Genomic DNA, 55,249 nt, shown 5'->3' on the forward strand with positions numbered 1-55,249 from the left:
GGCTGAAAAGCGCCCGGCCGAGCTCGAGAAGCTAGCACCTCGCACCCAAAGTCAAGCCCCAATCTCTTTGCAGCGTGGTTGCGTTTGTGCTGGTAAGTCACGTCATTACCGGTTGCTGTGGTGCGCCCAGGAGGGACGCCTCGCCTTCGGCATCGCGTTGAGGTCGGGTAGCTCGGCTGCGCCCAGGAGGGACGCCTCGCCTTCGGCATTGCGTTGAGGTCGGGTAGCTCGGCTGCGCCCAGCCGGACTGTCAGACCCCGTCGGTACGTTGGGTCGCGGGGGAGCCTGAATCCAGGGGGACCTCTGCGCGAGCCTGCGCCCGGCAACCTCGCAGCATCCCTTCCCTGCGGCACCTTCCCGGTGAACATCCGGGGTGCGTTCGTCGTATCGAGACAGAACGCCGGACAAACCACGGACAAGAGCTATAGGCATCTCAGCAGGTGGATACCTCTAGGGTGGGCGAACAAGTTCCATCAAGGAGGTATGGACCGTGCCGGGGAACGGGCTGTGGCGCACCAAGTCGATCGAGCAGTCGATCGCGGACACCGACGAGCCGGGTACCAAGCTCCGCAAGGATTTGACGGCGTGGGACCTCACCGTCTTCGGTGTCGCGGTCGTCATCGGTGCCGGCATCTTCACGCTCACGGCGAGCACCGCCGGGAACATCGCGGGGCCTTCGGTCTCGCTGTCGTTCGTGCTGGCGGCGATCGCCTGTGCGCTGGCCGCGTTGTGCTACGCCGAGTTCGCCTCGACGGTGCCGGTCGCGGGTAGTGCTTACACGTTCTCGTACGCGACCTTCGGTGAGTTCGCGGCGTGGATCATCGGGTGGGACCTCGTGCTGGAGTTCGCGGTCGGGTCCGCCGCGGTGGCCAAGGGGTGGTCGGCGTATTTGCAGACCACGCTCGGGTTGTTCGGGCTCGACGTGAAGACCGAGGTCGGGGACGGCATCAAGTTCGACTGGGGCGCTGTGCTGCTGGTCGCGGTGCTCACGGTGCTGCTCGTGGTCGGCACGAAGCTGAGCTCGCGGGTCAGTGCCGTCATCACGGCCGTCAAGGTCGCGGTGGTGTTGCTCGTGATCGTGCTCGGCATCGGGTACATCAAGGCCGAGAACTACTCGCCGTTCATCCCGCCCGCCGCCGAGGCCGGTCCTGCCGCGCACACCGGCATCGAGCAGTCGCTGTTCTCGTTGATCACCGGGTACTCGGGCAGCACCTACGGCGTGCTCGGCATGCTGGCCGCGGCGAGCATCGTGTTCTTCGCGTTCATCGGGTTCGACGTCGTGGCGACCACGGCGGAGGAGACGAAGAACCCGCAGAAGGCCGTGCCGCGCGGCATCCTCGGTTCGCTCGCGATCGTCACGGTGCTGTACGTCGCGGTCACGTTGGTGATCACCGGCATGGTGCCGTACAAGGAGCTCGCGACTCAGCCGGACGGGACGCGCGCGACGCTCGCGAGTGCGTTCGCGGAGAACGGGGTCGACTGGGCCGCGACGGTGATCTCGGTCGGTGCGCTGGCCGGTCTCACGACCGTGGTCATGGTGCTGATGCTCGGGCAGAGCCGGGTGCTGTTCGCGATGTCGCGCGACGGGTTGCTGCCGCGCGGGCTCGCGAAGACCGGCAGCCACGGCACGCCCACGCGGATCACGATCATCATCGGTGGGCTGGTGGCGGTCGCCGCCGGCTTCTTCCCGGCCGGGAAGCTCGAAGAGATGGTGAACGTCGGCACGTTGTTCGCGTTCATCCTGGTGTCGGCGGGCGTGATGGTGCTGCGCAAGACGCGGCCGGATCTCGAGCGCGGGTTCAAGGTGCCGCTCGTGCCGTTGGTGCCGATTCTCGCGATCATCGCCTGCACGTGGCTGATGCTGAACCTGACCGCGCTCACCTGGGTCCGGTTCCTCATCTGGATGGCGCTCGGCGTGGTCGTCTACTTCGCCTACAGCCGGCGCAACTCCGTGCTGGGCAAGCAGGGTGAACGGTCAGGAAAGTCCGAGTCCAGCAACTAATCTGCGCACCATGGGAAACGCGCGGTGGCTCTCCGAGGAGGAGGGCAGCGCCTGGCACCACTTCGTCCAGGCGTACCACCTCCTCGAGAGGCAGATCGAACAGCAGTTGCAGCGCGACGCGGGACTCTCGCACGCGCAGTACAACGTGCTGGTCGTGCTCGCCGAGCAGCCGGGCAACCGCATGCGCATGACGGAGCTGGCGCGCCGGGTCGTCGTGTCGAAGAGCTCGCTGACCTACCAGATCGGCAAGCTCGAGAAGGCGGGACTCGTGCGGCGCGAGCCGCACGAGTCCGACGAACGCGGCATCCTCGCCGTGCTCACCGACGTGGGCAGGGAGCTGCTGGCCACGGCCGCTCCCGGCCACGTCACCACGGTCCGCGAGTACCTGATCGACCTCTTCTCACCCGAGCAGCTCGCGCAGCTGGGGTCGTTCATGCAGACCGTGCACGAGAAGGCGGACGACTAGAGCGTCAGCAGGTCGTTCTCGTCCAGCCACGCGGCCACGTCGTCGGGCCCGTGCCGGGTCACGTCGAACTCGAGGACGGGCAGCACCGACTTCGCCGCGAGCGCGCGGAGCTGCTGCTGCTCCTCGACGAACGGCTCCAGCGACACGTACTGCTTCGGGTTCGCGCTGATCTTCAGCCGTTCTTCGCGAGCCTCCTCGAACGTGTTCTCCGGCCGCGTGCACAGCACGATCGCGAAGTTGAGCGGCTTCAGCCGTTCCTCCAGCCAGCCGAAGTCGAACTCCCGCCCCTGCCGGGCCTGATAGGCGAGTGTGGACAGGTGGAAGCGGTCGACGATCCACGAGTAGTAGCGCTGGAGCTCGAACATCCGCACCCACGTCTCGTAGGTCTCCATCGCGTGCGCGGTCTCCTCCGGCGCGAAGTCGATCAGCCCGCGGCCCCACGGCTCGTTGCTGAACCCGCTCCACTCCGCCGAGACCAACGGTGAGTGGTAGCGGTACCGGCGGTGGCCCACCAGGCGCGGGTGCTCGTTGAGCGCGAACGCCAGGTCCGTCTTGCCGGTCAGCCGCGTGCCTTCGAGGATCACCTTGGGCGTGAGCTTCATGATGGCAAGCTAACCCCGTGATCCTGTGTCTCGACGTCGGTTCCACCTGGACCAAGGCCGCGCTCCTCACCGACGAGGGTGAGCTGGTCAGGACCGGGCAGCACCCGACCACGCCGCCCGAGGTGCTGCACGGCATCGACGCGTTGCGCACCGAGGTCGGCGACGGCGAGATCCTCGCCTGCTCGTCGGCGGGTGGTGGGCTGCGGCTCGCGGTCGTCGGCCAGGAACGCGTCGTCAGCGCCGAGGCCGGGTACCGCGTGGCACTGAGCGCGGGCGCCAAGATCGTGCACGTCAGCGCCGGTCCGGTGGACGTGAAAGCTCTCCGCGCCACCGAGCCGGATCTCGTGCTGCTGGTCGGCGGCACGGACGGCGGTGACCAGAAGGTCCTGCTGCACAACGCCGCGAAGCTCGCCCGCGTGGCCGTGCCGATCGTGCTGGCGGGCAACGTCGAGGCGCAGCCGGAAGCGTTGGCGCTGCTGGCGAAACGCACCGTGGTGGCCTGCCCGAACGTGCTGCCCGACGTCGGTCAGCTCGTTCCGGAACCGGCCCGCAGGGCGATCCGCTCGGCGTTCCTCCAGCACGTGATCGGCGGCAAGGGCCTGTCGCGGGGGCAGCGGTTCCGCCGGCTCGTCCGCGCCGTGACGCCGGATGCCGTGCTGGCCGGGGTGTCCCGGCTCGCGGCGCAGGACCGGGAGGGCGCCGTGCTCGTCGTCGACGTCGGCGGCGCCACCACGGACGTGTACTCGGCGGTGTCCACGATGGACAGTGAAGGTCTGGAGAGGACGGTCGCGCTGCCGCCGGACCGCCGCACCGTCGAGGGCGACCTCGGCATGCGCTGGTCGGCACCGGGCGTGGTCAAGGAGGCCCTCGCGGAACGGCTCACCACCGAGGACCTGACCGCGGAGGCCTGGTACCGCGCGGAGAACGTGGGCTGGCTGCCGGAGGACCCGTCCGTCGACACGAAACTCGCGTCGTTCGCGGCGATTCTGGCGGTGCGCAGGCATCTCCGGCAGGTCGACGGCCAGCTCGGACCGCACGGCGCGGGGCTGCTGGTGTTGTCGGGCGGGGTGTTCCGGCACTCGGAGGACATCACGCCGGTCGTCGAGGCGCTCCGCGACGACCCGGTGCTGCGGCCGGTGCTGCGGACCGCCGAGATCACCGTCGACCGCGACTACGTGCTGGCGCCGGTCGGCCTGCTGGCCGAGTCGGGGCGGCTCGACGCCGCCGACCGACTCGCGAAACGGCTGGGCTAAGCGCTTTCCTCGTCGTCTTCCACGAACTCCAGGAGGTCGCCGGGCTGGCACTCCAGCACCCGGCACATGGCCTCCAGGGTGCTGAACCGCACGGCCTTCGCGCGCCCGTTCTTCAGCACGGCGACGTTGGCGGGGGTCAGCCCGACCTTCTCCGCGAACTCGCCGACGCTCATCTTGCGCTTGGCCAGCTCGACGTCGATGCGCACGATGATCGCCATCAGATCACCGACTCCATCTCGGAGCGCAGCGTCGTGGCGCGCTGCAGCAGCGCCCGCATGACGATCAGCACGAGCCCGATCACCGTAACCCCTGTCGTGAGCACGAAGAACAACACCAGCACACCGGGGTCGTCCGCGATCGTGCCGAGGTAGATGAACACCGCCACCAGGACGACCCAGCCGGCCGCGATCGCCCAGACCATCACGTCGACCCACTTGGTCGCGGCCTCGGTGAAGATCAGATCCTTGCGCACCAACGTGAGCAGCTTCCACGTGGCCACCAGCACCACCTGCACGCACAGCACCCAGAAGATCGCGACGATCATGATCGCGAGGTTCTCGCCCGCGCGGTCCGGGTGCTGCTCGAGCGAGTACCGGTACGACCCCGGGATCGACAACGTCTCCAGCATGACCAGGACCCCGAACAGCGCCACCAGGAAGAACCGGAGCGCTATCACCGCCCATCGTTCAGAAATCATGCATCGAGTATCGGTAGCGATCTATCGAAAGTCAATCGGTAGTGATCGTGTTGCAACAGGTCTCTACAGTGATCGCGTGGGACTGCGCGAGCGCAAGAAGACAGAGACCCGTGCGGCGCTCTCGGCCGCCGCACTCCGCCTCGCCCTGGAGAAGGGCGTGGACGAGGTGCGCGTGGACGAGATTGCCGAGGCGGCGAACGTCTCACCGCGCACCTACAACAACTACTTCCCGAGCCGCGAGCACGCGATCGTCGCCGGCATCACGGCCTCGCGAGCGCTCCAGGTGGCCGAAGCCCTGCGCTCACGGCCGGTGACCGAACCCCTGGTCGAGTCGCTCATCAGCGCGTTCACCGAGCAGTACCGCGAACCCCCGACCGAGGCCCTGACCCTGATCACCTCGACCCCGGCCCTGCGCGAGGCGTACCTGGACTCGGTGACGTCGCTCGAACCGCCGATCGTCGAGGTCATCGCGGCCCGCCTGGGCACGTCGGAGCTGGGTGCCGAGGTCCTGGCCGCCGCGGTCTCCGCCGCCGCCCGCCTCGCCGTGCAACGGTGGGTGGATCTGCGCCCGTCCGGACTCGTGGTGGTCGGTGCGGCGTCCGTCGAGGACCACCTGCGCGAGGCGATCAGCCACCTCGCGCCGGCCCTCAGGTGAGTTCGTCCTTCAACACGCACATCAGCAACGCGTCGTGCCACTCGCCGTCGCGGAAGAACGACTGCCGGAACCGCCCGTCGACCTGGAACCCGACCTTCTGGTAGGACTTGATCGCCCGCTCGTTGGCCTCGACGACCCCGAGCTCGATCGAGTGCAACCGCATGGTGTCGAACCCGTACCGGCACATCGTCCGCAACGCGTCGGTGCCGTACCCGCCACCCCAGTGGTCCTTCTCGCCGATGTAGATGTCGACCTCGGCGCGGGCGCTGACCGGTTCCGCGTCCCGCAGCACCACGACCCCGATGAGCTTGCCGTCCTTCAGCGTCTCGATGCAGAAGGTGACCTTCTCGTACGAGTTCTCCTGCCGGTCGGCGAAGCGCTTGCGGGTCGCGGCGGACGACGAGTGGTAGTAGCTCTGGAGCCACCGCATGACTTCCTCGTCGTTGTGCCAGCGGGTGAACGCGTCAGCGTCCTCCGGCTCGACGGGACGCAGTCGGACGAGCTCACCGGTCAGCATGACCGGAGACTAGGAGCCGCCGAACGCATCCCGCGACCGAGTTTCCGGTTTGCGCGCGAACGGCAGGGCCGGCGACTCCGGCGCGTCCACCTGCAACAGCCCCGCCGCGATCGCCACGGCCCGGTCCCACTCCGGGTCCGACGTGTAGTCCGCGTGCCCCGACACCCCGGAACGCCAGCGCCGTCCGGGGAACGGCCCCCGCTGCGGGTCCGGCAACCAGTGGTCGCCACCCAGCACCAGCGCACCGGTCGGCCCGCGCAACGCAGGTGCCAGCGCACCCTCCGAGCCGTCCTCGCGGTAGCCGACGCCGAGCAACATGCCGTCGAACACCTGCCGCCGCCAGGTCGTCACCGCGCCGCCCAACGGGTCCGTGCCGCGGCACAACGCGCGCCAACGCCCGTCCAACCCGCCCGCCAGCCGGGCCAGCGACGCGTGCGGGACCACGGCCGGGAACGCCCGCGGATAAGCCCACTGCAGCTGCGAACCGGCGGTGACCAGCCCGATCCGTTCGCGGTCGTGCGCGGGCAACTCCTCCAGCAACCGGGCCGCGGCCACCGCGACCAGCAGCGAGCCCTGCGAATGTCCACAGAGGACCACGCGGGTGCCGGGGTCGCGGAGGTGGTCCTGCACGCGCGCGACGAGTTCCGGCACCACCTTCAGGGCGTAGCAGGGTGGCACGATCGGGTGAGCTTCGCGCGGCCAGAACTGGGCGATGTCCGCGATGATTCCCAGCCGCCGCCCCGATTCGGGCTGTCGCGCCGCCAAATACACCGCGCGCAGCAACGACACAGCCAGCAGACCGAGGACGAAGACGCCGAACGCCGAGAACGGCAGCGTCCACGACGCCAGCGGGACGTTGCGCAGGCGCAGCAACGAGGCCAGCACGGCACCCACCACCAGCACGCCCGCGACGATCATGATCATGCGATGGCCGTGGTTGCGTTCCCAGCGCGCCCACCACCACGCACGCGTCGCGGCACGGAGGTCGCGCATGCGTCCGGAGTGCAGCAGCGACGCCTCACGCGCCCACACCTTGCCCTTGCGGAACGCCCGCCACCGCACGGCACCGGTGAACGACGCCACCGCGAACGTGCTCAGCAGCGCCAACGCCCCCGCCACACCCCACAACAGGGTGATGTAGCTGTAGCCCACCGGCAGCGCGAGCTCTGAGCCCAGAGCCTTGCGCACCGGCAACGCCACGCCCGCGCCGAAGCCGCCGCCGAGCAGCCCCGCGATCGCGAGCACCGGAGCCGAGAACCAGCCGCCCGCCCACGGCCGCAGCTCGCGCGGCAACGACTGCCACGTGCGCCGGGCCAGCAAAGCCGCAGGGACCAGCATCAACCCGAACAGCACCAGCACGAACGCCATCAGCAACGCCACGACCTGCACGGTCACGTCCGCGCCCGGCACCCGCAACGGGATCTGCTCCTGCAACCCCAACGTCGTCAACACCAGCAGCACGGCAACGACCAGCAGCAACCGTCGAGGCTTGCGTCCCAACGCCGCCCGCAACCACCGTCCGCCGCGATGCGGTGCACCGCCCGTGGGGTCGTCCAGCAGCAGGACACCCAGCACGGACACACCGATCAGCACGAGCGACACGAACCACGCCACCGTGATCGCCACGCCCATCCCGCCGGACGCCGTGAGTTGCTTCAGCGGTCCGCCCAGCGCGATCAGCGCCGTCACCGCCAACGCCGCCACGACGTGCAACGACCGCAGCGCCGGCGTGTCCGGGTCGGTCGCGACGTGCGCGCCGGGAAGTCCGGACGACGGCTGCTTCTCCTGTTCCTCGGCGTCGGCGATCTCCCGCCGCTCGATCCGCCACTCGACGTGCGAGATCCGCCGCATCACGGCGACCACCACGAGGATTGGGAGAAGTCCCAAGAACGCCCTAAACCACGGGAACGAGCGCACGTCGTCCGGAATGCTGGACAGGCACGCGGTCCCCGGACGGAGGCACTGGGCCGCGAGCAGATCGAGGCTGACCACGGAGATCTGCGCGACCAGCAACGCCGTCAGCAGCAGTGCGAACACCCGCAACAACGACCGCAGGCCGATGCCCAGCAGGTGGGCCGGGAGATTCCGCTCGGGGACGGGAGGGAGCATCCAGTGCGCGACGTTCGCGATGCTGAAGGGGAAGAGCAACGCCCAAGTGGCCTTGGCCACACCTCCGGACGTCATTCCACCCCACAGGTATCCCTCCACCACGCGGGGAATCGGACGTCCGTCGGTCTGCAGGACTGGTCCGGGCGCTGGTCTGCGGAGCCGGTCAGCCGGGCGCACGATGCGCCCGAGTCCGTCTCCCGCAACGTCCACGGCCGCGACGGCGTCGACCAGCGTCTGCGGCGTCGTTCCTTGAACGCCGTGCACGCGCAGTTCGACGACACGTGTGTCCGGGCCGGCAATCAACACCCGAGACCTCCCTCACCCAACGTGGGGGCCATAGTGGTGCATCAGAGGGCGGTATGGTCGGACGACACCCTCTCTGAAGTGCCTTGGAGGACTTCGCAATGACCGCGGACCGCTTGCAGACCCGCAACGGCATCGACTTCGCTGTGGCCGACCTGTCGCTTCACGAGTTCGGTCGCAAGGAGATCCGTCTGGCCGAGCACGAGATGCCCGGCTTGATGGCGTTCCGGCGCGAGTACTCCGGGGTGTACCCGCTCAAGGGTGCTCGGATCTCCGGCTCGCTGCACATGACGATCCAGACCGCTGTGCTGATCGAGACCCTGGTTGACCTGGGCGCCGAGGTGCGCTGGGCCTCCTGCAACATCTTCTCGACGCAGGACCACGCGGCCGCTGCCGTCGTCGTCGGCCCCCACGGCACGGAGGAGGAGCCCAAGGGCGTCGCCTGCTTCGCGTGGAAGGGCGAGACCCTGCCGGAGTACTGGTGGACGGCCGAGCAGATGCTCACCTGGCCGGACGGCAAGGGCCCGAACATGATCCTGGACGACGGTGGCGACGCCACCCTGCTCGTCCACAAGGGCGTCCAGTACGAGGCGGCCGGTGTCGTCCCGGCGGCGTCCGAAGATGACTCGGAAGAGTGGACCATCGTTCTCGACACGCTCCGCGCGTCGCTCGAGAAGGACGGCAAGAAGTGGACGAACATCGCCGAGGGCATCCGCGGCGTCACCGAGGAGACCACGACGGGCGTCATGCGCCTGTACCAGCTGGCCGCCTCCGGTGAGCTGCTCTTCCCGGCGATCAACGTCAACGACGCCGTCACCAAGTCGAAGTTCGACAACCGCTACGGCATCCGCCACTCGCTGGTCGACGGCATCAACCGCGGCACCGACGTCCTGATCGGCGGCAAGGTCGCGGTCGTCTGCGGCTACGGCGACGTCGGCAAGGGCTCGGCCGAGTCGCTGCGCGCCCAGGGCGCCCGCGTCATCGTCACCGAGATCGACCCGATCTGCGCCCTGCAGGCCGCCATGGACGGCTACCAGGTCGCGAAGCTCGAGTCGGTCCTGCCGACCGCCGACATCGTGATCACGACGACGGGCAACAAGGACGTCGTCACCGCGGACCACATGTCGCAGATGAAGCACCAGGCGATCCTGGGCAACGTCGGCCACTTCGACAACGAGCTCGACATGGCCGGCCTGGCGCGTTACCCCGGCATCCGCAAGAACAACATCAAGCCGCAGGTCGACGAGTGGGTCTTCCCGACCGGCCGCACGATCATCGTGCTGTCCGAGGGTCGCCTGATGAACCTGGGCAACGCGACGGGCCACCCGTCGTTCGTCATGTCGAACTCCTTCTCCAACCAGGTGATCGCTCAGATCGAGCTGTTCACCAAGTACAAGGAGTACGACAACGAGGTCTACCGCCTGCCCAAGGTGCTCGACGAGAAGGTCGCGCGCATCCACCTGGAGGCGCTGGGCGGCGAGCTGACCAAGCTCACCAAGGAGCAGGCCGAGTACATCGACGTCGACGTCGAGGGCCCGTTCAAGGCGGACCACTACCGCTACTGATCACCTGAATTTCAGGGGCCTCCCGCGACGCTCGCGGGAGGCCCCTGTTTTCATGGACGGCGTGGGATTCTTCGGCACCTTCGCCTTCGAGCACGGTTCGTGGAAGACGCTGTCCGAGGGCGAACTGCCGCCCCTCGCCGAGCCGTCGCTCTGGATCGACGTCCACGACAGCGACATCACCTCGGTCGTCTACGCCCCGGCGGGCCCCGGTTCCGGCGTCGCCTACCTGGGCCTGACGCCGCGCACGTACTTCGAGAACCCGAACGCCTCCGACCCGACCGACGTGCTGCGCGAGGCCGCCGGCCTGGCCGCCTGGTGGGGTGGGCTGAACCCCGGCGGCGACGTGCCGTCCAAGCAGGCCGAGCTGCTCCAGTACCTGGCCGAGGACGAGGACCCCAACGGCTTCGAGTGGGACGAGGGCGAGGACGTCGACGACATCGACGACGGCGAGGTGTTCGTCGAGGTCAAGACCAAGCGCTTCCTGACCGCACTCGGCCTCCCGCTGCCCGCCGAGCTCAGCTGACCCAGGTCTCCGCGAACGCCCTGAGCGCGTCCAGCTGGGCGTGCAGCTCGGGGCTGTCCGGCGCGGCGCGGGCGATGGTCATCGTGCCGAGCACGGCCGCCGTCATCAGGTTGGCGACCATCTGCGGCTCGGGTGCGCGCTCACCCAGGGCGCGCGCCCGTTCGGCGACCCTCCGGAACCCTTCCCTGATGTGGCCGCGGTACCGCTCGGTGGCCTGCACGATGTGCTCGTCCACGGGCGCCACCATCGCCGTGGTCGCCATGCACCCGTACTTGCCCTGCGACGTGTCCAGCACGTGCGCGAGCCGGTTGATCATCTCCAGCAGGTCCTCGCGGCCCCTGGTGCCGTCGGTGAGCGGCGCCAGCGCACCCACCATCTGCTCCAGGTAGTTGTCCATGGCCAGCCGGTACGTCTGCGCCTTCGTGCCGAACGTGTTGTAGAGGCTCGAAGTCGACAGCCCCGACGCCTTGGCCATCTGCTGCTGCGTCACCCGGTCGTAGCCGGTCTGCCAGAACAACGCCATCAGCCGCGTGAGCACCTCGGCCCGGTCGAAGCCCAACGGCCGACCGGACCGCGCGGGTTCCGTTCGCGAGGTCACCTCCCCAGTCTCCCAGCCGGTTGACACTTCCATTCTGAGTCGCAAGACTCAGAACTACAACCCCCGACCTTCCCGGAGCGACTTCATGTCCCAGCACGTCCGCGTGTTCGGCGGCCCCACCGCCCAGTTCTCCTACGGCGGCCTGAACTTCGTGACCGACCCGACCTTCGACGCCCCCGGCGAGTACCCGGTCCCCGGCGGTCAGCTGGTCAAGACCGGCTCACCCCACGGCACCGTGGCTGACCTGGGCACGATCGACGTAGTGCTGCTCTCCCACCCGCACCCCGACCACCTCGACCACGCCGGCCGAGCCCTGCTGGCCGACGTGCCGCAGGTCTTCACCACCGTGAGCGGCGCCGAGGGCTTGGGCGACCACGTCACCGGCCTGACCGACTTCGAGTCGGTCGAGCTGAAGCGCCCCGACGGCGGTGTGGTCGCGGTGACCGCGGTGCCCGCCATCCACGGCCCCGGCGCCCGCGAGGAGGTGGAGGCGGTGCTGGGTCACGTGATCGGGTTCGTGCTGACGGCTGCTGACCTGCCCACGGTGTACGTGAGCGGCGACAACGCCTCGCTGGACGAGGTCAGGAAGATCGCGGACCGCTTCGCGCCGGTCGACACCGCGATCCTGTTCGCGGGGGCGCCTCGGGTCGGGCTGTTCGACAACGAGTGCATCGTGCTCGACAGCGCCTCGGCGGCGGAGGCGGCGCGGCTGCTCGGGGCGCGGCAGGTCGTGCCCGTCCACTACGACGGGTGGGGCCACTTCACGGAAGGGCGCGCGGAGCTGGAGGCGGCCTTCTCGGGCGCTGGGCTGGCCGACCGCCTCGACTGGGGCGTGCTCAGCTGACGAACGCCTGCCAGGCCTCGACGCTGAACTCCAGCTCGGGGCCTGCGGTGTTCTTCGAGTCACGAACGCGCACGCCCTCAGCGAACGCCACCTCGACGCAGTTGTCATCGATGGCGTCGCCGCCGCTGTAGCTGCTCTTACGCCAGGTGCAGTCTCCGGTCACCGAGGTCCTCCCGCGATCGACTGGCGAGATCCGCCACCATCGACCGCGATTCTTCCCCACTCAGCGAGATTGCGTCCAGGCGCGCGAAGATCGACTTGCAGCGCTTCACCCCAATGTCGTCCTGAACGAACACCTTCGCCAGATCCGAGTGCGTGTAGGCGACGCTGCCGCGTTTCTCGTACTCCCACAGCACATAGTTGGCGAGGTGGATGCCTGCCGGACCGCTCGATGCAGGCACGACTCGGATGACGTGGGTGTGGAAGAGCAGCCGCATGAGCTGTTCTTCCATCACCTCGTCGCTGCCGACCTTGAGTCGCAGGGCGTTCTCGTGGATGTAGAAGACGCATGCCGGTCGGTTGGGGCGACGCAGAATCGCCTGTCGTTCCATTCGGAAGCGCACGGCGGCCTCGATCATCTCCGAGGTCAGAATGCCGCGAGCCGAGTACAGCGCTGTCGCGTAGTCCTCGATCTGCAACAGGCCCGGGATATAGGTGAGGTCGTAGCTGGTGATCTTCTCCGCCATCGACTCGGCCAGGGCCATCGTGCGCAGGTTGTCCGTGACCTGGACGACGTAGGAGTCGAACGCTGAGCGGTACCGCTTCAGGAAGTCTTCGATGAAGGCTTGGCTGCGTCCGCACCGCCCGAGGTACTGGATGATGTCGATCTCGGTGGCTCGGATCTTGCCGTGCTCGATGTTGGAGACCTTTCCCGGATCCCAACCGAGCATCCGGGCGATCTTCCGCCCGCGGAAGGTCGTCCAGCGTTCGCGGATTTGGCGCAGCTCATCGCCGAGGTCACGGCTGTACGGAGTGGACGGATCGCCGTTCATGCCCTCTGACGTTAGGTGATGGAGTACAAACAACATCGTGCCCAAAAGGGTGGAATTCGACCTGCTGATCGAGCCGCACGACGTCGTCCACGAGAACGTCGTCGCGCCGGTCATCGCTCATCGACTGGCTCCAGGTCCACGACGAGTCGGCGTTCAGCGATGTGTACGAGGACGACCTCGAAGCGAAGCCGTTCCAGCCTGGCAAGGCGCAGTTCGTGCTTGGGCTGTACGTACTGGCTCGCGAGCTGGTGTGGCAGAACCTCCGCAGGCCGCACAAGAACGGCCACAGGTACGACGGCATAGGGCCGTTCACGTTCGATCGAAAGCAGTACGAACAAGCGCTCGCGAAACTGGCGGAACTCGGTTGACGTGCGGGTTTTACTGACGAGGTGCTGACGACCATCATCAGGAAGACCCTGCGCGTTCCCACTTCGACGGGCGCCGCCGGTGACGGTCGGGCCGAGGCCAGGCAGCTCGACGCCGTGCTGGTCCAGGTGGGGTTCAAGGCGTCGAAGGAACTGCTCGACCACATCGCCGGGCTCGCGCGGCCCGGCGCGTACACACGGCTGATCGTCGACGCCGTGCGGGCGCTCGTCGGCGACGACGTGCAGCACAACCCGTACTTCAAGGACTTTCCGCACGCCGTGCCGGACACCGTGGAGTTCTGGGCGGACTGCATCAGGGACGCGTTGACGCAGAAGGTGCCCGACTTCCACGAGATCGGCCGCGGCAACCTGCTCGCGTTACCTCGATACGGCACGCTCCAGCACACCTACGAGGAGATGCTGGCGGCGCACGACGAGCTGCTGCCGTCCGTCAAGGGGCACCTGACGACGCTGCGGCTCGGCGGCACGCTCGAAGAGGAGACGCACCGCCTCTACCTGGACCTCGCCACGAGCCCCACGCCACTCGGCGAGGCGGACCTGGAGGTCCTCGCCGAGCTCGCGGAGCAGATCCCGGAGCTGCCGGAGTCCGTGCCCATGCGGGAGAACCGCGCGGTCATCAACGCCGCGCGGATGGCCAGGGACCTGCCGATGGCCGTCGACACCGTCACCGACGTGCTGCGGGTGGCGTGCCAGGCGAGCGGGGGAGACGTGACGCTGGTGGAGCCGACGCGCTTCCGGTCGTTCCGGCGGCCGGAGCGGCGGGCGTTGCTGGCCGCGCTGGACGAGGTGGTCCGGGCCAACCCAGGCAAGCTCGGGGACGTCCGGCAACGCCGTGAGCAGTGGAAGCGGCTCGGGGAACGGTTGCACGCCCACGAGTTCGGTCAGTGGCCGCACGCGCAGGACGTGTTCGCCGTGGCGCGCGGGGACAAGACCGCGCGGTCGTTCGCCGGACGCCTGGAGATGGCGTTCCAGGACAACGACATCCGCAGGGCGATCGAGGTGCTCACCTCCGCGCCCGGCTTGCTGCTGCGCACCGTCGACCGACTGCTGCGCAACACGAACGAGCCCGAACTCGTCGTGGAGGCGGTGAGCACGGCCGCGCCGGAAGCGTCGGGCCGGGTGCTGTGCTCGTTGCTCGAACACCTGGAGAATCGCGGAACGCCGGACGCGGCAAGGGTTTTCGCTTCGCGAAAGCGCCGGGCGTGGATCGCGGACGACGACCGCGAGCCGTTGGACTCCGACGCGGTCGCGGCCATCACGGCGGTGCTGGAGGACGAGCTGGTCCGCAGGCTGCCCGCCGTGTCGGAGCTGACCGTCGCCCCGGAGGCGTTCGACGTCGTGCTCCCGTTGTCCGGCAACGCTTCCGAGGACGGCTTCGGCGTGCTGCCGCGCGGGTCGAGGATGGTGCTCAAAGGCGAGCTGCTGCGGTTCTTCACGTACTGGCGGCAGGAGAAGGAGTGCACCGACTACGACCTGTCGGCCGTGCTGCTGAACGAGGACCTCGACTACAAGGATCACGTGTCGTGGACCAACTACCACTCGGACGGCGCTGTGTACTCCGGCGACCTCACCGAGGCGGAGGAGGGGGCGACGGAGTTCATCGACATCCCTGCTGACGCGGTGCACGCGAAGTACGTCGTGCCGGAGGTGAACATCTTCTCCGGCGAGAGCTTCGACGACGTCGCGGAGTCGATGTTCGGGTTCATGGCCCGCGACCTCGACCAGTTGGGCAAGCCGTTCGAACCGAGCACCGTGCGCGCCCGCAGTGCCATGCGCGGCAGCGGTCGTGTCGCCGTGCCGGTGATCTTCGAGCGGTGCGAGGAAGGCTGGGTCGCGACCTGGTTGCACCTGTACCTGCGCGGTGTGTCCTGGGGCAACCGGGTGGAGCGCCACCACGACGCGTTGCGCGCGATCACGAGCGCTGTGTTGGCGCGCAAGTACTTCACGGTCGGGCGGCTCGCCGCGCTGATGCGGCGCAAGTCCAGTTCGGACGGTCAGAGGCTGCACATCGACCTCACGAACGTGGACCAGCTCGACAAACTGCTGGAAGCCTGAGCGCCACCGCTGCTAGCGTGGGGGACGCGAGGCCATGAGAGTGCTTCCTTCTAACCAAACAAATGGATGACTAGCGCTCTCGCTTTCCTCGCCCCAGCTTCAGCTCCACTCGACGGCGATGCCCGCGATCCCCGGCCCGACGTCACCGAAGTAGGCGCTCACGACGCCGCCGAGCCCGCACACCAGCTCGTCGACGTCGACCGGCGTCGCGTCGGCCGAGGCCAGGAACTGCTTCATGCAGCGCGCGGGCATCGCGCGCCGGTGGAACGACAGCTGCACGAGGTACGAGCCGCAGCGGTCGCGGAACGTCCGGTGGTGGCCGGGCGTCGCGTTGCCGGTGTCGTCGACGATCGTGAAGCTGAAGACGTGCTCCTCACCGGCCGCGAGCCGCCGGTCGAACAGCATCTCCACCGCGAGGTTGCGGGAAGCGCTTTCCCGGCGCAGACGGCCCTGGCGGCAGCCTTCGCCGGCTCTCACCATCGCGTTCTCGATCAGCGAGCCTTCGTCGCCGTGGTGCATCGCCAGGTACCTGTCGGGACCCTGTCGTACGGCGCGCACGACCAGACGTGTGGTGATGGAACGTTGTTCGCGGTGCATGCCGATCTGCACGGTGTCGTGCACGGACAGCACTTCGAGGTCGGCGTTGCCCCGCGCGGCCTCCGGTACGGAGTCGAACGTCGCGAGCAGCGGCGCGGGCTCCGGCCAGGTCGCGACGGGCCTCGGTGCGTACGTGTTGGCGTTGCGCGGGCCGATGAGGTCCAACAAGGACGACGGCGGCAGTCGCAGCACGGTCTCCAGCGCGCGCACGGTCGTGATGGCACGCGGCACCTCGGGATGACGCAGACCTCGTTGCCAGTACGAGAGCGTCGACTGGCCCACTTGGACACCCAGTTGCTCGAGATGTGCGCGCAGCCGGGCGAGCGAGAGGCCCCGGTGGGCGATCGCCTCGCGCAGAGCGCGGTGGAAAGGCCCGTAGCGCAGCGTCTCGGCGAGAGGGGTCGGCAGACCCCCGGTCGGGGTACCGATCGGTTCGTCGACCGACCCGGCGTGCCCGGAATCCGCGGCCACCGCGGCACCTACCCTTCACACACGCGCCGTGTGACTGTTCACCGTAGTCACTCGTTCTAGTGATCGAAAGATCGGATTTCGCCCGTGTGGGGGACCTCCTGCGGCCGTGTGAGTGGCCGGAACCGGTCCCGGGACGCCTCCCGTTAGGGTTTTCCCGTGGGAAAGCTCGTAGTGATCGAAGGCCTCGACGGTGCCGGGAAGCGCACTCTCGCCAACGGACTGACCGAGACGTTGGTCTCGCAGGGCAGGACCGTGGCGAGCCACGCGTTCCCCCGGTACGGCATCAGCGTGCACGCTGACCTGGTCCGCGACGGCCTGTACGGCCGGCTTGGCGACCTCAGCGACTCCGTGTACGGGATGGCCGTGCTCTACGCGCTCGACCGCAGGGGAGCGGCCGACGAGATCCGCAAGGACCTCGAGGAGCACGACGTCGTGCTGCTGGACCGGTACGTGGCGTCGAGTGCCGCGTACAGCGCCGCGCGGCTGCACCAGGACGAGCACGGCGAGTTCGTGCGGTGGGTGCACGAGCTGGAGATCGAGCGCTTCGGGCTGCCCGTGCCCGATCTGCACCTGCTGCTGCGCGTGCCCGTGGAGGTCGCGGCCGAGCGGGCGGCCAAGCGCGAACAGGCCGACGATTCCAGGGCCCGTGACATTTATGAATCCGATGGCTCGCTTCAGGCACGTTGCGGGGTCGTTTACGACGGATTGGCGAACATCGGCTGGCTGGCCCCGTGGCAAGTGGTCGACGGGCGGTCAAACGTGAACTTTCATTCGCTTCTGGAACCACTCTTCACTCCTTGAGTGGTCGCTCACGTGCGTACCGATTGACACGATCGTGTGTCGGGTTAGTCACTGTGAGTATATGGGAGATCACGATTTGAAGCGTGTATTGCAGCGCCCCCCGGTTGGCGTCGCCCGTACGGCGGTGCTGATCGCTGCCGCCCGCGCCAATGAGCAAAGCCGTCTCCACCGCCTCTTCGACGACCCCCTGGCCGCAGGACTCGTGGAGGCCGCCGGCTCCGCGAGCGACCTGAACGGCGTCAAGAACCTCGCGGGCGACCATTTCGTCCTGCGCACCCGCTATTTCGACGACCGGCTACTGGAAAACGCCCAGCCCCAGGTCGTGATCATGGCGGCGGGCCTCGACACAAGAGCGTTCCGGCTGAACTGGCCGCCGGGCACAACACTCTTCGAGCTCGATCTGCCCGAATTGATCGAGTTCAAGGAGGACGCCCTGCACGACCTGCGCGCCGAACCGGTCTGCGACCGCGTGACCGTCCCGTGCGACCTGCGCGAGGACTGGCCGACAGCGCTGATCCGCGCGGGGTTCGACCCGAAGAGGCCCACGGCGTGGTTGCTGGAGGGCCTCTTCATGTTCCTGCCCCCGGACGCGGGCGAGCAGATCCTCTACTGGGTGAGCGCGCTGTCGGCGAAGGGCAGCACGCTCGCGCTCGAACACGTCAACCGCGCGTTCCGCGACCTGCCGCAGATGAAGGCCGTGCACAAGCGGTTCGACCAGCTCGACGCCCGCTGGCAGTCCGACGTGGAGGACCCGGTCGGGTGGCTGGAGGGCTACGGCTGGGACGCGTCGGTGACGCACCAGGTCGATCTCGCCGCGCGGCACGACCGCGCCGTGCCCGCGATCACCGACCCTCTCAAGGTGGGAGACGCGCGCATCTGGTTGGCCGCCGCCGTTCGCACGGCGTGAGAACACCTGGTAACGAAAGGTGATCCGCGCGCGGTTACTCCGGCGACGAACAGGCCAAACGGGGTGAGGTGGGGCACGTGGAACGACAGTTCCGGCCGGTGACCGAACGAGCGCACACCGCCACCAGCGGCAACGGAACGTGGGCGGTGCGCGAACTCCCGACCGTCAGTGCGACGATGTTGGGTATGAAGGCACGCGTGCTCGTCGTCGATGACGACCCCGCCCTGGCGGAGATGCTGACGATCGTGTTGCGCGGGGAGGGCTTCGACACCGCGGTGGTCGCCGACGGTGCCCGTGCCCTGCCCGCGCTGCGCGAGCTCAAGCCCGACCTCGTGCTGCTCGACCTGATGCTGCCCGGCATGAACGGCATCGACGTCTGCAAGGCGATCAGGTCCGAGTCGGGCGTGCCGATCGTGATGCTCACCGCGAAGAGCGACACGGTCGACGTGGTGCTGGGCCTCGAGTCCGGTGCGGACGACTACGTCGTCAAGCCGTTCAAGCCCAAGGAGCTGGTGGCCCGCATCCGGGCGCGCCTGCGGCGCACCGAGGCCGAGCCGTCCGAGGTCCTGCAGATCGGTGACCTCACGATCGACGTCCCCGGCCACGAGGTGCTGCGCGAGGGCAGGCCGATCCAGCTCACGCCGCTGGAGTTCGACCTCCTCGTCGCGCTGGCCCGCAAGCCGCGCCAGGTGTTCACCCGCGAGGTGCTGCTCGAGCAGGTGTGGGGTTACCGCCACGCCGCCGACACCCGCCTGGTGAACGTCCACGTGCAGCGGCTGCGTTCGAAGGTCGAACGTGACCCGGAGCACCCCGAGGTGGTGTTGACTGTTCGCGGTGTCGGGTACAAGGCCGGCCCTCCGTGACAGGTGGCGTATGAAGTTCGTTCGGCCGGTCGCCGCTCAGGCGCGGTTCCTTGTTGAGGAGGCGCGCAAGCGGTGGGCCGCGTTTGGTGACCTCTGGCGTCGTTCGCTCCAGCTGCGCGTCGTCGTGTCCACGCTCGCGCTCTCGTCCGCCGTGGTGTTCGTGCTGGGCATGGTGCTGCAGATGCAGATCACCAACCAGCTGCTGAGCACCAAGGACGAGGCCGCCGTGCGCCAGGCGCTGGCCTCGCGCAACCTGATCCAGTCCGACCTCGTCGGCCTGAACCCCGGTCCGGACAGCGTGCAGACGCGGTTCACCAGCGCGATCAACAAGCTCGCCGTCGGCGGCACCGGCACGGACGCCACGACGGCGGGCGCCGGTGCGTTCGAACCGGTTCTCGCCGACGGCCAGAGCTCGGCCGGTGGCGGGCGCGTGCCGTCGGTGGGCAAGCTCGACGACGTGCCGCGCGGTCTGCGCGAGATGGTCGAGGACGGCGGTTCCGGCACCCAGATCCACACGGTGCAGCGCGACGGCCAGCCGACCACGTTGTTCGTCGTGGGCCTGCCGATCAGCACGTACGCGCGCTCGATGCAGCTCTACCTGATCTTCCCGCTCACCGCCGAGCAGCGCACGGCCGAGGTCGTGCAGTCGACGCTGGCGGTCGGCGGCATCGTCCTGCTGGTCCTGCTGGCGTTGATCGCCAATCTCGTGACGCGGCAGGTCGTTCGCCCCGTCCGGCAGGCGGCCGAGGTCGCGGAGAGATTCGCGGACGGCACGCTGCACGAACGAATGCACGTCGTCGGCGAGGACGACGTGGCCCGTCTCGCCGAGTCGTTCAACGAGATGGCCGAGTCGATCCAGGCGCAGTTCAAGCAGCTGGAGGAGTTCGGCCAGCTGCAACGCCGGTTCACCTCGGACGTCTCGCACGAACTGCGCACGCCGTTGACGACGGTCCGCATGGCCGCGGACGTCCTGCACGCCTCGCGCGAGCAGTTCCCCGCCGGCCTCGCCCGCTCCACCGAGCTGCTGGTCGACGAGCTCGACCGCTTCGAGTCGCTGCTGGGCGACCTCCTGGAGATCTCGCGCCTGGACGCCGGTGTCGAAGAGCTGACCGCCGACCAGGTCGACATCCGCGTGCTCGCCCGCCGCGCCCACGACTCGGTGCGCGCGATCTCGACCTCGGCCAACTCCCCGGTGGTGCTGGACCTGCCGGACTCCGAGCTCGTCGCCGAGCTCGACTCCCGCCGCGTGGAACGGATCCTGCGCAACCTGCTCGCCAACGCCATCGACCACGGCGAGGGCCAGCCCGTCGAACTCACCATGCGCGGCAACGACGACGCCGTCGCCATCACCGTGCGGGACCACGGCGTAGGCCTGCGCCAGGGCGAAGCGGAACTGGTTTTCAGCCGCTTCTGGCGCGCCGACCCGTCGCGCAACCGCCGCACCGGCGGCACCGGCCTCGGCCTCTCGATCTCGCTGGAGGACGCGCGCCTGCACGGAGGCTGGCTCGAGGCGTGGGGCGAACCCGGCCACGGCGCCGTGTTCCGCCTGACCCTGCCCCGCCGCCACGGCGAGGAGCTCCGCGAGAGCCCGCTGCCGCTGGCACCGGCCCTCGAACTCGAACCCGTTGCCGTCGTGGAGGAACCGCTCCCCGACGAGGAACCGGGCGAGATCGAGCTGCGGCCGGAGGAGATCACCTGGCAGCCCGCCGAGCCCGTCGACGGCACCCCCGCGGCTGCTGCGAAGGCGGACGAGGTTTCGGAGGAAGTGCGGTGAAGCGTCTCGCGTTGCTGCTGCTCGTGCTCGTGACGCTCACCGGGTGCGCCGCGATCCCCACGAACACCCAGCCGAAACCGATCGGCTCGAAGGACAACAAGGCGTCCAACCTGCCGGCGGCCCCCGAGCCGTTGCCGAACATCGACCCGCTGACGCTCGTGCGCCAGTTCCTCGAAGCCACGGCGAACCCGGACGGCGAGTACGCGGCGGCCCGCGCGTTCCTGACGCCCGAGGCGAACAAGAACTGGGACACCAAGAACCCGACCGTCATCGAGACCGGCTTCTCCACCGTCCCGACCTCGGCGGCACCGCAGGACAAGACGCAGACCGTTCTCCTGCAAGGCAAGAACGTCGGTCGCCTGGGCAGCGACAACGCCTTCACCTCGCAGTTCGGCACCTACGAGGTGCCGGTGAAGGTCGAGCGCAACAGCGAGAACCAGTGGCGCATCTCGCAACCGCCCGCCGGCGTCGTCATGCCGCAGAACGTCTTCAACAACACGTACCGCCGCGTGACGCTCTACTTCTACAACCCGGAGTTCACCGTCCTGGTGCCGGACCCGCGCTACGTCGTGATCCCACCGGCCACGAGCATCCCGACCCGAGTCACCGAACTCCTGCTGGCAGGCCCCGGCGACACCACGCGCGACACCCTCGTCAGCGCCCTCGGCCCCGACACCGACAAGTTCTCCGACACCAAGGAATCCGACGACGGAGCCCTGGAGGTCAACCTCACCAACGTCGGCAAGGACCTGACCCCGGAGAAGCGCAAGCAGATCGTCGCGCAGGTCGTGAAGTCGTACTCGGGCGTCACCTCCTCTCGTGTGCGAGTGCTGGTCGACGGCCAGCAAATCCTTCCGGACCAGCGCGACTACCGCCCGTCCGACGTCTCCGCCACCGCAGGCGAAGCCCTCCTCGCCCTGAACTCCAACCTCCAGGGCATGCTCGTGGCCGACGGCTCCGTCCGCTCCCTGACCGACGGCAACCCGATCAAGGGCCCGGCAGGCGCCGGCGCCTACAACGCGGTCTCCGCAGCCCAGTCCCTAGACGGCTCCCGCCTGGCCGTGGTCTCCCGCTCCGGCAGCTCCATGAAGCTCCGCATCGGAGAGCTCGAACAGGACCTGTCCGAAGTGGACCTGAGCGCCACCACCCTGACCCGCCCGACCTGGCAGCTCTCGAGCGGCCCCAAGGAACCGGGTGCCGAAGTCTGGACCGCCGTCAACGGCACCTCGGTGGCGCGCGTGACCCGTTCCGACAACGGCAGCTGGACCGCCAAGAGCGTCAACACCACCGACCTCGAGCGGTTCGGCCCGATCAGCGAACTCCGCCTCTCCCGAGACGGCACCAGAGCGGCCATGGTGATCGCCGGCAAGCTCTACGTCGCCTCAGTGGTCCGCAACAACCAGGACGTGGCCCTCCGCGTCCCGAGGCAACTCCAGCCGACGATCCTGGGCTCAGCCGTCCAGTCCATCGACTGGCTCTCCCAGGACGTCCTGGCGGTCTCCACCAACCTCCCTTCGTGGCCGGTGAGCAAGGTCTACACGGACGGCTACAAGCTGGACCGCTACAGCCAGTCCAACCTGACCGTCCCGGTGGGCTCGGTGGCGGCCGCACCGGCCCGCCAGGTGCAGGTGATCGACCCTTCTGGCCTGTGGTCGGCCTCGGACATCACGGACGTGTGGAAGTCGAGCGCGTTCCGCGTCCCGCCGGGCACCTCGGTCTTCTACCCGGGCTGACCGGCGCGACCGGCGGCCGTGCCCGAAGGCCCGCGGGGTTCGAGCGCGGGCGAGGCGGGGAGCGTGGGTGTGCACGACGCCCCGGCCCGCGCGCCGGATGGTTTCGCGGAACGTGCGGCTTGCCCGCCGTCGGGCTCGCACGCCGAACGGGTTGGCGAGTTGCGACGCTCGCAAGCTGAAGCTCGCGGACTGCGGACTGCGGACTGCGGACTGCGGACTGCGGACCGCGGACTGCGGACTGCGGACTGGGGGGTGCGGGCCGCGGACTGCGGACTGCGGACTGCGGACTGCGGGTTGTGGACTGCGGGTTGTGGACTGCGGGTTGTGGGGCTGCGGACTGCGGGTCGTGGGGCTGTGGGCTGCGGATTGCGGGTTGTGGGGCTGCGGACCGCGGGTTGCGGGCTGCGGGTTGTGGGGCTGCGGGGTTGCGGGCTGTGGGGCTGCGGGCTTGTCGGGCTGACGCGCCGCCTGTGCCCACCGCGCCGGCTTCCCGACGGTCGCCTTCCTGCCCACCGCGCAGCCTTCCTGCCCCGCTGCACGGCCCTCCTGCCCGCCGCACGGCCTTCTCAGCAGCCTCATTCGCCAGGGCCGCGCGGCCGAGCTGACAACAGCACCAGCACGGCGTGCGTCCGCACCCCGGCATCCCGCAACGCCCGCACGCAGGCCGCCGCCGTCGCCCCGGTCGTGACCACGTCGTCCAGCAGCACGGTGGTCCCGGCCGCGCCGATCCCAGGCCGCGCTCCGGCCCTCGGCGGCCCCGGCCCTCGCGCCTCCGCCACCCCGAAGGCCTCCGCCGGCCCGCGTGCTCCCGGCAAATCTCGCGCCCGCGCCGCCCCGAAGGCCTCCGCCGGCCCGTGCACCTCCACCCGCCCCTCCAGGTTCCGTCGCCGCGCTCCCGGCCCCAGCCCCACCGAGTCGGCCACCCCGGCCGCCAGCCGCAGCACCGGCGCCACCGCGGCCACCTCCACCTCCCGCGCGATCCGCAGCACGTGGTCGCCCCCGCGGTCCCGCGCGGCACTGCGGCGGGAGGGCGCGGGCACGAGAGTCCAAGGTGGAGGGCCGACCGCGACCAGTGCGGCCGCCACGAGGGCGCCGAACCAGGCCGCCAGCGCGTGGGCGCCGCGTTCCTTGAAGGCGAGCACCAGTTCGCGGGCGGCGCCCGCGTAGGACGCCAGTGTCCACACAGGCGGCGCCACGCCTGGCACCTGGAGGCGTAGCGGCGGGCCGAAGGTGGCGAGGCACCTGGCGCAGCAGGGAGTTCCCGGGCGGCCGCAGCCGGCGCAGCGGGCGGGGACGAGGAGGTCGAGTGCTGTCATGGATTCAGGATGGCGGCGAGGTCTGACAGAAAATCGGGGTGGACGGCGGCGACCGCCCCGAGAGGACTCGTGACGGGGTCTTTCGGCACCGCCCACAAGGGTGAAGTTGAGGTGACGTTGTCGATCTCCAGCCGCTGGCGCGCGGCGAGAAATCCCCTGCTCGGCAAGAGTTCTGTGACGACGTCCCAAGATCTTGTAACTCGTTTCGACCCGTTTGTCCCATCGTCTGTTGAGACGGTGTTTCGGAACCGATCAGTCCGCACATCGCGGCGGTCGATCAAGCCTCGCCCGCCGCGCCGGGCGCCTGTCCGCGCCGCCCGCCTGACGACGACTCGCAAGCGCCTCAAGTTAACGATTATTCACGTATGGAGCTGACCAGCGGTTATTCATTGAATGGCCCCTATGGTCGGCATGCGTGGTGATCGACACCCTTGTCCGTCATTGGGCGAAATCCGCCGTTCAGCCGGGCGTGACAGGCCCGTGATCGGGCATCCGGGCCGCTCGAAGGCCCCGGAAGAAGTGCGTCAGGCGTCCGGGAAGTGGTTCGGAATCGATCTCTTCCAGGTTTCGGGAACATGACGAGGGGGTCGCCCGTTGGCTGGGTATGAGGGCGCAACGGGAGCCGTTCGACGCAGCGAGACTGCCGTCGAGTGCAGCCACGAACGTGCGCCGTTCGGGTGAGCGAGGTGCTGTGGGGTTTGGTTCGGAGCACGCTCGGGAAGTGAGTGACGACAGGCTGTCGTCGCACTGCGTAGTCACCGAAAATTCTCGCCGTTCCCCCGTCAAGGGGGCTTACGCGACGGTGAATCCCAAGCTAACGTGCACCGCTATCAGCGTTCCCGGCCCGCGGGGAGGAGGCGAACAGCCCATGATCCTGGCGCCGTGAGAGCTGAGGGAGACGACCCTCTGCGACACATCTGCGATCCAAGATCGCCACGGCGCTTTTAAAGCAGTCCAGCCATAGCTCGCAGCAAAGCGAGGGAGGTCGTGTATGGACATCGTCGTTAAGGGCCGCAACGTCGAGGTGCCCGATCACTACAGGGTTCACGTCGCCGAAAAGCTGGCCCGGCTTGAGCGCTACGACCGCAAGGTCATCCGCTTCGACGTGGAACTTTTCCACGAACCGAACCGCCGCCAGTCGAAGAACTGCCAGCGGGTCGAAATCACCGGCAAGGGACGTGGACCCGTGGTCCGTTCCGAAGCCTGCGCGGGTGACTTCTACGCCGCGCTCGATTCTGCGGTCGCGAAGCTCGAGAACCGTCTGCGTCGGTCACACGACCGCAGGCGCGTCCACCACGGGGCCCGCGCCCCGATCTCGGTGGCCGAAGCGACAAGCGGACTCGGTGAGATGTCCGCAGGCGAAGCAATGACGTCGCGCCGCGCCAAGACCGCGGTGCTCGACGCACCCGAGGCCGACTACGAGGGCATGGCGGAAGTGCCCGCGCAGCGTTGGGACGACGGCCTCGAAGACAAGTTGCCCGGACGCGTCGTACGCGAAAAGGAGCACGCCGCCAAACCGATGACCGTCGACCAGGCCCTCTACGAGATGGAACTGGTCGGACACGACTTCTACCTGTTCGCCGACACCGAATGCGGGCGCCCGAGTGTCGTCTACCGCCGGAAGGGATTCGACTACGGCGTGATCAGGCTGGCCTGACCCGCACGGACCCTCGTTCCTTCGACCGCCGCCGCCCCGCACCCCTCGCGTGCGGGGCGGCGGCGCGCGTCTGTCCAGGTCACGTACGCGGTCGCACGCGCACGTGAGCGCACGTCGTCTACCGCCACTCGGCCGCTTCCCGCGCCGTGACGTTCACCGTCAAGGTGAAATCCGCCGGACCAGGAACCTTTACGCGGTCCTCATGCGTTCACCACATCAGTAGCCGAGGTGGGGGCACCGGCGACAGGTGGGTTCGGGAAGATCCCGGAAACAGCACCTGACCTGCGGATTCCAGGTCGGGCGTGGCAATCCGCCTGTGTCCGTGCACACATCTTGGCGACTTGCCTACGATGGGCAGGGGAAAGGCGTCCGACGTGGGCGCGCCGCGATACAGGTGATGAGGTCTATCCAGATGGTGCTGTCCCGACTGCTCCGCTCCGGCGAGGGCAAGATGCTCAAGCGCCTCCGCAACATCGCACAGCACATCAACCACCTGGAAGACGAGGTGGTGGACCTCTCCGACGCCGAGTTGCGCGGCAAGACCGAGGAGTTCAAGAAGCGCTACGCCGAGGGCGAGACGCTCGACGAACTGCTCCCCGAGGCGTTCGCCGTGGCCCGTGAGGCCGCGAAGCGCACCCTGGGTCAGAGGCCCTACGACGTGCAGATGATGGGTGGAGCGGCGCTCCACCTGGGTCAGATCTCCGAAATGCGCACCGGTGAGGGCAAGACGCTGACCTCGGTCATGCCCGTCTACCTCAACGCGATCGCCGGCAAGGGCGTCCACGTCATCACCACGAACGACTACCTGGCCAAGCGCGACGCGGACTGGATGGGCCGCGTGCACCGCTTCCTCGGCCTCACGGTCGGCGCGATCCTCTCCGAGATGACGCCGGACCAGCGCCGCGTGTCCTACAACTCGGACGTCACCTACGGCACGAACAACGAGTTCGGCTTCGACTACCTGCGCGACAACATGGCGTGGAGCCTGGACGAGTGCGTGCAGCGCGGCCACTACTTCGCGATCGTCGACGAGGTCGACTCGATCCTGATCGACGAGGCCCGCACCCCGCTGATCATCTCCGGCCCGGCTGAGCAGTCCGCTCGCTGGTACACGGAGTTCGCGCGCCTCGCCCCGCGCATGCGTGGCATCGACGTCACCCAGCTCTCCCAGAAGGACCGCATCGAGGTCATCGAGGAGAAGTCGAAGTCGTACCACTACCAGTACGACGAGAAGAAGCGCACGGTCGCCGTCACCGAGCTCGGTGTGGAGTTCATCGAGGACCAGCTCGGCATCGACAACCTGTACGAGGCGGCCAACACGCCGTTGGTGGGCTACCTGAACAACGCCCTCAAGGCGAAGGAGCTCTACAACCGCGACAAGGACTACATCCTCCGCAACGGCGAAGTGATGATCGTCGACGAGTTCACGGGTCGTGTGCTCTCCGGTCGTCGCTACAACGAGGGCATGCACCAGGCCATCGAGGCCAAGGAGGGCGTGGAGATCAAGGCGGAGAACCAGACGCTCGCCACGATCACCCTGCAGAACTACTTCCGCCTGTACGAGAAGCTCGGCGGCATGACCGGTACCGCCGAGACCGAGGCGGCCGAGTTCCAGCAGACCTACAAGCTGGGCGTCGTCCCGATCCCGACGAACCGCCCGCCGCAGCGCACCGACCAGCCCGACCTCGTCTACAAGACGGAGGAGGCGAAGTTCGAGGCCGTCGCCGAGGACATCGCCGAGAAGCACGAGGCAGGCCAGCCGGTCCTGATCGGCACGACGAGCGTCGAGCGTTCCGAGTACCTGTCGAAGCTGTTGGTGCGCAAGGGAATCCCGCACGAGGTCCTGAACGCGAAGCACCACGACCGCGAGGCGCTGATCATCGCGAAGGCGGGCCGCAAGGGCGCCGTCACCGTCGCGACGAACATGGCCGGCCGCGGTACCGACATCGTGCTGGGCGGCAACCCGGACATCATCGCCGACCACGAGCTCCGCGACCGCGGCCTCGACCCGGTGACGACCCCGGACGAGTACGAGGCCGAGTGGGCGAAGGTCGTCGAGGAACTGACGACCCAGGGCAAGGCCGAGGCCGACGAGGTGCGTGAGGCCGGCGGTCTCTACGTCCTCGGCACCGAGCGCCACGAGTCGCGCCGCATCGACAACCAGCTCCGCGGCCGCACCGGCCGTCAGGGCGACCCGGGCGAGTCGCGCTTCTACCTGTCCCTGCAGGACGAGCTGATGCGCCGCTTCAACGCCGCCATGGTCGAGATGGTCATGAACCGCCTCAACGTGCCGGACGACCAGCCGATCGAGCACAAGATGGTCACCCGCGCCATCCGCAGCGCGCAGACCCAGGTCGAGCAGCAGAACTTCGAGATCCGCAAGAACGTCCTCAAGTACGACGAGGTCATGAACCGCCAGCGCACGGTCATCTACGCCGAGCGCCACCGCGTCCTCGCGGGCGAGGACCTGCAGGAGCAGGTCGACCACATGATCGAGTCCGTCGTGGAGGAGTACGTCCACGGCGCCACGTCCGACGGCTACGCCGAGGACTGGGACTTCGAGAAGCTCTGGACCGCCCTCAAGACCCTCTACCCGGTCTCGGTCAACGCGGACGAGCTCCTCGAGTCCGATGAGGACGTCACCAGGGAGTTCCTCCGCGACGCCCTCGTCAAGGACGCGATGGACGCCTACCGCGCCCGCGAGACGGACATCGACGGCCGGGTGGGCGAAGGCGCCACCCGCGAACTGGAACGCCGAGTCCTCCTGTCGGTGCTCGACCGCAAGTGGCGCGAGCACCTGTACGAAATGGACTACTTGAAGGAGGGCATCGGCCTGCGCGCGATGGCGCAGCGCGACCCCCTCATCGAGTACCAGCGCGAGGGCTTCGAGATGTTCAACGCGATGCTCGACGCCCTGCGCGAGGAAACGGTCGGCTTCCTCTTCAACCTCCAGGTAGAGGCAGCAGAGCCCGAACAGCCCGCAGAGCCCGAGGTCCCGGTCACCCTCGCAGCCACCCCGCAGGCCCTCCCGCAGGTCTCGGGCAACGGCGGCGGAGGCGGCGCACGAGCCAGGGCTCGAGCGGCAGCAGCAGCCCAGCAGCAGGCCCAGCAGCAGGCGCAAGCCCCCGCGGGCCCGGCCATGGCCCAGCTGGCCAGCGGCAACGCCATCCCGCCGGCCCTGCGCGGCAAGGGCCTGGGCGGCCCCGGCCAGCAGAACCTGAGCTACAGCGGCCCGGCAGAAGACGGCGGCGTGGAAGAGCACGGCGAGTCGGGCGGCGGCGCCCAGGGCCAGCAGGGCGGCACCCGCAAGGAGCGCCGCGAGGCAGCCCGCCAGGCAGCCAAGAACCAGCGCAAGACCCGCTAGCCAACACCACCGCACGACCACCGCGTGGGCCGCGTTCCTCAGGGACGCGGCCCACGCGGCATTTGGGGGAGGGCGGCAGAGGTGGTGTGAGGGGAGGGGCCGGGCACAGGGAGGGCAGGGCGAGACGGGGCAGGGCGAGACGGGGCAGGGCGAGACGGGACGGGGCAGGGCGAGACGGGACGGGGCAGGGCGAGACGGGACGGGGCAGGGCGGGGCGGGGCGGGGCAGGCGAGGCGGGGCGAGACGGGCAGAGCGACACGGGCAAGGCAGGGAGGTGGGTGAGGCGGGGCAGGGGGTGAAGGGCGGACAGGCAGCGCGCCGCCGAGGCACGCGAAGCCGAAGGCGAGCCCGTATGAGCGCTGCAGATCGTCAAAGCGGTGTGGTGACGTACAGACCCAACTCAGCCACGCACGCGAAGAGATCGGGGCTTGACTTTGGGTGCGAGGTGCTACCCCTCGCGGATCGGCCGGGCGCTTTTCAGCCCGGCCTTTTCCGGCCGATCAGCGCCTCGCAAGGGCCCCGAAGTCAAGCCCCAATCTCTATCGACGCGAAGCGGCGATGACTCGACCACGCCCGTCCGCAGTTGTCTTTGCACCCCAACGCAACCACCTCACTCCAGCACCGTGAACGACGTGAACCACCACCGCCCACCCCGATGCTCCACCCGAGCGGCCACAGCCAAAACCCGCCCACCCCGCCGAACAGTCACCGAGATCTCCCCAACGAACCGGGAGGGATGACAAACCCGAGGCGGCCGAACCATCCGCGTGGACGAAGCCCGCACCAACAGCCCCAACCGCCCAGCGAGGACCGGAACACAAACCTCCCGCAACAACCGAACCACCCGCCGCCCGTCCAACACCTCCAACACCACGGAGACCAACCGAGCAGCATCCAAAGCGGGCGGCACAGGCACCGGCAGCGGAACCCAGACAGGCCGGGGCCGAGGCAACGGCACAAAGGGAGCACCACCAACGGGCGGTTCATACGGAGCGAGGCGACGAATACCTGGGGGCATGCCGAACCAGGCGAACCACAGACCACATCAGGACGCCGAACACCCGAAAGTGTGGGTACCGTCCGAACCGTGCTCAAAGCCCTGGTGCTCGACTACGGCGGCGTCCTCACCGACCCCGGCGAGGACAACCCGCACGAACCGCCCCTGCTTACCGCCCTCAGGAAGGCCAGGCAGCAGGGCCTCAAGACAGCCCTGCTGTCCAACGCGGACGGCTGGTGGCACCCGCCGACGCAACTCACGACACTCCTGGACGTCACCGTCATCTCGGGCGAGGTCGGGCTGGCCAAGCCGGACACGGCCATCTACGAGCTCACGGCACGCAAGCTGGACCTCCCGACGCACCAGTGCGTGTTCGTCGACGACCTCGCGGTCAACGTGAGGGGAGCGGCCGAGGCCGGCATGGTCGGCGTCCACCATCGGTCGACACGGTCCACCCTTGAGGAGTTGGAAATCCTGCTAGCGATCGCACTCCGCGATTGAGGGTTCACCCTGCGGCGTCATTGCCCCTTAAAACGACAGCGGCTAGCGTCTTTTTGGTCAGCAGTCGGATTGCATAGGGGAGAAAATGCGAAGAATTGTCGCTTGTGTTGCAGTCGCCATTGCAGCCACGGCAATTGCATCACCCGCGCAGGCGCAAGAACGCGGTTGCTACGAGGATTATCTGCGGGACGGGCGGACTGTCGAGGTCTACTGCGACGACGGCCGGCCCGGGCGGTTCAGGGCCGTGGCCCACTGCACGAACGGCCTGGGGGTCTGGGACCAGTACGGGACGGTCGGGCGGGTCAGGGGCGAGCCGTCGGTGGCCTCCTGCGCCTCGTTGCTGGGGTACCCGCGGGTGAACGGGTACCACATCGACTGGCTCTAGTGCTGGGCTCGGCGCACCAGTTCGAAGCAGAGCACGGCTGCCGCCGAGGCCACGTTCAGGGATTCCACGCCTGCCGCCATCGGAATCGTCAGTCGTGATGTGATGTGCTGAGCCACGTCGTCGGTGATTCCGGACGTTTCACCGCCGAGCACGAAAGCGACACGTGAGCCGAAAGTGGCGGAATAAATCGTGTCGGACGCGTGGGAATCCAACGCGTAAAGCGGGAAACCGGACGCCTGCAACAAAGCCGAGGCCTCCGCCGAGGTGCCGCAGCGCAGCACTGGCGCTCGGAAAGCCACTCCGGCGGAGGCCTTCACCACGAGCGGGTCGATCGAGGCGACGCCTCGGCGGGGGACGACGATGCCGTCGATGCCCGCGGCGGTCGCGGTGCGCAGGATCATGCCCACGTTCGCGGGGGTGGTGATGCCGTCCAGCACGAGAACGGATCGCAGCCCGCCCTCCTCCAGCGCCAGCGCCAGCGGCTTCATGCGCGGGGCGACGACGTCGGCCAGCACGCCCTGGTCCTGCTTGCCGTTGCCCGCCAGCACCTTCACCCGCTGGGCGGTCGCGCGCTGCACCTGAACTCCGCGCCCCCGAGCCGCGTCGAGGATCTCGCGGGCGGCGGGGCCGCGGGCCGTGTCGGCGAGCACCACCTTGTCGACCGACAACGCCGGGTCGTCCAGCGCTTCCAGCACTGGCTTGCGGCCGTAGACGGTGACGAAGCGGTCCTTGGGCGAGATCTCCACCGGAAGAGAGTGCCAGAAGCAGGCACAGCGAGCTCAAACGGGTGAAGAGCCGCACTAGAGCCGTTCGGCCCTTGTGTTTCGGATCATATCGATGATGATCGTCACATGACGGCAGGTATGCGCAGTGTCGCGCAACGTCAACATCTCGCGAGCGGTCAGGACTCGGACGTGTTCATCCGGTCCGACGGCTTGCTGGTCAAGCGCACCCGCACCGGCCGTGACCTGCGGCGCGAGGCCGAGATGATGATCTACCTGAGCGGTCACGGCATCCCCGTGCCGCGGGTGTACGAGGCCACCGAGACCGAACTCGTCATGCAGTACGTGCCCGGCCCGCGGATGTCCGAGGAGATCGGCCGCAAGCCGTGGCTCGCCGCGAGTCTCGGCGCCGAGCTCGCCGACCTGCACCACCGCCTCGACGTCGTCGCCGCGCCCGACTTCCTCGACGGCGAAGGCGACCTGCTGCACCTCGACCTGCACCCCGGCAACGTCGTGCTGGGCCCGGAGGGACCGGTGGTCCTCGACTGGGCCAGCGCCACGAAGGGTGACCGCAGGCTCGACGTCGCGCTCAGCTGGGTCTCGCTCACCGTCGCCCACCTGGCGCCGGTCATGAAGCTGACGCGCTGGCGGTTCCTCAGGTCGTTCATGGCCAACGTGGACCCGAAGGCGAAGGACGCGATTCCGGAGGCCGCGCGCATCCGGCTGCAGCGGCACGACCGCGATCCGCGCGAACGCGCCGTGCTGCAGAAGTTGATGGACCGCGAACCGCACTAGGCTGGGCCGCATGCCGGACCGACTGTCAGCGCTGGACGCCTCGTTCTTGTACATGGAGGGCTCCACGACGCCTATGCACGTCGGTGGCGTGGCCGTCTTCCGCAGGCCCAAGGCGGGCTTCGACTACGACAAGCTCGTCGACCTCATCGAACAGCGCCTGAGCCTCGTGCCGCGCTACCGCCAGAAGGTCGTGCACGTCCCCGGCCGCATCGCGCGCCCGGTCTGGGTCGACGACCCGGACTTCGACGTCACCTACCACGTGCGCCGCTCCGCCCTCCCGAAGCCGGGCAACGACACCCAGCTGCACGACCTCGTCGCGCGGCTGATGTCCCGCCCGCTCGACCACAGCCGTCCGCTGTGGGAGATCTACCTGGTCGAGGGCCTGGAGCAGAACCAGACGGCGGTCATCACCAAGACCCACCAGGCCATGATCGACGGCATCGCGTCGCTGGAGATCGGCCAGGTCATGCTGGACGTCTCGCCGACGCCGCGCACCAACGTCGAGAACCTCTGGATGCCGCAGCCGGAGCCGGGCGGGCTCCAGCTCGTGGCCGACGCCGTCACCGACATCGTGCAACGGCCGGGCGAGCTCGTGGAGAACGCCCGCAGCGCCGTCCTCGACACCGTCAACACCGTCGAGAAGGTCTTCAACGCGTTCGGCATCCTCGCCCAGGCCGTCCGGACCGCCGCCACGCCCGCCCCCGGCACGCCGCTGAACGTGCGCATCACCTCGCCGCAGCGCCGGTTCGCCGTGGCGCGCGCCCAGCTCGACGACCTGCGCGCCATCCGCAAGGCGCACGGCGGCACGGTCAACGACGTGGTCCTGGCGGCGCTGAGCGGGGCGCTGCGGAACTGGCTGCTCAGCCGGGGCGAGAACGTCACCGGCAGCACCACGATCCGTGCGATGGCCCCGCTGAGCGTCCGCGAGGCCGACCCGGACTCCGGCAACAACGTGAGCGCCTACCTGGTCGACCTGCCCGTCGGCGAACCGAACCCGGTCGTGCGGCTGCACCACGTCAGCCACGCGATGCGCGCCCACCAGGAGTCCGGCCAGTCCGTCGCCGCCGACGCGCTGGTGAAGGTCTCCGGCTTCGCCCCGCCGACGCTGCACGCGCTGGGCGCCCGCGCCGCCAGCTCGTTCAGTCGCCGGCTGTTCAACGTGATCGTCACGAATGTTCCCGGCCCGCAGGTGCCCCTGTACGCGGCAGGCGCGAGAATGACCGAGATCTTCCCGGTCGTCCCGCTAGCCAAGAACCAGGCGCTGGCCATCGGGGTGACGTCGTACGACGGCGGTGTGTACTTCGGGCTGAACGGCGACCGCGACGCCATGTCCGATGTGGACGTTCTCGCGACCATGGTCGAGGAGTCGGTGGAGGAACTGATGGGGACGGCGAGCGCATGAGGGTCTACATCCCGGCCACGGTGCCGATGCTGCGCACGTTCGTCGACAGCGGCGAACTGGCCCCGGTGACCGGCACGGCGTTCGCGCTGACGCCGGCGTTGCGCGAGTCGTACGCGGCCGGCGACACCGAGGAGCTGGAGTACGCGGCGATGCTCGACGCCGCACGGGCCTCCCTGCGGCTGCTCGCGGCCGACGAGAAGGCCGAGCCCCGGCGCGCGGTGCTCGCGGTCGACATGGACGACGTGACGTTGCGCCCGGACCTCGACTTCTCGGTCGTGAAGGTCGGCGGCTCGTTCACGCTCAAGGACGTCGCGTCGGTGCACCTGGACACGGCCGAGGCCGAGCAGGACGTGCGCGCGGCCGTCGAGGTCGTGGACGCGGCGGACATGGGCGACCCGGACGCCGAGTTCACCCTGGGCAGCGCCGAGGACCACGAACTGGCCTGGTACGCGGCGCAGGAGCTCCCGTTCGTGCTGGAGCTGCTCTAGCCGTACCTAGTCACGCCGCTGGTCGTGCACCTCGGGCAGCGCGGTGAACCCCGCTGCCCGATAGGTGGCGACCGCGCCGACGTTCGACGAAGGCGTGCACACGATCGCGCTCGACGACCCCAGCGACCGCAACGCGGACGCGGCGGCCACGGTGATCGCGCGCCCGAACCCCTTGCCCCGATGGTCGTGGTGCACGCCCATCGGTTCGATCACGCCAGGCCGGCCCGCACCGGCTGACCACACGGTGATCGCGGCGGCAGGAGCGGCACCGTCGAACGCCACCAGGCACCGGGCGTCCGCGAACGGCACTCCGGAAGCCATGGCGTGCCAACGCTCAGAGTTGAACGTCGACTTCTCGAAGGACGCCCTGATCACGTCGGCGTGCACCGAAGCCCGATCGGCCTCGATCACCTCGACCCGCACACCCGGATCCTCGACCTCGACCGAGAGGTCACGGCGCAACGGCGTCCACGGCTCGTCCGACTGCCACCCGCGCGCGAACAGCACCTCCTGGAACCGCGTCCCACGCGGTGATTCCACGTAGACGGTTCCGGAGGGAAGAACGCCGCGCTCCGGAGTGCAGATGTCGTCCGCCAGCCGCGCCGCCAGCTCGGAGTCCTGCCTCAGGTCCGGCGCGATCGTGAACCGCAGCAGGTCGGCGCCGTCCAGCAGGCCGACGGCGGCGATCCGCCCGTCCACGCTCCACGTGCGCACCGCCTCCGCGGTCGCCTCAAGACCGAAACGCCAGTACCAGCCCACATCTCCCGGATGCAGCTGGAACGGCGAGTCGTCGCTCTGCCACTCCCGCAACGCCTTGACGGCCTCGTCGAGCATCACATGCCTTCCGCCGGCTCCCACAGCTCGATGCGGTTGCCCTCGGGGTCGACGCACCAGCCGAACAGGCCGAACTCGGAGTCCTCGGTCTCGGGCAGCACCTCGACACCGCGCGCCTTCAGCTTCGCCATCAGCGACGACAGGTCGTCCACCCGCAGGTTCAGCATCGTGCGCTGATGGGGTTCGCCGATGTACTCGGTGTCCTGGGCGAACAACGCCATCGTCGTCGTGCCGGGGTGGTCGTTCGTCGCCGTGTCGAGCCAGTGGAAGGTGACGGTGCCCTTCTCGCTCATCGGCACGCCCAGGTTGTCGCGATACCAGGCGGCCAACCGCACAGGGTCTCTAGAACGCAGGAAAACCCCGCCGATGCCTGTCACCCGCGCCACCCGACGGACCCTACTACCGCGTGCCACGATGGGGGAATGGACGCAGTCACGTCTGCACCCGAACCGGTCAACGAGCCCGTGCGCACCTACGCACCCGGCAGCGCCGAACGGTCCAGTCTGAAGGCACGCATCGATGAACTCGAAGGCGTCACGCACGAGCTGACGATGACCATCGGCGGTCAGCAGCGCATGGGTGGCGGTGAACGCATGAACGTCGTTCAGCCGCACGACCACAGGCACGTCCTCGGCGTCACGGCCCACGCGACGAACTCCGACGTCGCCGACGCCATGCGCGCCGCCCAGCACGCCGCCCCGGGCTGGCAGGAGCTGCCGTACGACGAACGCGCCGCCGTGCTGCTGCGCGCCGCCGAACTGCTCGCCGGACCGTGGCGCGACACGCTCAACGCCGCCACGATCCTCGGCCAGTCGAAGTCCGTGCAGCAGGCCGAGATCGACGCGGCGTGCGAGCTCATCGACTTCCTGCGCTACAACGTCCACTTCGGCCGCCGCATCCTCGAAGAGCAGCCCGCGTCGTCGCCGGGCGTGTGGAACCGGATGGACCACCGGCCGCTCGACGGGTTCGTCGTGGCGATCACGCCGTTCAACTTCACCGCCATCGCCGGCAACCTGCCGCTCGCGCCCGCGCTGATGGGCAACACCGTGCTGTGGAAGCCGTCGCCGACGCAGCAGCTGGCCGCGCACTTCACGATGCGGTTGCTCGAGGAGGCCGGCCTGCCGCCGGGCGTGATCAACCTGGTGACCGGTGACGGGCAGGCGCTGAGCCAGGTCGCGTTGCGGGACAGGTTCTTCGCGGGCCTGCACTTCACCGGCTCCACGCGCACGTTCAAGACGTTGTGGCAGACCATGGCGGGCAACCTCGACAACTACCGCGCCTACCCGCGCGTCGTCGGCGAGACCGGCGGCAAGGACTTCGTGCTGGCACACGCTTCCGCTGACCCGAGAGCGCTCGTGACGGGTCTGGTGCGCGGTGCTTTCGAGTACCAGGGCCAGAAGTGCTCGGCGGCATCCCGCGCGTACGTCGCCAGGTCGTTGTGGGAGGGCGGGGTGCGCGAGCAGCTGCTCGACGTCACGAAGTCGTTGTCCTACGGCGATGTCACGGACCTGTCGGCGTTCGGTGGCGCCGTGATCGACGCACGCGCGTACGCGAAGCACAAGGAAGCGCTGCTGATGGCGTCCGCGTCCACTTCGGTCGAGGTGCTGGCGGGCGGCACGTGCGACGACTCGACGGGCTACTTCGTCGACCCGACCGTGCTGCTCGGCACCGACCCGCACCACGACATCTTCACGACCGAGTACTTCGGACCCATCCTCGCCGTGCACGTCTACGACGACGCGGACTTCCCGAAGATGATGGAGACCATCGACACGTCCACGCCGTACGCGCTCACCGGTGCCGTGTTCGCCCGTGACCGCGTTGCCGTGGAACAGGCTCATCGCGCCTTGCGGTTCGCGGCGGGGAACTTCTACGTCAACGACAAGCCGACCGGCGCGGTGGTGGGGCAGCAGCCGTTCGGCGGGTCGCGCGGCTCCGGGACCAACGACAAGGCGGGCTCGATCTACAACCTCCAGAGGTGGACGAGCCCGCGTGCCATCAAGGAGACCCTGGTCCCGCCGACGGACCACCGGTATCCGCACATGGGTTAGCGCTGCGGCCGCCAGCCCGTTGCCTCGGTGAGCTTCGTGCTCACCACCCGCTGCGACCTGCCGAAGACCTCGAACGCCGCGGTGAACTTCCCGAAGAACTTCGGGACACGGGTGATCCCGGCGGCGCGCTTCTCGATCGCCGTGCCGACGTTGTAGATCCCGGCGGGCGCGTCGAGTGCCGCGATCGCTGCCGCCGCCGCGTCCGCGGGGTGCACGACCGACATCCAGCCGTCGCCGACCAGCACCGGCGGCGACTGCGCCTGGCCGCCGATCAGCAGGCCGTAGCGCAGGAAGACGCCGCCGGGGTGCCGGAGCACGTTCTCCTGCGCGGTCACCGAGCTGGCGATGTGCCCGACGGGCTTCAGCGGCGCGTTCTCGTCGAGCTCGCGGTCACCGCCGTCCGCGTAGACGAACGAGATGCCCTCCTGCACGATCCGGCCGACACCGGCCTTGCGCGCCGCCTCGACCAGCGCCGCGCTGCCCTCGGTGCGGATGCGGTCGTTGTCCGCCCACGCGCTGGCCAGGACGGCCTTCGCGGACAGCGGGATGCGGGTGGCGAGGTTGATGACGGCGTCGTAGCCCGTCATCGCCGCCGCCAGCTGGTCCGCGTCGAACAGCGAGGTCGTGTGCCGGTCCAGCACCCCGACCTCGTGCCCCGCCGCCTGCAGCTGCGGCACCGCTTCCCGTCCGAGAACACCCGACGCACCGATCACGAATACCTTCATGACCAGTGGACGAGACAGCGCGTCAGGGTGTGACGAGCCGCCTGAACGCCTGCTGCGCCTTGCCGAGCCCGATCTGCGAGACCTGCGAGGAGTTGGCCTTCGGCAGGTCCACGATGATCAGGTAGGACTCGGTCGCGTTGACGGCGACGGTGTGCACGGCCTGCATGGTTCCGGGCTTGCTGACGAACGAGATCGCCGTCGAGTGACCCTCGATGAGCATCTCGCCCACCGCGTCCGCCGGCTTCTCGAAGGCGCCCAGGTACGCCACCACCACGAACATGTCCGCGTCGGTACCGGTCTTGCCCTCCTGGAACACGCAGGACCGCGGAATCGCGGGGTCCGGCGCAGGCGTGCCGGCCAGCGGCGCGTCGAAGTCCGCCGCGGTCAGCAGCTGACACGGGTCGGCCGGGAGCTTCTTCGGCGTGTCGATGCGCGGCGAGGTCGTCACGACCGTCGTCTCGGTGGTCGTCGTTGTCGTTGTGGTCGTGGGCGCGCTCGCCACGGGAGTGGCGGTGCAGCCCGCGACCAGGAGCAGCAACGACAGCAAGCGCTTCACTTCGGGAGCCTTTCGAACGCCTTCGCGGCGAGAGCCTGGACGGCGTGGCCGACCTCGTTGCGGTCCTTGCCGCGCTGGACCACCTGGAACGTGACGAGCTGCCGTTCCCGCACCTCCAGGACGGCGTCGCAGGTCACCACACCGGCGGAGTCCTTGCACCTGGTGCTGAGCGGACGGTTGTTGCTCTCGCCCGGCCCGCCCGCGACCACCCCGCCGTAGCCGCCGTCGGACAGCAGCTTCCCGGACTCGTCCGCGTAGGCCGCCTCCACCAGCGTCAGCTTCGCGGTCAGCGAGTCGAACGTGAAGTCGCAGGCCTGCCCCGACTTGGCCGGGGTGCCGGTCAGGCCGCCCGCGTCGCCGTCCTTGAGCAGCGCGCACGGGTCGGCGTCCGCGAACTTCGGGGTGGACGGTCCGGTCGAGCAGGCGGCGAGGGCGAGGAGCAGCACGGGAACCAGTCGGATCATGGTCCGAGTCTTCCTCATGACGACACGGGCAGACGGTCGAGCGCGAACTGGATCAAGGTGATGCGGTGGCTCAGCAGCCACCCCTCGTTCGCGCCCGGAGACGCCACCTTGACCGTCAGCGACCGCGCGTAGCCGACCGCCGCCCACACGCCGCAGTCCAGTTCGGAGGCGTCCTGGTCGCAGCCGAACCACACGGTGTGCCCGTCGATCTCTCCCTGGTGACCGCTCGGGTGGGCCTTCTTCACCTCGTCGTACTCGATCTCCTCCAGTCCGACCAGGACGGTCACCGTGCTGGCCGGGTAGGTGAAGGTGTACTTGCAGAACCCCGGATGCGCCGGGTCGGGCGCGGGCGGGATCGGCGTCGACTTCAGGTTCGGGCTGCTGCCGTCGACCGGCAGTGCCTTGCAGGTGTCGAACGCCGCCAGGTTCCGCGGCTTGTCGATGCGCGGGGACGTGGTCGGCACCGGTTTCGGGGGCGGTCCGGGGATCGCCGCCGTGCACGAGGTGAGGGCAGCGCACAGCAAGGCGACCCCCAGAAGTCTGCTCACGCGATCAGTGTGACTGACCTGCGCAACCTCAATCCGTGTAGTCGTCCAGCCCGGCCCTCGAGGCCAGCAGCCGCCGCAACGACGTGAGGCGGCCCGGCGCGTCCGGCACCAGCTCGTCCAGCATGCAGCCCGGGTCCTCGGGTGCTCCGAGGTGGCCGCAGCCCGGCGGGCACTCCTCGGCGGCCTCGGCGAAGTCCGGGAACGCCTTCACGATGTCGTCCGGCGTGATGTGCGCGAGGCCGAACGAGCGGATGCCCGGCGTGTCCACGACCCAGCCGCCGTCCGGCAGCCGCAGCGCCACGGCCTGGGTCGAGGTGTGCCGGCCCTTGCCGACGCCGGACACCACGCCGACCGCGCGGTTCGCGTCCGGCACGAGCTTGTTGACCAGCGTGGACTTGCCGACGCCGGAGTGGCCGATCAGGCACGACACCGTGTCGGAGAGCCGTGCGCGCAGCTCGGCGGGTTCCTCGTCGGAGCGCGTCACGACCACCGGCACGTCGAGCTCGGTGTACAGCGCCAGCAGCGAGTCGGGGGACGCGAGGTCCGACTTCGTCAGGCACAGCACCGGTTCCAGGCCGCCCGCGTACGCGGCGACCAGGCACCGGTCGATGAAACCCGTGCGCGGCGGGGGATCCGCCAGCGCCACGACCATGATCAGCTGGGAGGCGTTCGCCACGACGACCCGTTCGAACGGGTCGGTGTCGTCCGCGGTCCGGCGCAGCACCGAGGTCCGCTCCTCGACGCGCACGATGCGGGCCAGCGTGTCCGGCTGGCCCGACGTGTCGCCGACGATGCCGACCCGGTCGCCGACCACGACGGGCGTGCGGCCCAGTTCGCGCGCACGCATCGCCGTGACGACGACGCCGTCGTCCAACGCGCACGTCCACCGGCCGCGGTCGACGCCGATGACCATCGCCGTCTCGGCGTCGGCGTGTTCCGGCCGCCTCTTGCTGCGCGGCCGCGTCCCCTTGCCGGGGCGCACCCGCACGTCGGACTCGTCGAGCTTGCGCCAGTCCCGCTTGCTCACGGTCTACGCGCCCCCGGTGAGCATGGCGTTCCACATGCCAGGGAAGTCCGGGATGGTCTTCGTGGTGCTGCCGATGTCGTCCACCTCGATGCCCGGCACCACCAGGCCGATGATCGCGCCCGCCGTCGCCATCCGGTGGTCGGCGTAGGCCTGCCACACCCCGCCGTGCAACGGCCTCGGGTCGATGATCAGGCCGTCCTCGGTCTCGGTCGCGTCGCCGCCGACCGCGTTGATCTCGTTGACCAGGGCGGCGATGCGGTCCGTCTCGTGGCCGCGGATGTGCGCGACGCCGCGGATGATCGTGCGACCCTCGGCGAGCGTCGCGAGGGCGGCGACGGTCGGGGTCAGTTCGCTCTCGTCGCGCAGGTCGATGTCCACGCCGGTCAGCTTCTCCGGGCCGCGTACGGTCAGGCCGCGCTCGTCCACCTCGACGGTGCAGCCCATGCGCTCCAGGATGCCGCGCACCGCGTCACCCGGCTGGGTCGTCTCGGCGGGCCAGTGCGGGACCGTCACCTCGCCGCCGGTCACCGCGGCCGCCGCCAGGAACACCGTCGCGTTCGACAGGTCCGGCTCCACGTGCCACGTCCGCGCCTTGATCACGCCGGGCTCGACGCGCCACGTCGTGGTGCCGTCGGTCTCCACCTCGACGCCGACCGAGCGCAGCGTCTGGACCGTCATCTCGATGTGCGGCAAGGAGGGCACCGGCTTGCCGGCGTGCCGGACCGTCACGCCCTTGTCGAACCGCGCGGCCGACAGCAGCAGCCCCGAGACGAACTGCGACGAGCCCGACGCGTCGATCGTCACCTCGCCGCCGGGCACCGAACCCGTGCCGCGCAACGTGAACGGCAGCGCGTCGCCGTCGATCTCCGCGCCCAGCGACCGCAGCGCACCCAGCACGGTGCTCATCGGTCGCGTGCGGGCGTGCGGGTCGCCGTCGAACCTGATCGCGCCCTCGGCCAGCGCGGCGGCGGGCGGCAGGAAGCGCATGACCGTGCCCGCGAGGCCGCAGTCGACGTCGGCGGGACCGCGCAACAGGCCGGGCAGCACGTCCCAGCCGCCGTCCGCGCGGTCGGTGAACCCGATGCCGAGCGACGTCAGCGCCGCCGCCATCAGCACGGTGTCACGGCTGCGCAGCGGAGCGTGGACCGTCGACGGCCCGTCGGCCAGCGCCGCGAGCACCAGGACGCGGTTCGTGATCGACTTCGAGCCGGGCACCGGCACGGTCGAGTGGACTGGGCCGGACGCGCTGGGGGCTGACCAGTGCTGAGTCATGCGGCAATGATCCCGCACGCCGACCGGGCAGGCTCGCACAGGTGTTCCCGGCGTGGGACGATTGGGACTTCGGAGGTGATCGGTTTTGTGTGGTAGGTACGCCTCCACCAAGGACCCGGCGCTGCTGGCGGCCGAGTTCGACGCGGTGGACGGGACCGGCGACGAGGCACCGGGGGCGGACTACAACATCGCCCCGACCAAGCACGTCATGGCCGTCGTCGAGCGCAAGCCACCTGGCGAGGAGTCGGACACTGCCGGCGACGACGTGGAGCGCAGCGTCCGCGTGATGCGCTGGGGCCTCGTGCCGCACTGGGCCAAGGACCTGTCCGGCGCCGCCAAGATGATCAACGCACGGGCCGAGACCATCCTGACCAAGCCCGCCTTCAAGCAGTCGGTCACCAAGCGGCGCTGCATCATCCCCGCCGCCGGGTGGTACGAGTGGAAGGCGGCCGAGGGCCGCAAGCAGCCGTACTTCATGACGCTCGGGGACGACACGTCGCTCGCGATGGCGGGCATCTGGTCCGTGTGGTGGAAGGACGACGTTCCGACCGTCACGTGCGCGGTGATCACCATGGACTCCCTCGGCGTGCTGACCGACGTGCACAACCGCATGCCGTTGCTGCTGCCGCAGGACCGCTGGTCGGCGTGGCTCGACCCGACGTCGCTCGACCCGTCCGAGCTGCTGACCCCGGACGAGTCGATCATCGAGGCCCTCGAACTGCGCCCCGTCTCGACGGCGGTGGGCAGCGTGAAGAACAACGACGCCTCCCTGCTCGAACGCGTAGACCTGTCGTGACCACGCTGTTGGTGGACACGCCGCACGGCCCCGCGCGGGCCTCCCTGCACTGTGCCCACGAACCGCGTGCCGCACTGCTCCTCGGCCACGGCGCCGGCGGCGGCGTGGAGGCCCCTGACCTGGTCGCCGCCTGCCGCGCCGCCAACTCGGTCGGCGTGCACGTGGCGTTGATCGAACAGCCCTACCGCGTCGCGGGCCGCCGTGCCCCGGCGCCCGCGGGCCAGCTCGACACGGCCTGGATGTCCGTGGTCGACGACCTCGGCGAACGCTGGTTCGACGGCCTGCCCCTCGTCTTCGGGGGCAGGTCCTCGGGCGCCCGCGTGGCCTGCCGCACCTCGGTCGAGGGCCAGGCCGTCGCGGTCCTCTGCCTCGCCTTCCCCGTGCACCCGCCGGGCAAGCCGGAGAAGTCCCGCATGGCCGAGCTGGACGGCGTGGAGGTCGCCACCCTGGTCGTGCAGGGCGAGAACGACCCGTTCGGCCAGCCCCCGCGCGCCACCCACCGCGAGGTCGTGCTGCTCAAGGGCGACCACTCGCTCAAGGCCTCGGTGGGCGACGTCGGCCGTTCCGTCGGCGAGTGGCTGGACCGCGTCCTCCGCCCGCTCGACTAAATCGCCTGCTCACCGGGCCGCACCGGATTACTGTGCCGCCCCATGACGCTTCTCGATGACCAAGGCCGGCCCGAACCTCCGACGGACGGCGACGAACTCGCCACCCTGAACGGCTTCCTCGACTTCCAGCGCGCGACCCTCGCGTGGAAGATCAGCGGCCTGACCACCGCCCAGCTCGCCGAGACCACCGCCAAGTCCGAGATGACCCTCGGTGGCCTCGTCAAACACCTCGCCTACGTCGAGCAGCAGTGGTTCCACGTGGTCCTGCACGACCGCGAGCCGCTGGAACCGTGGGCGAGCGTCGACTGGAAGGCCGACTACGACTGGGACTGGCACTCGGCCAAGGACCACACCCCCGAAGAGCTCACCGCGCTCTGGCAGGACGAGGTCGACCGCGCCCGCAAGGCCGTCGAGGAAGCCCTGGAGACCGGCGACCTCGGCCAACCGGCCAAGCGCAAGCCGTGGCGAGGTGACGACCGCACCGTCAGCCTCCGCTGGATCCTCACGCACATGGTGGAGGAGTACAGCCGCCACAACGGCCACGCCGACCTGCTGCGCGAGGCGATCGACGGCCAGACGGGGGAATAGCCCGGGCCGATCGGCCATTGCCTCAGCCGAAAGTACGGCAATTGTTCTCCCGGGCAACCGAATGCGCGTCGATGGCGTCACCTGAAACGTAGGGGAAATGCCAATCGAGACGTATTCGGGGAGAACACGTTGAAGATGTTTCGAAATGTCGCGATCGCGGTAGCGGGTGCGGCGCTCGTGTCCGGTGCGGCGATCACCGCGGCCCAGGCGCAGGCGGAGACGCCGTGGTGCACCGGTGCCGACCTGGTGATCAGCGCCCACGACATGCGCTCGCCCACCATCGCCAGCAAGGCGCACTGGATCAGGTTCGCCCCCGCGGAAGGGGCGGACTGCCGGATCGGCGGCAGCCTCAGCAACGTGCGCTTCCTCGACGCGAACGGCGAGGACATGAACGTTCCGCTGGCAGGAGGGCAGGGCGAGTACAGCGAGGCGCTGGTCGGGGGGAACCACGAGGCCGCCGTCTACGTGAGCTCGCAGAGCCACGGCCCGCGGGTGAACCCGGCGTCCATCCGGTTCGACCTGCCCGGCCAGGGGAGCCTGGGCGACCGGGTCACGGTCGCGTGGCCGTCCGGCCTCGGCGCGATCGTCCGGATCGGAAACCTGATGGCCCCGGTCAGCTAAGCGCTGATCGAAGCAACGACGGCGGCCGTGAGCCGCACCAGTTCGGCGGGCGCGATCTCGACTTCGAGGCCGCGCCTGCCGGCACTGCAGAAAATGGTGCCGAATTCCAACGCCGACGCGTCGACCACGACGGGCAGCCGTTTCTTCTGCCCCAACGGCGAAATCCCGCCGGCGACGTATCCGGTGGCGCGCTCGGCATCGGCCACCACAGCCATGCGGGCCTTCTTGCCCTTCAGCGCCGCCGCGAGTCCCTTGAGGTCGAGCTGCGCGGTCACCGGCACGACGCCCACCGCGAGCTTGCCGTCGACGTCGGCCACGAGGGTCTTGAACACCCGGCCCGGCTCGAGCCCCAGCGCCTCGGCGGCCTCCAACCCGTACGACTCGTGCCGCGGGTCGTGCTCGTACGAGTGCAAGGTGTGCGCCACCCGCTGCTTGTCCAGCAGCGCTGTGGCGGGGGTCCCACGTCCGGCCATGCGGAATTACTACCAGGCCCCGCGTTGTTACCCAGAACGTGGCAACGAACATGCTCGAGCGGTCACGCGTAAAGTCAGTCCCGACCCAGAACCTGTGGGAAGGGAGCGCGGTGCCCGCCACCGGCACGACAGAGACGACGGCGGAACGCGCTGCGCGTTTCGAGCGCGACGCTATGCCCATGCTCGACCAGCTGTACTCGGCAGCCCTGCGCATGACGCGCAACCCGGCTGACGCCGAGGACCTGGTGCAGGAGACGTTCCTCAAGGCCTACTCGGCGTTCGCGTCCTTCTCGGAGGGCACGAACCTGAAGGCCTGGCTGTACCGGATCCTGACGAACACCTACATCAACGGCTACCGCAAGAAGCAGCGCCAGCCGATTCAGCAGCCGACCGACGAGATCACGGACTGGCAGCTGGCGCAGGCGGAGAGCCACACCTCGTCCGGGCTGCGCAGCGCCGAGGTCGAGGCACTCGACAACCTGCCCGACAGCGACGTCAAGGAAGCATTGCAGCGGTTGCCGGAGGAGTTCCGGATCGCGGTCTACCTCGCCGATGTCGAAGGCTTCGCGTACAAGGAGATCGCAGACATCATGGGCACCCCGATCGGCACGGTGATGTCCCGGTTGCACCGGGGCCGTCGCCAGCTCCGCGACATGCTCGCGGACGTCGCACGAGACCGTGGTTTCCTCCGTAGCGGCAACGGCAGCAACGGAGACGCGTCATGAACTGCGGCGAACCCCACGACACCGACTGCTCAGAGGTGCTGGCCGAGGTCTGGCTGTTCCTCGACCAGGAATGCGACGGAACCCGCAGGGCGGCGCTCCAGACGCACCTCGACGAGTGCCACCCGTGCCTCGAGCAGTTCGGGCTGGAGGAGCACCTCAAGGCGCTGCTCGCCCGCAAGTGCGGCGGCGACTACGCCCCGGCGGACCTGAAGGCGCGCATCCGGGCGACGATCGTGGAGATTCGCACCGAGGACTGACGCAGTCCCTCAAGCAAGACAAAAGGCCCTGGTCACCGTGGTGGTGTCCAGGGCCTTTCGCAGCACTCAGGCGTTGGGGCGCTTGCCTCGGTTGGCGCCGCCCTTTTTGCGGTCGCGGCGCTTGCGAGCACGCTTCGACATGGGTGTCTCCTAGGATCAGAACTGCTTCACCCACCAGTTTCTCATGGAGGAGTTCTGAGCACGCTCACGGACCTCTTGGCCGAGCACACCAAGCTCCCCGGCGCCGCCGTCGACCACCTGCAGCTGGTCGTCGCGGAGTGGCAGCTCCTCTCCGACCTGTCGTTCGCCGACTTCGTCATGTGGGTGCCGCTGGAGGACGACAGGTTCCTCTGCGTCGCCCAGGCCCGCCCGACGACGGCGCCGACGGCCCATCCCGAGGACGTCGTCGGCAGCGAGGTCGAGAGCGACGAGCACCCGCAGCTGCGCCGGGCGATGGACGAGGCGCGGATCTGCCGCGAGGAGGACCCGCGCTGGCACCTGGGCGTGCCGGTGCGCCGCGAGACCATCCCGGTGCGGCTGGGCGGCCAGGTCATCGCGGTGCTGAGCCGCAGCACGAACCTGGCCGTGCCGCGGGTGCCGTCGCCGTTGGAGATCTCGTACCTCGGCAGTGCGGCCGACCTGTGCCAGATGATCGCGGACGGCACGTTCCCGGCGCCCGAACCCTCACCGGACGTGCACACCAGCCCGCGCGTCGGCGACGGCCTGATCAGGCTCGACCCGTCCGGCGCGGTGGTGTTCGCCTCGCCGAACGCGCTGTCGGCGTACCACCGCATGGGGCACGCGTCCGACCTGGTCGGCGTGCACCTGGCGCCGCTCACCCGCAGCCTGATCGGTGACCCGTTCGACGCCACCGAGGTCGCGCAACGCATCCGGCAGGCGCTCGACGGGCAGCCGTCGATGCGCATGGAGGCCGAGTCACGGCGCGGTGCCGCGGTGTTGTTCCGGTCCTTGCCTCTTCGGCCACGCGGGCAGGCCGCCGGCGCCATCGTGCTGTGCCGCGACGTCACCGAGGTGCGTCGCCGTGACCGCGCGCTGATGTCCAAGGACGCCACGATCCGCGAGATCCACCATCGGGTGAAGAACAACCTGCAGACCGTCGCGGCCCTGCTGAGGCTGCAAAGCCGCAGGTTGAGCAACCCGGAGGCGAAGGAGGCGCTCGCGGAGTCGGTCCGCCGTGTGACTTCCATCGCACTCGTGCACGAGACGTTGTCGATGTCCGTCGACGAGCGCGTCGACCTCGACGACGTGGTCGACAAGGTCATCCCGATGATGGGTGACGTGGCGGTCACCGAGACCCAGGTGAAGGTGCGTCGCGAGGGCGGGTTCGGGATCGTGTCCTCCGAGATCGCCACCCCGCTGGTGATGGTGCTGACCGAGCTCGTGCAGAACGCCTTCGAGCACGCTTATGCCCCTGGCCAGCGCGGGGAGGTCGTCGTGCACGCCGAGCGGACCGCGAAGTGGCTCGACGTGACGATCACCGACGACGGCAAGGGCCTGCCGCAGGGGTTCTCGCTGGAACGCACCGACCGGCTCGGTCTGCAGATCGTTCGGACCCTCGTCGATTCCGAACTGAGGGGGTCTTTGAGCTTGCGGCGACGGCCCCGAGGCGGTACTGAGGCGGTCCTGCGCGTGCCGCTGCGGGGGCGGCGCTAAACTAACGCCGTGCACACGTGACGACCAGCCTCAGCGGTCTCACGTGGTCATGCGGGAGGGTGTGCAAACAAAAGAAGAAGCCCGACACCTGGCACGGTGTCGGGCTTCTTCTTATATGTCAGCTATGCGGCGAACAGCCTGCTCAGGCGTTGCTGCGGGCGCGCGTGCGGGCGTTGCGGCGCTTGAGAGCGCGGCGCTCGTCCTCGCTCATCGCGCCCCAGACGCCGGCGTCCTGGCCGCTCTCGAGTGCCCACGCGAGGCAGTCGGAGACGACGGGGCAACGGCGGCAGACGGTCTTCGCCTCGGCGATCTGCAGAAGCGCGGGACCACTGTTCCCAACGGGGAAGAACAGCTCGGGGTCCTCGTCGCGGCAGATTGCGCGGTGGCGCCAGTCCATTGGAACTACTCCTCAGCCAAGGCGCGCACGAAGGCACGCCGGTTGTCAGCGGTCGTTTTTGGGGTGCTTGTGAATGCTTTCACGAACGGCCGGGATGTCAAGGGGTAAGCACTGACCCGGTGAGTGAACTCACCCAAAAGATCGACAGCGTTCACCTGGGGTTTCACGCTCTGCTGTCACTCGACTGCAGTACATCCCGGGTGAGTACCGAGACGGTCACGAACCGATCACGGACTGTCAAGTTCCTTATACGGCAACAGTCAACGCATCGGGGACCGCCCGGAACTCCACCGCAGTGGTCGTTCCGAGGAAATCTCCGTCGACCTGGAGGTTCGCGGGCTCCTCGCACTTCACTCTGACATAACCCACGTCGTCACGCCGAACGAGTTTCGCGCTCTTGGGATTCCCGGTGGCGAGGACCTGGGCGATGAAGCGCCCGACGGTGGGTACCCGCATCGTCTTCAGCGCACTCAGGCCGAGCCCGCCGTCGAACGACGTGCTGGGGTTGAGCTGGATCGCCCTGTCGCCGAAGTACGTCCACGGGTCGGTGTTCGACACGAACACCATGCCGACGTCGTCGAACGACTCGCCCGGAACTTCGACGGTGAAGTGCTGCGGCTTGCGCACGATCTGCGCATAGGCCTTGAGGGCGACGGAGAGATAAAGCACGGGACTCGCGTTGCGGCCCTTGGCGCGCTTGCGTTCCACGCCCGCGACGACATCGGCGTCGAGGCCCATGCCCGCGTTGAAGGTGAACCAGCGGCCGCCCTCGATGACGTCCGCGAAGACCTGGCCGAGCCCGATCCGGCGCCTGGTGCCGTGCTCGATCGACTGCAGGAGGACGTGCGTGGCCTCGACGGGGTCGCGCGGGATGCCGAGCGCGCCCGCGAACACGTTGGCCGAACCGCCGGGCACGACGCCCAGCATCGGCTTGTCGGGACGGGGGCCCGCGCGCAGGATTCCGTTGACCACCTCGTTGACCGTGCCGTCGCCGCCGTGGGCGATGACCAGGTCGAACCCACCCTCCGCGGCCTCGTGGGCGGCGTCCGCCGCATGGCCCCGGTACGAGGTCTGGACGACCTCCAGCTTCACGTCGCTGGCGAGTGCGTGCGCGAGTACGTCACGGCCCGCCGGCGTCGTTGTAGTCGCCTGCGGGTTCACCACGAGAAGAGCGCGCACTACTTGAGAGTAAGACAGTGCGTGACGGTCAGCCGCGCGCATGTCCTCCCTCAGGGTGGCTCCAGCCTCACGAAAGTGGCGCAAATCTCCCTTCCGTCAGCATCGCGTCCGCCCCGCAGACGAGTGCACCCCGGACGACCGCCGGCTCGCTGAAGGCCCCTTGATCTTCCCGCGCCGGGCGTGGTTCCGAAGACCTCCAACCGGGTGGCCTACGATCCGTGACCAGGTACAGAACGTGAGGAGAGGTCGCTCGTGACCACTGCGATCCCGGCGCCCCCTCGGCCGGTCCGCATCGCCGCCGTGCTCGCCTTCCTGCAGGGACTGGGTGGTGTCGGGCTGGGCCTGGCCCTCGTCGTCCGGGTGATCGGGGGAGCGCACCCGGCGGGCCCGATCCTCGGCGCGGCCGGCGTCCTCGTGATCTGGTTCGGCGCGGTTCTGCTGGCGACGGTGCTGCTCTTCCGCGGCCACCACGGCGCCCGCACGCCCGTGATCGTCACGCAGCTGCTGCTGCTCGGGTGCGCCTGGTACGCGTACGGACCGTCGGAACAGCAGCTGCTCGGCTCGCTGGGCGGCATCTACTGCGTCGTCGTGCTCGTCTTCCTGTTCACGAACGACGGCCGCCGCTGGGCGATGGGCGAGCCCGATGTGAACGAAGGTGACAAAGCCGACTAACGGAGGGTGGTCAGCCTCACACCGACGGGTGAAGCTGTGCGTGGTTGCTTAACCACTCCCTGCACACATGAGGTGACCAACCATGCGTGTTATGACCGCGATCGCGGGTGCCTTCCTGGCGGCATTCACCCTCGCAGCTCCCACGGCGAACGCTGCGCCCGAAGAACCGGGCATGTCGCCGATGATCATCGGAGGCGGCAACGCCTCCAACTTCCCGTACGCGGCCCGTCTCTTCGTGAACGGCCGTGAGAACTGTTCCGCGACGAAGATCGCTCCTCGGTGGATCCTGACCGCCGAGCACTGCGTGGCGTCGTCCGGCACGTACACGTTCCGCGCGGGCAGCCTGGACCAGACCACCGGCGGCCAGCTGGTGACCGGTACCCGGATCATCAAGCACCCGTCTGCCGACCTGGCGCTCGTGCAGGTCAGCACCAACATGAACGCGCCGTTCTCGCCGCTCGCCGGCTCCTCGGACGGCGTCGCCACCGGCCAGACCGTGCAGCTCTACGGCTGGGGTGCCACGTGCACCAACCAGCCGGAGATCAACTGCCAGTCGCGCTACCTGAAGGTCGCCAACACGCGGGTCACGAACCCCAACGGCACCGACTACCGCGGCGGCCGGGCGATCTCCGTCCAGCGCATCGACGGCATCGCCGCCGGTGGTGACTCGGGCGGCCCGATGTTCGGTGCCGGCAAGCAGGTCGGTGTCGCGTCCACCTCGGACCGTTCGACCCGCTCCAACTACACCCGCATCGCCACCTACCGGTCCTGGATCACCAGCAACGCCGGTGTGTGAAACCCTGCTTGACCAGCGGTAACCCTGCGATGGCCCCCGGCTCCGGCCGGGGGCCATCACCCTACGTGACCACGAATGGTGGATGGACACGAACGGAGTAGCCGGTTACCGTGCCTCCAGCGTTCGCGCCGCTCGGGAGCAGGGTGAGGTGCGCAGTGCAGGACGGCCCGCAGCGGGTGACGACAAACGGCGATTCCGAACGCCCAAATCTGGCTCGGCTGTTCGACTACTACCTCGGCGGAGCGCACAACTTCGCGGTTGACCGCGCGGTGGCCGAAGACAGCATCAAGCGGTTCCCCGTCGCCGAGATAGCGCGCACGATCAGGTCGTTCTCCCGCCGGGTGGTGCGCCTGTGCGTCGAGGAGTACGGCATCCGCCAGTTCCTCGACCTGGGCAGCGGCATCCCGACCGCCGGCAACGTGCACGAGGTCGCGCAGTCCATCGACCCGTCCTGCGGCGTCGTCTACGTCGACCACGACCCGGTGACCGTCGCCCACGCCCGCACGATGCTGCGCGACAACCTCAACGCCGCGATCGTGCAGTCCGACATCAGCGACGTCGGCGCCGTGCTGCGGCACCCCGAGACCCGCCGCCTGATCGACTTCACCCAGCCGACGGCCGTGCTGATGGTCGGCGTCCTCCCGTTCGTGCTCGACGAGCCCGCGGGCGTCGTGGCGCGCTATCGGGCCGCGTTGTCCGAGGGCAGCATCGTCGCCTTAACGCACCTCACGATGGACGTGGAGCCGGAGCTCGTCGGCCAGCTGGCCGGCCTCGGTGACGACATGGGGTCGAAGCTCGTGCCGCGCTCCAAGCAGGACGTGGAGGAGTTCCTCTGCGGTTTGAAGCTGCTCGAACCCGGCCTGGTGCTCGCCGCCCACTGGAGGGCGGACGGCGAGCTGCCCGGTGCCTCGGCCGCCGCCGACGCGTCGACGTACGGCGCGGTCGGAATGGTCTAGCTCGTCTTGGCCCGCAGCCCCTGACCGTTGGTGGTCGTGCTGTTCGTGACCGAGGTCCCGCTGCTCCTGCGCCACAGCAGGTCGTTCGCGCCGGTGCTGCGTTCCACCTGGACGCCGTCGAGCGAGATGTTCTGCACGCCGTCCGTGGTGAACGCCGGGCGCCCGTCGTTCTTCTCGAACTCGATGGTGCTGTTGAGGAACCGCACGTCCGTCGCGTTGCGGATCCAGAACCCGAACGCCGGGCGCACGCCGAAGATCCGCGGCGGGTAGGCGTCGGACACCTCGGGCGGGTTCTTCGAGGCGTCGGACTCCTTGTGGTTGCCGGGAACCGTGAGCCGCACGCGGTCGAACGTGAGGCCGGTGATCTTCGAGTCCGACCGGCCGGAGATGGTCGACGCGTACTCGGGGTCGCCCGGGATGTCGCGCGGTGCCGTGAGGTTCGTGCCGGTGATGTTGCGGTAGGTGATGTTGCGGATCTTGCCCGTCGGCGGGTTGTCCGGGCAGCGGCCGCGCTTGCCGACGTGGAGGAAGATCGGCGAACCTGTCCTGGTGAGCTGGATGTTGTCGTAGAGGACGTCCTCGATCACCGCGCCGTCCATCGACACCATGCCGAGGCCCGCCTTGGAGGCGCCGGTGACCTTGAGGTTGCGGAACTGGATGTTCCGGAAGCTGCCGCAGGTCTCCGAGCCGAATTGGATGGCGTTGTTCTCGGTCGACTGGATCGTGGAGTCGCGGACGACGTTGTTCTCGCTGAGGAACGTCTTCCCGGTGGCGTAGTCGCTCTTGAACGCGACCGCGTCGTCGCTGGAGATGATCGTGGAGTTCGACAGCTCGACGTTGGAGCTGTTGATGAAGTTGATGCCGTCGCGGTCGTCCGGGGTGTCGACGGTGATGCGGTCGAGCTTCATCCCGTTGCAGCCGTTGACGATGATGGCGAAGTGACCGGCTTCGCGGAACGTCACGTCGGTGATGTTCACGTTCTTGCAGAACTTGAGCGACAGCATCTTGTCGCCCTTGCCCGCGGGGATGTTCTCGCCGGTCTCCAGCTTGTTCGCGCCGTCGATGACGCCCTTGCCGGTGAAGCTGATGTTCTCGACGTTCTCGCCCCACAGCAGGGCGTTGCGGAAGTGGCTGTGCCCGAAGTCCTGATACTTGCCGTAGGTCGGGTTGGGTTCCGGCGCGTCGATGCCGCTGCCGGACGCGACGATCCGCGCGCCCTGCTGGAGGTTGATGGTGACGTTGCTCCTGAGGTGGATCGAGCGCGACAGGTAGGTGCCGGGCGGAATTTCGACGGTGCCGTTTCCCGCCGCGGACGCCGCCGTGATGGCCTTGTCGATGGCGACCGAGTCGATCGCCTTGCCGTCGCCCTTCGCGCCGTAGTCCTTGACGTTGAAGCTGGCCGCCTTCGCCACGCCCACCGGTGCCACGACCACCGCTAGTGCGACGAACGCGCCGGTCAGTCGACGCCTCATCGTGTCGAGGTCCTTCCACTCGTCGTTGAGGGCGGCGGCGGATGAAACAGACTGAAAACGGTTTCATGGACGAGCCTAGAGAAGGCCGGGCGCGAAGTACAGGGGTGACTTCGCGGCCCGGCCTCTCAGGTTCGTGCTCAGCCCTTGTAGGCGCCCTGGACACCCGCGAGAGCCGCCGGGCCGCGGTACTGCGCGCCACCGAACGCGAGGATCGCGTAACCGATGATGCTGAACAGCCACAGGCCGACGATGCCGAAGACGGCGTCCTTGCCGAAGGACTTCGCGACGTCGATCGAGACGATCGCCAGGATGACGATGTTGACGATCGGGATCAGCAGCAGGATCAGCCACCAGCCCGGACGGCCCGCGACCTTCAGCAGGACGTAGATGTTGTAGATCGGGATGATCGCGGCCCAGCCCGGCTGACCGGCCTTGGCGAAGGTCTTCCAGAACACGACGATGCCGAAGACGGCGATCGCCAGGTAGATGATCGTGCCGACGACACCGATGCCGGTCGAGACGGCGGGGTCGATCGTAGTCGGGTCAGTGCCCACGGTCGTTCCTTCTTTCCACGCTTGCTTGTGCCGGGGGATCGGCGAGCGGGGACGCTGCCAGGACCGTGGACCTGTCCTCAGTGGAATACCTGTTTCGTGAGCTTTTCGAGACCTTCCGTAGACCTTCAGTCGGCAGCGAGTGCGGACAGTGCCTCACCCGTCACGCGCATGGTCGTCCACTCGTCCATCGGTATGGCGCCCAAGGACTTGTAGAACCCGATGCTCGGCTCGTTCCAGTTGAGCACCCACCACTGCAGGCGGGTGTACCCTCGCGCGACGCACTCCTGGGCAAGCGCTTGCAGGAGTTTCTTGCCGAGGCCGTTGCCGCGCTGGTCCGGCGTGACGTAGAGGTCCTCCAGGTAGACGCCGTGCACGCCGTCCCAGGTGGAGAAGTTCAGGAACCACAACGCGATCCCGACGACCCGACCGTCCACTTCGGCCACGTGGCCGAACAACGCGGGGTGCTCGCCGAACAACGCGGTGTGCAACTGTTCCGACGTCAGGTGGCACTGCTCCGGCGCCTTCTCGTACAGCGCCAGTTCGTACACGAGCCCAACGGCCGCGTCGACGTCACGCGGCTCGATCCGCCGGATCATCACACCTCCCAGGCAGGCACGTTGAGCCTGCGCACCTGCGGGTCGCCCCGCTCGTCGCCCAGCTGGCAGATGCCGGCCGGGTCCAGTCCGAAGTGGACGCCCTGGTCCGGTGCGAGCCCGAGCCACGCCGCGATCAGCACGCGGCTGAAGTGGCCGTGCCCGACCAGCACGACGTCGCCGCCGGGCAGGATCTTGCGCACCTCGCCGAGCACCTTGCGGGCCCGCTCCTGCACCTCGGCGTGCGTCTCGCCGTTGGGCATCGGGTGCGACCACACCGTCCAGCCGGGCACGCGCTCGCGGATCTGCGGCGTGGTGATGCCCTCGTAGTCGCCGTAGTCCCACTCGGCGAGGTCCTCGGTGGTCGCGTTCACCTCCAGCCCAGCGAGGGCGGCGGTCCGGGTGGCGCGTTGCCGAGGGCTCGTCAGCACGAGCGCGGGCGCCTGGTCCGTTCCTCGCAGCCGGGCGAGCGTGGCGCCTGCGCGGCGTGCCTGCTGCTCGCCTTCCGGCGTCAGCTCGATGTCAGTGCGTCCCGTGTGCCTGCCGCTCTCGGACCACTCGGTCTGGCCGTGCCGCAGCAGGTAGAGGTGGGTGCTCACCCCGTTGATCCTAAGGAGTGACGGGGAGCACGTTTGGAGTAGTCCACCTTCGAGGTACCCCGCTCGCCATGACCGCCGAGAGCCCCGACCACGGCGCACCCGACGACGTGAACGCCCAGGAGATCCGCGAGGCCTTCGGGGTCCGCGTGGCGCGCATCCGGGCGGAGCTGACCTCGACCTGGAACAAGCTCAGTCAGAACGAGCGCGACGGAGACCACGAGGGCCGGTGAATTTCCCGGTCCTTCGCGAACGACGTTTCGGTTCTGCTCGAAATGCTGGTGAATTGCGCCGACATGCCCGTTGATGAGGGGAATTCCACCTCGTTGGGCCGAACGGCGTAATACTCCCGGCTGGTTCTCGTTTTGATTGGCAGATTCCGGGCAGAATTGCGTGCCGCGTCCTGTACGACGTCGATAGAACGGAGTGGATCCTTTTTGAGGGGGACCCACACATGCGTCGCACAGTCGCGCTG

Annotated in this window: 61 protein-coding genes and 1 pseudogene (1 of these 62 cut by a window edge); 33 read left to right on the forward strand and 29 right to left on the reverse strand. The window is 68.8% G+C overall.

Annotation, left to right across the window (positions count from 1 at the left end; all coding sequences use genetic code 11):
- The first annotated feature begins 490 nt into the window (after positions 1-490).
- The gene (locus ACFWNN_RS34180) at positions 491-2,002 is read left to right on the forward strand and encodes an amino acid permease (RefSeq protein WP_382444080.1); all 1,512 of its coding nucleotides are present in this window, start codon (positions 491-493) and stop codon (positions 2,000-2,002) included.
- Positions 2,003-2,012: 10 nt separating this feature from the next.
- On the forward strand, positions 2,013-2,468 hold the full coding sequence (locus ACFWNN_RS34185; protein ID WP_382444081.1) for a MarR family winged helix-turn-helix transcriptional regulator: 456 nt from the start codon (positions 2,013-2,015) through the stop codon (positions 2,466-2,468).
- Here ACFWNN_RS34185 and ACFWNN_RS34190 read toward each other — a convergent pair.
- Positions 2,465-3,070 (reverse strand): hypothetical protein, encoded by a 606-nt coding sequence (locus tag ACFWNN_RS34190; RefSeq protein ID WP_382444082.1) that lies wholly within the window; start codon positions 3,068-3,070, stop codon positions 2,465-2,467. The two genes, ACFWNN_RS34185 and ACFWNN_RS34190, sit on opposite strands and share 4 nt — an antisense overlap.
- 17 nt (positions 3,071-3,087) lie before the next feature.
- Between ACFWNN_RS34190 and ACFWNN_RS34195 the strand changes: the two genes are divergently transcribed.
- A complete protein-coding gene (locus ACFWNN_RS34195) occupies positions 3,088-4,323 on the forward strand; it encodes a glutamate mutase L (RefSeq protein ID WP_382444083.1) in 1,236 nt (411 codons plus the stop codon).
- Here ACFWNN_RS34195 and ACFWNN_RS34200 read toward each other — a convergent pair.
- Positions 4,320-4,541: a helix-turn-helix domain-containing protein gene (locus ACFWNN_RS34200; protein WP_382444084.1), complete on the reverse strand. Its 222-nt coding sequence runs from the start codon at positions 4,539-4,541 to the stop codon at positions 4,320-4,322. The genes ACFWNN_RS34195 and ACFWNN_RS34200 overlap by 4 nt on opposite strands.
- Positions 4,541-5,020, reverse strand: a complete 480-nt coding sequence (locus tag ACFWNN_RS34205) for a DUF2975 domain-containing protein (RefSeq protein ID WP_382444085.1) — start codon at positions 5,018-5,020, stop codon at positions 4,541-4,543. The genes ACFWNN_RS34200 and ACFWNN_RS34205 overlap by 1 nt, the downstream gene beginning before the upstream one ends.
- Before the next feature lie 76 nt (positions 5,021-5,096).
- On the opposite strand from ACFWNN_RS34205, the gene ACFWNN_RS34210 reads away from it, so the two are divergent.
- Entirely contained in the window at positions 5,097-5,675 is a 579-nt protein-coding gene (locus ACFWNN_RS34210) for a TetR/AcrR family transcriptional regulator (RefSeq protein ID WP_382444086.1), read from the forward strand.
- On the opposite strand, the gene ACFWNN_RS34215 is transcribed toward ACFWNN_RS34210, so the two are convergent.
- Together ACFWNN_RS34215 and ACFWNN_RS34220 are read right to left on the reverse strand one after the other, a co-directional pair.
- On the reverse strand, positions 5,668-6,192 hold the full coding sequence (locus ACFWNN_RS34215; protein WP_382444087.1) for a GNAT family N-acetyltransferase: 525 nt from the start codon (positions 6,190-6,192) through the stop codon (positions 5,668-5,670). The genes ACFWNN_RS34210 and ACFWNN_RS34215 overlap by 8 nt on opposite strands.
- A gap of 9 nt (positions 6,193-6,201) precedes the next feature.
- On the reverse strand, positions 6,202-8,607 hold the full coding sequence (locus tag ACFWNN_RS34220; protein ID WP_382444088.1) for a hypothetical protein: 2,406 nt from the start codon (positions 8,605-8,607) through the stop codon (positions 6,202-6,204).
- A gap of 98 nt (positions 8,608-8,705) precedes the next feature.
- Between ACFWNN_RS34220 and ahcY the strand changes: the two genes are divergently transcribed.
- Together ahcY and ACFWNN_RS34230 are read left to right on the forward strand one after the other, a co-directional pair.
- A complete protein-coding gene (gene ahcY, locus ACFWNN_RS34225) occupies positions 8,706-10,169 on the forward strand; it encodes an adenosylhomocysteinase (protein ID WP_382444089.1) in 1,464 nt (487 codons plus the stop codon).
- A gap of 52 nt (positions 10,170-10,221) precedes the next feature.
- On the forward strand, positions 10,222-10,692 hold the full coding sequence (locus ACFWNN_RS34230) for a hypothetical protein (protein ID WP_382444090.1): 471 nt from the start codon (positions 10,222-10,224) through the stop codon (positions 10,690-10,692).
- Here ACFWNN_RS34230 and ACFWNN_RS34235 read toward each other — a convergent pair.
- Positions 10,685-11,290, reverse strand: a complete 606-nt coding sequence (locus tag ACFWNN_RS34235; protein ID WP_382444091.1) for a TetR/AcrR family transcriptional regulator — start codon at positions 11,288-11,290, stop codon at positions 10,685-10,687. The genes ACFWNN_RS34230 and ACFWNN_RS34235 overlap by 8 nt on opposite strands.
- Before the next feature lie 85 nt (positions 11,291-11,375).
- On the opposite strand from ACFWNN_RS34235, the gene ACFWNN_RS34240 reads away from it, so the two are divergent.
- Positions 11,376-12,134 (forward strand): MBL fold metallo-hydrolase, encoded by a 759-nt coding sequence (locus ACFWNN_RS34240; protein WP_382444092.1) that lies wholly within the window; start codon positions 11,376-11,378, stop codon positions 12,132-12,134.
- Here ACFWNN_RS34240 and ACFWNN_RS34245 read toward each other — a convergent pair.
- On the reverse strand, positions 12,127-12,297 hold the full coding sequence (locus ACFWNN_RS34245; protein ID WP_382444093.1) for a DUF397 domain-containing protein: 171 nt from the start codon (positions 12,295-12,297) through the stop codon (positions 12,127-12,129). The genes ACFWNN_RS34240 and ACFWNN_RS34245 overlap by 8 nt on opposite strands.
- On the reverse strand, positions 12,272-13,126 hold the full coding sequence (locus tag ACFWNN_RS34250; protein ID WP_382444094.1) for a DUF5753 domain-containing protein: 855 nt from the start codon (positions 13,124-13,126) through the stop codon (positions 12,272-12,274). Before ACFWNN_RS34250 ends, ACFWNN_RS34245 begins: the two co-directional genes overlap by 26 nt.
- A 161-nt stretch (positions 13,127-13,287) precedes the next feature.
- Here ACFWNN_RS34250 and ACFWNN_RS34255 point away from each other — a divergent pair, with 161 nt between their 5' ends.
- Positions 13,288-13,494, forward strand: coding sequence for a hypothetical protein (locus ACFWNN_RS34255; protein ID WP_382444095.1), 207 nt, complete (start codon positions 13,288-13,290; stop codon positions 13,492-13,494).
- 21 nt (positions 13,495-13,515) lie between these two features.
- Complete coding sequence (locus tag ACFWNN_RS34260; RefSeq protein WP_382444096.1) at positions 13,516-15,567, forward strand: hypothetical protein; 2,052 nt, start codon at positions 13,516-13,518, stop codon at positions 15,565-15,567.
- A gap of 99 nt (positions 15,568-15,666) precedes the next feature.
- Here ACFWNN_RS34260 and ACFWNN_RS34265 read toward each other — a convergent pair whose 3' ends face one another.
- Positions 15,667-16,635, reverse strand: coding sequence for a helix-turn-helix domain-containing protein (locus tag ACFWNN_RS34265; protein ID WP_382444097.1), 969 nt, complete (start codon positions 16,633-16,635; stop codon positions 15,667-15,669).
- A 156-nt stretch (positions 16,636-16,791) separates the two neighbouring features.
- Here ACFWNN_RS34265 and ACFWNN_RS34270 point away from each other — a divergent pair, with 156 nt between their 5' ends.
- From ACFWNN_RS34270 to ACFWNN_RS34290, 5 genes are all read left to right on the forward strand, one after another.
- Complete coding sequence (locus ACFWNN_RS34270) at positions 16,792-17,436, forward strand: dTMP kinase (protein ID WP_382444098.1); 645 nt, start codon at positions 16,792-16,794, stop codon at positions 17,434-17,436.
- A gap of 124 nt (positions 17,437-17,560) precedes the next feature.
- Entirely contained in the window at positions 17,561-18,343 is a 783-nt protein-coding gene (locus tag ACFWNN_RS34275) for an SAM-dependent methyltransferase (protein ID WP_382444099.1), read from the forward strand.
- Positions 18,344-18,528: 185 nt separating this feature from the next.
- The gene (mtrA, locus tag ACFWNN_RS34280; RefSeq protein WP_030471262.1) at positions 18,529-19,206 is read left to right on the forward strand and encodes an MtrAB system response regulator MtrA; all 678 of its coding nucleotides are present in this window, start codon (positions 18,529-18,531) and stop codon (positions 19,204-19,206) included.
- 10 nt (positions 19,207-19,216) lie between these two features.
- Entirely contained in the window at positions 19,217-20,980 is a 1,764-nt protein-coding gene (gene mtrB, locus ACFWNN_RS34285) for an MtrAB system histidine kinase MtrB (RefSeq protein ID WP_382444100.1), read from the forward strand.
- Positions 20,977-22,713 (forward strand): LpqB family beta-propeller domain-containing protein, encoded by a 1,737-nt coding sequence (locus ACFWNN_RS34290; RefSeq protein WP_382444101.1) that lies wholly within the window; start codon positions 20,977-20,979, stop codon positions 22,711-22,713. The genes mtrB and ACFWNN_RS34290 overlap by 4 nt, the downstream gene beginning before the upstream one ends.
- 575 nt (positions 22,714-23,288) lie before the next feature.
- Here ACFWNN_RS34290 and ACFWNN_RS34295 read toward each other — a convergent pair.
- A complete protein-coding gene (locus ACFWNN_RS34295) occupies positions 23,289-23,909 on the reverse strand; it encodes a ComF family protein (RefSeq protein WP_382444102.1) in 621 nt (206 codons plus the stop codon).
- Between the two features lie 1,111 nt (positions 23,910-25,020).
- Here ACFWNN_RS34295 and hpf point away from each other — a divergent pair.
- Positions 25,021-25,686 (forward strand): ribosome hibernation-promoting factor, HPF/YfiA family, encoded by a 666-nt coding sequence (gene hpf, locus ACFWNN_RS34300; RefSeq protein ID WP_382444103.1) that lies wholly within the window; start codon positions 25,021-25,023, stop codon positions 25,684-25,686.
- A 412-nt stretch (positions 25,687-26,098) separates the two neighbouring features.
- Positions 26,099-28,691 (forward strand): annotated as a pseudogene (secA, locus tag ACFWNN_RS34305) (preprotein translocase subunit SecA); the annotation flags it as partial.
- 969 nt (positions 28,692-29,660) lie between these two features.
- Here secA and ACFWNN_RS34310 read toward each other — a convergent pair.
- A complete protein-coding gene (locus ACFWNN_RS34310; protein WP_382444104.1) occupies positions 29,661-30,068 on the reverse strand; it encodes an Rv3235 family protein in 408 nt (135 codons plus the stop codon).
- 69 nt (positions 30,069-30,137) lie between these two features.
- Between ACFWNN_RS34310 and ACFWNN_RS34315 the strand changes: the two genes are divergently transcribed.
- Entirely contained in the window at positions 30,138-30,548 is a 411-nt protein-coding gene (locus ACFWNN_RS34315; protein WP_382444105.1) for an HAD-IA family hydrolase, read from the forward strand.
- 207 nt (positions 30,549-30,755) lie between these two features.
- On the opposite strand, the gene ACFWNN_RS34320 is transcribed toward ACFWNN_RS34315, so the two are convergent.
- Both ACFWNN_RS34320 and ACFWNN_RS34325 read right to left on the reverse strand, forming a co-directional pair.
- A complete protein-coding gene (locus tag ACFWNN_RS34320; RefSeq protein WP_382444106.1) occupies positions 30,756-30,920 on the reverse strand; it encodes a hypothetical protein in 165 nt (54 codons plus the stop codon).
- 9 nt (positions 30,921-30,929) lie between these two features.
- Positions 30,930-31,679: a TrmH family RNA methyltransferase gene (locus ACFWNN_RS34325; RefSeq protein ID WP_382444107.1), complete on the reverse strand. Its 750-nt coding sequence runs from the start codon at positions 31,677-31,679 to the stop codon at positions 30,930-30,932.
- A 105-nt stretch (positions 31,680-31,784) separates the two neighbouring features.
- On the opposite strand from ACFWNN_RS34325, the gene ACFWNN_RS34330 reads away from it, so the two are divergent.
- Genes ACFWNN_RS34330 through ACFWNN_RS34340 form a run of 3 tightly spaced genes read left to right on the forward strand, consistent with a single transcriptional unit; the run spans position 31,785 to position 34,340 of the window.
- Entirely contained in the window at positions 31,785-32,450 is a 666-nt protein-coding gene (locus ACFWNN_RS34330) for a phosphotransferase (RefSeq protein ID WP_382444108.1), read from the forward strand.
- Positions 32,451-32,460: 10 nt separating this feature from the next.
- The gene (locus ACFWNN_RS34335) at positions 32,461-33,852 is read left to right on the forward strand and encodes a wax ester/triacylglycerol synthase family O-acyltransferase (RefSeq protein WP_382444109.1); all 1,392 of its coding nucleotides are present in this window, start codon (positions 32,461-32,463) and stop codon (positions 33,850-33,852) included.
- Complete coding sequence (locus ACFWNN_RS34340; RefSeq protein WP_382444110.1) at positions 33,849-34,340, forward strand: DUF6912 family protein; 492 nt, start codon at positions 33,849-33,851, stop codon at positions 34,338-34,340. Before ACFWNN_RS34335 ends, ACFWNN_RS34340 begins: the two co-directional genes overlap by 4 nt.
- Before the next feature lie 6 nt (positions 34,341-34,346).
- Here ACFWNN_RS34340 and ACFWNN_RS34345 read toward each other — a convergent pair whose 3' ends face one another.
- A complete protein-coding gene (locus ACFWNN_RS34345) occupies positions 34,347-35,174 on the reverse strand; it encodes a GNAT family N-acetyltransferase (protein ID WP_382444111.1) in 828 nt (275 codons plus the stop codon).
- A complete protein-coding gene (locus tag ACFWNN_RS34350; RefSeq protein WP_382444112.1) occupies positions 35,174-35,587 on the reverse strand; it encodes a VOC family protein in 414 nt (137 codons plus the stop codon). The genes ACFWNN_RS34345 and ACFWNN_RS34350 overlap by 1 nt, the downstream gene beginning before the upstream one ends.
- A gap of 9 nt (positions 35,588-35,596) precedes the next feature.
- Here ACFWNN_RS34350 and pruA point away from each other — a divergent pair, with 9 nt between their 5' ends.
- Complete coding sequence (gene pruA / locus ACFWNN_RS34355; protein ID WP_382444113.1) at positions 35,597-37,225, forward strand: L-glutamate gamma-semialdehyde dehydrogenase; 1,629 nt, start codon at positions 35,597-35,599, stop codon at positions 37,223-37,225.
- Here the strand turns inward: pruA and ACFWNN_RS34360 are convergent.
- Genes ACFWNN_RS34360 through aroA form a run of 6 tightly spaced genes read right to left on the reverse strand, consistent with a single transcriptional unit; the run spans position 37,222 to position 41,817 of the window.
- The gene (locus tag ACFWNN_RS34360; protein WP_382444114.1) at positions 37,222-37,950 is read right to left on the reverse strand and encodes an NAD-dependent epimerase/dehydratase family protein; all 729 of its coding nucleotides are present in this window, start codon (positions 37,948-37,950) and stop codon (positions 37,222-37,224) included. The genes pruA and ACFWNN_RS34360 overlap by 4 nt on opposite strands.
- A 22-nt stretch (positions 37,951-37,972) precedes the next feature.
- Positions 37,973-38,506 carry a hypothetical protein gene (locus ACFWNN_RS34365; RefSeq protein WP_382444115.1) on the reverse strand — a complete coding sequence of 178 codons (534 nt, stop codon included), beginning with the start codon at positions 38,504-38,506 and terminating at the stop codon, positions 37,973-37,975.
- The gene (locus tag ACFWNN_RS34370; RefSeq protein ID WP_382444116.1) at positions 38,503-38,970 is read right to left on the reverse strand and encodes a hypothetical protein; all 468 of its coding nucleotides are present in this window, start codon (positions 38,968-38,970) and stop codon (positions 38,503-38,505) included. The genes ACFWNN_RS34365 and ACFWNN_RS34370 overlap by 4 nt, the downstream gene beginning before the upstream one ends.
- Before the next feature lie 14 nt (positions 38,971-38,984).
- Positions 38,985-39,518 carry a hypothetical protein gene (locus ACFWNN_RS34375; protein ID WP_382444117.1) on the reverse strand — a complete coding sequence of 178 codons (534 nt, stop codon included), beginning with the start codon at positions 39,516-39,518 and terminating at the stop codon, positions 38,985-38,987.
- 28 nt (positions 39,519-39,546) lie between these two features.
- On the reverse strand, positions 39,547-40,545 hold the full coding sequence (gene rsgA / locus ACFWNN_RS34380) for a ribosome small subunit-dependent GTPase A (protein ID WP_382444118.1): 999 nt from the start codon (positions 40,543-40,545) through the stop codon (positions 39,547-39,549).
- A gap of 3 nt (positions 40,546-40,548) precedes the next feature.
- Positions 40,549-41,817 (reverse strand): 3-phosphoshikimate 1-carboxyvinyltransferase, encoded by a 1,269-nt coding sequence (gene aroA / locus ACFWNN_RS34385; RefSeq protein WP_382444119.1) that lies wholly within the window; start codon positions 41,815-41,817, stop codon positions 40,549-40,551.
- Between the two features lie 85 nt (positions 41,818-41,902).
- Here aroA and ACFWNN_RS34390 point away from each other — a divergent pair, with 85 nt between their 5' ends.
- The 4 genes from ACFWNN_RS34390 to ACFWNN_RS34405 all read left to right on the forward strand — a co-directional run bounded on the left by ACFWNN_RS34390 (position 41,903) and on the right by ACFWNN_RS34405 (position 44,430).
- The gene (locus ACFWNN_RS34390) at positions 41,903-42,613 is read left to right on the forward strand and encodes an SOS response-associated peptidase (protein ID WP_382444120.1); all 711 of its coding nucleotides are present in this window, start codon (positions 41,903-41,905) and stop codon (positions 42,611-42,613) included.
- Positions 42,610-43,221 carry an alpha/beta family hydrolase gene (locus ACFWNN_RS34395; protein ID WP_382444121.1) on the forward strand — a complete coding sequence of 204 codons (612 nt, stop codon included), beginning with the start codon at positions 42,610-42,612 and terminating at the stop codon, positions 43,219-43,221. The genes ACFWNN_RS34390 and ACFWNN_RS34395 overlap by 4 nt, the downstream gene beginning before the upstream one ends.
- Before the next feature lie 42 nt (positions 43,222-43,263).
- Complete coding sequence (locus ACFWNN_RS34400) at positions 43,264-43,809, forward strand: DinB family protein (protein WP_382444122.1); 546 nt, start codon at positions 43,264-43,266, stop codon at positions 43,807-43,809.
- Between the two features lie 129 nt (positions 43,810-43,938).
- Entirely contained in the window at positions 43,939-44,430 is a 492-nt protein-coding gene (locus tag ACFWNN_RS34405; protein ID WP_382444123.1) for a hypothetical protein, read from the forward strand.
- Here the strand turns inward: ACFWNN_RS34405 and ybaK are convergent.
- Positions 44,427-44,903, reverse strand: a complete 477-nt coding sequence (gene ybaK / locus ACFWNN_RS34410) for a Cys-tRNA(Pro) deacylase (protein WP_382444124.1) — start codon at positions 44,901-44,903, stop codon at positions 44,427-44,429. The two genes, ACFWNN_RS34405 and ybaK, sit on opposite strands and share 4 nt — an antisense overlap.
- Positions 44,904-44,953: 50 nt before the next feature.
- Here ybaK and ACFWNN_RS34415 point away from each other — a divergent pair, with 50 nt between their 5' ends.
- Together ACFWNN_RS34415 and rsrA are read left to right on the forward strand one after the other, a co-directional pair.
- Complete coding sequence (locus ACFWNN_RS34415; protein ID WP_245821883.1) at positions 44,954-45,628, forward strand: sigma-70 family RNA polymerase sigma factor; 675 nt, start codon at positions 44,954-44,956, stop codon at positions 45,626-45,628.
- Entirely contained in the window at positions 45,625-45,885 is a 261-nt protein-coding gene (rsrA, locus tag ACFWNN_RS34420) for a mycothiol system anti-sigma-R factor (protein WP_382444125.1), read from the forward strand. The genes ACFWNN_RS34415 and rsrA overlap by 4 nt, the downstream gene beginning before the upstream one ends.
- A gap of 66 nt (positions 45,886-45,951) precedes the next feature.
- On the opposite strand, the gene ACFWNN_RS34425 is transcribed toward rsrA, so the two are convergent.
- Positions 45,952-46,026, reverse strand: a complete 75-nt coding sequence (locus ACFWNN_RS34425) for a 50S ribosomal protein bL37 (protein ID WP_369809028.1) — start codon at positions 46,024-46,026, stop codon at positions 45,952-45,954.
- Between the two features lie 54 nt (positions 46,027-46,080).
- On the opposite strand from ACFWNN_RS34425, the gene ACFWNN_RS34430 reads away from it, so the two are divergent.
- Entirely contained in the window at positions 46,081-47,559 is a 1,479-nt protein-coding gene (locus tag ACFWNN_RS34430; RefSeq protein WP_382444190.1) for a histidine kinase N-terminal domain-containing protein, read from the forward strand.
- Between the two features lie 142 nt (positions 47,560-47,701).
- Here the strand turns inward: ACFWNN_RS34430 and ACFWNN_RS34435 are convergent, their stop codons facing one another.
- Complete coding sequence (locus ACFWNN_RS34435; RefSeq protein ID WP_330853468.1) at positions 47,702-47,956, reverse strand: WhiB family transcriptional regulator; 255 nt, start codon at positions 47,954-47,956, stop codon at positions 47,702-47,704.
- Between the two features lie 246 nt (positions 47,957-48,202).
- Positions 48,203-49,135 (reverse strand): diacylglycerol/lipid kinase family protein, encoded by a 933-nt coding sequence (locus tag ACFWNN_RS34440; RefSeq protein ID WP_382444126.1) that lies wholly within the window; start codon positions 49,133-49,135, stop codon positions 48,203-48,205.
- Between the two features lie 252 nt (positions 49,136-49,387).
- On the opposite strand from ACFWNN_RS34440, the gene ACFWNN_RS34445 reads away from it, so the two are divergent.
- The 3 genes from ACFWNN_RS34445 to ACFWNN_RS34455 all read left to right on the forward strand — a co-directional run bounded on the left by ACFWNN_RS34445 (position 49,388) and on the right by ACFWNN_RS34455 (position 51,559).
- Entirely contained in the window at positions 49,388-49,807 is a 420-nt protein-coding gene (locus ACFWNN_RS34445; protein ID WP_382444127.1) for a hypothetical protein, read from the forward strand.
- A gap of 91 nt (positions 49,808-49,898) precedes the next feature.
- Entirely contained in the window at positions 49,899-50,603 is a 705-nt protein-coding gene (locus ACFWNN_RS34450; RefSeq protein WP_382444128.1) for a S1 family peptidase, read from the forward strand.
- Positions 50,604-50,746: 143 nt separating this feature from the next.
- Positions 50,747-51,559 (forward strand): SAM-dependent methyltransferase, encoded by an 813-nt coding sequence (locus tag ACFWNN_RS34455; protein WP_382444129.1) that lies wholly within the window; start codon positions 50,747-50,749, stop codon positions 51,557-51,559.
- Here ACFWNN_RS34455 and ACFWNN_RS34460 read toward each other — a convergent pair.
- The 4 genes from ACFWNN_RS34460 to ACFWNN_RS34475 all read right to left on the reverse strand — a co-directional run bounded on the left by ACFWNN_RS34460 (position 51,556) and on the right by ACFWNN_RS34475 (position 54,777).
- On the reverse strand, positions 51,556-53,031 hold the full coding sequence (locus ACFWNN_RS34460; RefSeq protein ID WP_382444130.1) for a glycoside hydrolase family 28 protein: 1,476 nt from the start codon (positions 53,029-53,031) through the stop codon (positions 51,556-51,558). The genes ACFWNN_RS34455 and ACFWNN_RS34460 overlap by 4 nt on opposite strands.
- Before the next feature lie 137 nt (positions 53,032-53,168).
- Positions 53,169-53,585 (reverse strand): DUF5684 domain-containing protein, encoded by a 417-nt coding sequence (locus ACFWNN_RS34465; protein WP_382444131.1) that lies wholly within the window; start codon positions 53,583-53,585, stop codon positions 53,169-53,171.
- Positions 53,586-53,710: 125 nt separating this feature from the next.
- Positions 53,711-54,181, reverse strand: a complete 471-nt coding sequence (locus tag ACFWNN_RS34470) for a GNAT family N-acetyltransferase (protein WP_382444132.1) — start codon at positions 54,179-54,181, stop codon at positions 53,711-53,713.
- Positions 54,181-54,777: a histidine phosphatase family protein gene (locus tag ACFWNN_RS34475; protein WP_382444133.1), complete on the reverse strand. Its 597-nt coding sequence runs from the start codon at positions 54,775-54,777 to the stop codon at positions 54,181-54,183. The genes ACFWNN_RS34470 and ACFWNN_RS34475 overlap by 1 nt, the downstream gene beginning before the upstream one ends.
- A 68-nt stretch (positions 54,778-54,845) precedes the next feature.
- On the opposite strand from ACFWNN_RS34475, the gene ACFWNN_RS34480 reads away from it, so the two are divergent.
- A complete protein-coding gene (locus ACFWNN_RS34480) occupies positions 54,846-55,007 on the forward strand; it encodes a hypothetical protein (RefSeq protein WP_382444134.1) in 162 nt (53 codons plus the stop codon).
- Positions 55,008-55,228: 221 nt separating this feature from the next.
- Positions 55,229-55,249: the 5' portion of an alpha/beta hydrolase family protein gene (locus ACFWNN_RS34485; protein WP_382444135.1), read on the forward strand. Its footprint extends 2,640 nt past the window's final position; only the first 21 of its 2,661 coding nucleotides appear in the window; its start codon is at positions 55,229-55,231; its stop codon lies beyond the right edge, outside the window.

Source organism: Lentzea sp. NPDC058450 (assembly GCF_042721395.1).
Taxonomy (GTDB): Bacteria; Actinomycetota; Actinomycetes; order Mycobacteriales; family Pseudonocardiaceae; genus Lentzea.

Excerpts from the sequence above, each read along its gene's own strand:
- hpf (WP_382444103.1), top strand. The coding sequence starts at position 25,021 with ATGGACATCGTCGTTAAGGGCCGCAACGTCGAGGTGCCCGATCACTAC.
- mtrA (WP_030471262.1), top strand. The coding sequence starts at position 18,529 with ATGAAGGCACGCGTGCTCGTCGTCGATGACGACCCCGCCCTGGCGGAG.
- ACFWNN_RS34470 (WP_382444132.1), bottom strand. The coding sequence starts at position 54,181 with ATGATCCGGCGGATCGAGCCGCGTGACGTCGACGCGGCCGTTGGGCTC.
- ACFWNN_RS34360 (WP_382444114.1), bottom strand. The coding sequence starts at position 37,950 with ATGAAGGTATTCGTGATCGGTGCGTCGGGTGTTCTCGGACGGGAAGCG.
- pruA (WP_382444113.1), top strand. The coding sequence starts at position 35,597 with ATGGACGCAGTCACGTCTGCACCCGAACCGGTCAACGAGCCCGTGCGC.
- aroA (WP_382444119.1), bottom strand. The coding sequence starts at position 41,817 with ATGACTCAGCACTGGTCAGCCCCCAGCGCGTCCGGCCCAGTCCACTCG.
- ACFWNN_RS34205 (WP_382444085.1), bottom strand. The coding sequence starts at position 5,020 with ATGATTTCTGAACGATGGGCGGTGATAGCGCTCCGGTTCTTCCTGGTG.
- ACFWNN_RS34185 (WP_382444081.1), top strand. The coding sequence starts at position 2,013 with ATGGGAAACGCGCGGTGGCTCTCCGAGGAGGAGGGCAGCGCCTGGCAC.
- ACFWNN_RS34450 (WP_382444128.1), top strand. The coding sequence starts at position 49,899 with ATGACCGCGATCGCGGGTGCCTTCCTGGCGGCATTCACCCTCGCAGCT.
- ACFWNN_RS34335 (WP_382444109.1), top strand. The coding sequence starts at position 32,461 with ATGCCGGACCGACTGTCAGCGCTGGACGCCTCGTTCTTGTACATGGAG.
- ybaK (WP_382444124.1), bottom strand. The coding sequence starts at position 44,903 with ATGGCCGGACGTGGGACCCCCGCCACAGCGCTGCTGGACAAGCAGCGG.
- ACFWNN_RS34345 (WP_382444111.1), bottom strand. The coding sequence starts at position 35,174 with ATGCTCGACGAGGCCGTCAAGGCGTTGCGGGAGTGGCAGAGCGACGAC.
- ACFWNN_RS34320 (WP_382444106.1), bottom strand. The coding sequence starts at position 30,920 with ATGTGGTACCCGTTCACCCGCGGGTACCCCAGCAACGAGGCGCAGGAG.
- ahcY (WP_382444089.1), top strand. The coding sequence starts at position 8,706 with ATGACCGCGGACCGCTTGCAGACCCGCAACGGCATCGACTTCGCTGTG.
- ACFWNN_RS34190 (WP_382444082.1), bottom strand. The coding sequence starts at position 3,070 with ATGAAGCTCACGCCCAAGGTGATCCTCGAAGGCACGCGGCTGACCGGC.
- mtrB (WP_382444100.1), top strand. The coding sequence starts at position 19,217 with ATGAAGTTCGTTCGGCCGGTCGCCGCTCAGGCGCGGTTCCTTGTTGAG.
- ACFWNN_RS34480 (WP_382444134.1), top strand. The coding sequence starts at position 54,846 with ATGACCGCCGAGAGCCCCGACCACGGCGCACCCGACGACGTGAACGCC.
- ACFWNN_RS34230 (WP_382444090.1), top strand. The coding sequence starts at position 10,222 with ATGGACGGCGTGGGATTCTTCGGCACCTTCGCCTTCGAGCACGGTTCG.
- ACFWNN_RS34400 (WP_382444122.1), top strand. The coding sequence starts at position 43,264 with ATGACGCTTCTCGATGACCAAGGCCGGCCCGAACCTCCGACGGACGGC.
- ACFWNN_RS34435 (WP_330853468.1), bottom strand. The coding sequence starts at position 47,956 with ATGGACTGGCGCCACCGCGCAATCTGCCGCGACGAGGACCCCGAGCTG.
- ACFWNN_RS34240 (WP_382444092.1), top strand. The coding sequence starts at position 11,376 with ATGTCCCAGCACGTCCGCGTGTTCGGCGGCCCCACCGCCCAGTTCTCC.
- rsrA (WP_382444125.1), top strand. The coding sequence starts at position 45,625 with ATGAACTGCGGCGAACCCCACGACACCGACTGCTCAGAGGTGCTGGCC.
- ACFWNN_RS34340 (WP_382444110.1), top strand. The coding sequence starts at position 33,849 with ATGAGGGTCTACATCCCGGCCACGGTGCCGATGCTGCGCACGTTCGTC.
- ACFWNN_RS34200 (WP_382444084.1), bottom strand. The coding sequence starts at position 4,541 with ATGGCGATCATCGTGCGCATCGACGTCGAGCTGGCCAAGCGCAAGATG.
- ACFWNN_RS34250 (WP_382444094.1), bottom strand. The coding sequence starts at position 13,126 with ATGAACGGCGATCCGTCCACTCCGTACAGCCGTGACCTCGGCGATGAG.
- ACFWNN_RS34215 (WP_382444087.1), bottom strand. The coding sequence starts at position 6,192 with ATGCTGACCGGTGAGCTCGTCCGACTGCGTCCCGTCGAGCCGGAGGAC.
- ACFWNN_RS34460 (WP_382444130.1), bottom strand. The coding sequence starts at position 53,031 with ATGAGGCGTCGACTGACCGGCGCGTTCGTCGCACTAGCGGTGGTCGTG.
- ACFWNN_RS34370 (WP_382444116.1), bottom strand. The coding sequence starts at position 38,970 with ATGATCCGACTGGTTCCCGTGCTGCTCCTCGCCCTCGCCGCCTGCTCG.
- ACFWNN_RS34310 (WP_382444104.1), bottom strand. The coding sequence starts at position 30,068 with ATGCCCCCAGGTATTCGTCGCCTCGCTCCGTATGAACCGCCCGTTGGT.
- ACFWNN_RS34415 (WP_245821883.1), top strand. The coding sequence starts at position 44,954 with ATGCTCGAGCGGTCACGCGTAAAGTCAGTCCCGACCCAGAACCTGTGG.
- ACFWNN_RS34330 (WP_382444108.1), top strand. The coding sequence starts at position 31,785 with ATGACGGCAGGTATGCGCAGTGTCGCGCAACGTCAACATCTCGCGAGC.